The sequence below is a fragment of the Azohydromonas aeria genome (assembly GCF_009760915.1).
GTDB classification, from domain to species: domain Bacteria; phylum Pseudomonadota; class Gammaproteobacteria; order Burkholderiales; family Burkholderiaceae_C; genus Azohydromonas; species Azohydromonas aeria.
This window is the reverse complement of record NZ_VIDQ01000021.1, coordinates 57,135-98,692: the sequence shown is the minus strand read 5'-3', so window position 1 is coordinate 98,692 and position 41,558 is coordinate 57,135. Positions and strand designations below refer to the sequence as shown.

The following is a 41,558-nucleotide window of genomic DNA, read 5'->3' as shown; positions in this document are numbered from 1 at the left end:
CCATCTGCTCCAGGAACTCGCGCTTGCGTGTGCGCTTGGTCGAAAGGTTCAACCCGAGGTCAGCCTGCTTCATGGCCTGGATGTTCGCTCAGCACACTTGCCACGGCTTTACGCAGAGGCTCCTTAGATGGCCAGCAGCACCTTGGAGGGCAGAGTGTATTGACGAGAAGACATCAACCGACTCATGAATGACAATGAATTGATCGAACACAAAAGGAATGGAAATGTCCTACATCATCAACAAGGAAGAATTTGGCCGCGCAATGAACCTTGTGAGCGGCTGGAATTTCGATCTTGCCACCAGGAAGCTTTTGGAAAGCAAGCCTGAAATCTGGACGCTGGACAGGGCTGAAAAAGCGGTGGAAAGCTACAAGCGTTATATGGCCGTCACCAAGGCCCTGGGTGGCGTGCAACTCGTGCCGAACGCCGACATCGACGAAATCTGGCACATGCACATTCTGGACACCAGGGCCTACATGAAAGACTGCACCGAGCTTTTCGGTGAGTATCTACACCACTTTCCCTACTTCGGCATGTTGGGCGAAGAAAACAAGCAGCAATGGCTTGCCGTTCAGACCCAATCGGAAGCCCTGTGGCAGGAAATGTTTGGAGAGTTGCTTTATCAGGGCAGCGATGACGCACAAAAGTGTCCGCAGGTTTGCCCTTGCAACATCGGCCAAACGGGCTATGCCGGTGCAACACACACCTCGGTGATGCTCGCCGCCTAAGGAAAAAACCAGAGCCTCGTCCTGATGACGGGGCTCATTCAAGCATCATGATTCACGATGTCGATGTCGACGACGGCAAGGTAGCCCGTCTGAAAAACTCGCGAGCGAAGCCGCCCTCCCTGGAAGTCGATTTTGAAGCCATCGAAAGGACGGGATACCAAATAATCAGAGATTATGGTCCAAATATAGAGCGGCTCAAAAGTTTTCTGGAATCGTTATCGAACGGAAAGCTTTTCCACTCCGAGCGGATTGGTGGCGTGGTGCACCAATTCAGCGTGCTCCCGGGGGCGAAAAGTCTGGCGGAGCAGGCATCCTGCGGCGGCTACCACACCGACTTCATGTTCCAGCCCCGCCCGCCGGCTTATATCGCGCTGTTATGCCTGCGCCCTGACCCAAAGCATCCCGTCTTCGGCCGCAATCAAATCGTGCACCGGGATGACTTCATCGCGAAAATGGAAAATGTCTTTGGGTTGAGCGAAGCTGACTTGAAATGCGCTGCCTTGAGATACATATTTCCAGGTCGGCCGGCTTTCGACGTACCCGTCCTGGACAATCTGGACGGGCGAACGATCTTCAGGCTTCACACGTCCCTGGCGCAGGACCGTAACGGGCCCATTTTGCGCAGCGGTCTTGGTTTGAAGGAAGCCGTGGAGGCAGTCTGCAGCGACGTGGCTCAAGACTTCGTGCTGGACCGGGGCGATCTGCTCATCATGTCAAATCACATCGCCCTGCATAGGCGCTCTGAATGCACTCTTGCCTACCGCAGCGACGGCACATCATTCGACTCCCGGGAAATTGCAAGCATAAGGTTTGATCTATGAAGTTTCGATTGAAGCATGCTTTTATGCTAAGGCAATGCGTGGTTCCCGGCACCGGTACAGTCGATTTCATGACGCTTCAGGACCAGACGGGCCGCGCAATAGTGTTGGATCAGACCATGCGGGCGCTGGCAATAAGACTGGGCGCAGACCATGCTCTAGAAACCGAAAATTCCGCCGAATTGACGGCACTGAAGCTGTTGGAACGCGATGGCGTGGTGGTCTGTGCTGATGGAAGCAGTGAAATTCCTGGCGAAGCCAGCGAAGCTGAAGCCTTGCAGTTCTGGATACAGACCAGCGACCGCTGCAATCTCGCATGCAGTTATTGCTATATACCTTCACTTAACAGCAAGCGCCCGCGGCGGGCGGATTTATTTTCATTGCTTGGCACCAAGCTGCTGCATGTCCGGGGTCTGAAGAATGTATCCATCAAGCTGGCCGGCGGGGAGCCACTGCTTTGTTTCGACGAATGGGCCGATGAAGTCCTGAAACTGAAAAAACAGCTGGAGGATGCGGGCATCAGCTTGTCCATACGCATCATCAGCAATCTCACCTTCCTTGATACGCGCATCATCGAGTACATCAAGAAAAACGACATACTGTTGTCCGTTTCCCTGGATGGCGCCGCCGAATTCAATGATCGCAACCGCGTATTCGTCAAAGACGGCAAAGGCAGCTCTCATATCATCAGCCGCAATATTGAACGGCTGGAGTCGAACAATATCAAGCCTAGTGTATTGATCACGACCACGCCTGAAAATCGCGCGGGAGTTGCACCGCTGGTGAAGCATCTGGTGCAAAAAGACGCGGCTTTCCGGATTTCCGACGTAAAAGGCGACAATTTGGCGCCGGACGATTTTGTCTCCGCTTTTGCTGAAGTCAAGGAAATTCTCGGCGAGGCGGCACGCGACGGTTACCCGGTCAGCCGGCGGCTGGTCGTATCCGATCTTCGGACCGTTTCTCCACAACCTCACCCATGCTCAATGGGAACCACGGCGGCAGCAATTTACCTTGACGGTTCCGTGTATTTTTGCCATACCGAATTTGAGCAGGGCCATCCTCTCGGCAGCCTCGATGAGGAGGCAAACATCGTGGAAATTATCAGAAGGGGTATTCCCAAGCACGCTGGCTTGAGCGATGACTGCCAAGGCTGTGAATATAGGCTGGTCTGCGCAGGCGGCTGCCCGCTTTACCGTAAAAATGGCAAAAGCCCGATGTGCACAGCGTACAAGAAAATCATCCCAATGATCTATGAAATGTATGAAAATGAAATCAATGAGCTCTGATTTTGGCGTGCGAGGTGTTACCCACAATAATCTTAAGAATATCGATTTCAACGCCAGGCTTGGCGAAATAGTGGTTGTTTGCGGGGCCAGCGGTTCAGGCAAGTCTAGCCTAGTCCATGAAGTCATTGTTGCCGAGGCACGCAGGCAGGCGGCGATGCGACGCAAGACCGATGACATTTATACCTACGCCGTGCGGCCGGAAATGAAGTCCGCCACCGCGCTTCCGGACGTGGAGTCGGTGACCCAAAGAGCCTTGCCTCAAACCGAAGCATCAAGCTTTGGCACGCGCACGGGCCTCAAAAGCCTTCTGAAAAGAATGTTCGTCCATCACGGCGAGATATTTCATGAAGGCCAGCAGATCAGGCAGCCGACACTCGATGAAATTCGGACTTTCTCCCAGAGCCATCATCCCGGCGCAAAGCTGTACGCCATTTATTCCAATTATGAAGCGGTTGACGGAAAAACTGCTGCTTCACTTCTTCAAAAGCAAGGCGTCACATCAGTGGTGTGCCGGGATGAAATCAAATCGACGTCGCGCCTGATCGCCGTTTCCAAGCTGGGCTCCATCAAGTTGGAAAACTATCAAATATTGATAGACATTGCGGACAACAAAGACCACCAGAGCATTGCAAAACTGGCGAGGCAGGGAGTATTGCTGGTCGGCGAAGGCGTGGAGTTAAATTTCAACGAGCACTGGTTTTCGCTCGTGGATGGCAAGATCTTCCGCAAGCCCTCGCCTCTACTGTTTTCCAGGTCCACGGCGTCGTCGCTCAGCGGTTGCTGCAGCGCATGTGCGGGAAGGGGCTCGCGCCTGTCTGTCAATCTCGATGGAGCTTTGGACAAGGATTCTCGCATAGAGCAAGGATTTCTGCGTGTGCCGTTGAGCAAATCAGGCCGCTATGTTGGATTCAAATTTCTCCCCAGCGGGCTGACCAAGGTACTCAAGTCCCAAGGCGTGGACGTCAGCCAATCCTTTGCGGCCTTGACCACGGCGTCCAAAAAGATTGTCATCGACACATTGACGGAAAAGCTGATTGCCAATCGCGCCGATCAGCACGCCCAAAACTACCTTTCGGACATGCCCTGCCCTGATTGCAAGGGCACCGGCTTTGGATACCAGGCGCGCGCAGTGCTCCTCAGCGGCAAGCCATTCCACTATTACCTTGGCCTGCCGGCCGCGGACTTGGCCAAAATTTTGGAAAAATTGAATACCGGCTGCGTTGCGCGCGATGAAGCACTGACCAAGCTGCAATTCATCCACAAGCTCGCGATAGACCATATTGCATTGGACAGAAGCACGGCCTCCCTGAGCTCGGGAGAGGCACAGCGTCTTAAACTCTTGGATGTTCTGGTTTCCCAGGAGCGGGACAGAATAATCGTGCTTGATGAACCCTCTTCCAACCTTCAATACCGGGACAACATCAACATAATTGAGATATTGATGGAGCTGAAGTCGCGCAACAATTGCGTGCTAGTGGTTGACCACAATCCTGTTTACCAGTTTACGGCTGACCGTGTGCTTGAGATTGGCCCCGGAGCAGGCAAGGAAGGCGGAAGGATTCTGAAGAAAGGCCTCCCATCAAGCGATCCGCTTTTCGCTTATCCTGCCCTGGATTTTGTGGCTAAAGGAGAATCTAGCCCCAAAACCAAAAAGATCAAGCTTAGGCCCAGGCACAGCCTGCAATTACCGGACATAGCATTCCCATTGCGCCAAATGACGGTCGTTGTCGGCTCCAGTGGGTCAGGCAAAACTACGCTGATGGACCTGATTTGCCAGTCCCTTGAGGAGTCAGGAGAACAGGTGGTGCGCCTGACCGCCAAAGCACCAGGCCGGTCGCCCGCGTCCATTGTCGCTACGTATATTGATGTCTTCGATGACATCCGAAAGGTTTACGCAAAATCCTCCGCGCCACTTCTGACGGAAAGCGATTTCAGTTTCAACGCGGCAGGAGCCTGTCCTCAATGCGGCGGTTCAGGGATGGACGAGGGTATTGCGTGCGGCGTTTGCTTCGGATCCCGCTACAGAGCCGACGTCTCCCTGGTGAAAGTTGACGGCAAAAGTATCGTCGAGCTCCTGAATACGGATATTCCAAACATTGGATTCCAGTCTTCATTCGGTTTCTTGTCTCATGTGAAGGATGTTTTCGATGCGTTGGCTTTGAGCCATCTGTCGCTGGGAAGGGCGCTGTCGAGCCTCAGCGGCGGAGAAATTCAAAGGCTGAAACTCGTCAAATTCATTCTGGGCTACTGGCAGGCGCTTTCGCGCCAGAATACGTATGTCATACTGGACGAGCCCTGCCGCGGACTGGATAGGAAGTCAATAGAAAAACTGCACCGCGCACTTGGCGATTACTTGAAGGGTTGCACGGTGCTTGCCGTCGAGCACAACCCTGACTTCATCTACCGCTGCGGCTACGTCATAGATTTGGGCGGCGCCAAGCCACTGAAAACCAGTAGCGACGTGGTGGCAGGTGCCGCAGGCTCGAAGTCATTCCCCAGCCTCAATCACAGGGACGTGTTCCAGCAAGTGCGGGCACTGGCGAGCCAGCGTCAAAATAAAACGCCTTCCCAACTGCCTTGCAGGGATAACGCCAGCGCCGCACCTAATAGCCAACGCGATACGGAACGGTATCGCTTTTTGCGCCCTGTGTTTATCAGGCAAGACAACTTCGCGCTGGAAAAGCGTTTCGCCGAAAATTTCCAGCTTTGCGTCCCGGACGATGATGTCGTGTTCTATCGATCTAGGGAGGCCTTGCAAGCAGCTGTCGCGACGAAGGAGAAATTTTTCTTCAACCCCTTCGTCAGTCATCTTGAGAAATACCACCGGGTGCCCTTGTCGGTCCGTAAGCAGGTGGCTGCCGGTTTGAAATCCATCCGGGAATTGTCAAACGCCGAGCCTTGGTCGGCCTTGGTCGAAGCCCGCAGCTTCGATGAAGCGTTTTTCAAAGGCGGCGGGGTGGTGGCAACCGCGTCGAACTGTGAAGCCGTGCCGGAAGAATATACTTATCACGCCATCCGGCTTTTCAGCCGAACGGCTCGTGTCGTCGATGGAATCCATCCGTTTTCCTTTGCCTTCAATCTGTATCGCAATGCTTGCCCATACTGCAAGGGTTATGCACATCTGAAATCTTTTCCGTTCAGCAAATGGCTAGACAAGAGTTTCTCCGTTCTCGATCCCCGCTGCATGCCGCTCAAGCTCGGAACTGTTCTTCCCAAAACTGCGATCGCAAAATTCGCAAAGGAGGAACTGTTCGACTTCTCCAAGCCTGTGCATGGCCTGACGGAGGGAGAGTTCAATATCCTGCTTTACGGGTTCAAGCCCTATAAATTTCTCAAGGAGGGCAAGAAGGGCGATGTGGAGAGTGACTTTTTTGAATGGCGTGGACTGAATTCATATATATACAACAATATGGGCAAGCTTTCGCCAAAAAAGGATATCAGTGGCGAATTGGCTTGGACGCCCTGTCCGTTCTGTGAATCCGGCTTCCGGCAATCGGTGCGCTGGTACAAGGTCAAAGGGGAATTGATTTCCGATTGCCTGCTCTAGGGGCCGGAAAATATCTTCGGGCGAAGATGGAAAGCGGCGATCTGATCGATGCCCATTCCGGCCCGGGGTTGTCGTACTTTCCGTGGATTTTGGTGCGCTTCACTCGAAAAACATAAAGCAAATCAACGGGTTAGCCAGCTGGCATCGTATGCAGTTGTCGAGCGCCGCTAAGTGCTTGTCGCGCAACGAGAAATCGACGGCTGGCGCACCAAAATCCACGAAAAGTACGACAACCCCTGAGCCGGACTCGCTCGGCGGCACAGTTCGCTGCACGAGGATCAGCACACCGCCCGACCCCGGCAGGCCTTGCGACACCTGGGCGGGCAGGGGCCTCAGTTAGGTCAGCGGGAGACGGCCGCGTAGCCAGCATCAGTGCCGGCTACGTTGCATGGCAATTCCAGTCACTGCAGCGCGCCGCTGAGCGCAGCGGCCAGTTCATCGTCGCGCTCCTTCTCGACGTGAAACTGACGCTGCAGCGTATACGCGTGCTGCACCCGGCGAATGAAGTGGCTGGATGCTCAATCAAGAGCAATGGCCCACCTCAGGGATGGAAAACAGGAAGGATGCCTCTACGCTCGCTCCGGAAATTTCTCCAGGAGAGGTCATGAAGCGACGGAATTTTGCAATTCACATGACCTTGGCCGGCCTTGCGCCAAGCATGTACGCCAATGCCAAGACAATGCAGGGAAACCCAGTTCCACCGGTGCTGGACAACTCCCTCTACAAGGCCGTGGGCCTGGGTCGGTTTCAGAGTGGCTACAGCGGCGCGCTTGCGCTAAACAACCAGCGCGAAGCGGCGGGCTACGTGTTTTTCAACATCCAAGGCGGTTATCGCCCCGCGCTTTTTCAACCAGGTGCGGCACCGAAACCGATATACACCGATGGTCCTGGTGAGGCTGCCGGGATTAATGCCCAAACCGAGATCGTCGGCTGGTTCAGGCAAGGCGGTTTCACTCAGGCGTTTCGTTGGTGGCGCGAGCAAATAACCACACTGCCCTCGCTGGGTGGAGGCAGCAGCCACGCTGCTGGCATCAACAATCGCTCGGAAGTCGTGGGCTGGTCGGAAGCAGCCCCTGGCGCGACGCATGCAGCGTACTGGTGGCGCGACAGACTGACCGACCTGGGCACCTGGGGCGGCTATGCCGCGCAGGCCACCTCCATCAACGAACGCGGGGACATCTTGGGCTTCCGCGAAGTGGTCATGAACGGGGTCGGCGTGCGTCAGGGAGTGCTGCTCGTCCGCGGCCGCAAACCGCAGTTGCTGCCTACCCCGGCTGGCTACGACAGCTTGATGCCCACGGCCATCAACAACCGGGGCGACATCACCGGCTACGTATACAATATCAACGACTTCATCTGGAGTCGCCACGCCTTTCTGTACGCGGACAACAAGTACACGGTGATGCAGCCGGTCGGCGGAAATTCTCCGGCAGGTGGGTTGGGCATTAACAACCGCAGAGAAGTAGCCGGTTTCCGCTTCGATGGAAATGCTGACCCACGCGACGGAGCCATTGTTTATCTGGATAGCGGACGGGCTCCCGTGTTGCTTTACGCAGGCCCGAAAAGGCCCTACACGCCAGAGAGCTGGTATCGCTTGTCGTCCGCTTGTGCGATCAATGAAGAAGGCGCGATGGTAGGCACCGGCCGGTATTCGAGTGCAGAATATCCGTATACGTGGTTCGAGGCCTATATGCTGGTGCCCAAACGCTGAACAACTTAGGGTTCTTAGCTCAATTTTTGCCTCGTGCCACACGCCGAGCAGGCGAAGCCTGGTCGGCTTCACTTGGGAACGCCAAGCGCAGCGCGGCGGGGGTTGACGAAGGCAGCCCCCAGGAGGGCAAGCGAAGCGCGCAGCGGCGGCCGTCAGGCCGCCGCGCAAGGCAGCAGGGATTGAAGCCCGGCAGGGTCGAGACCCCGGCACGGGGGCTCGATGCGAAGCACGAAGGCCCGGTCCTGCGCTGTCAAGAAGCGCCTGGTCGATTGAGCGCGTCGAGCGCCAGGCGCAGGCTGTACCCCGGCACCCGCTCGCCGGCACGGGCGCGCTGCACCATCTCGGCGGCCCATGCGCGTTCGCGGCCGACCCGGGGTGCTACCGGCCGCAGGTACTTGCGCCGGATCTCGGCAGCGCGTTGCGACTGCTTCACCTGAGGCTGTGCCCGGAATGCCGGAGCCGGCGCACTCGCACACAGTTCCCGAAAGGCTGCGGCAGTGGGCGGGCCGGCGGGGTCCAGCAGCGACAGCGCGTGCTCGATGACCTCTGGCCGCTGGGCGTAGCTGGCTAGCTTGCGCGCCCAATCCTCTTTCACTGCCGCAAGGGATAGGCCAGCCCAACGGTCCATGAAAGCGCTGCCATAGCGCAGCGTCAGCCGGTCAAACAAGCCTTCGATGAATTCCACGCACGCGAGCCCGGCTCGCCGCCCGCGGTGCCCGAAGAACCGCTCACGGTGGTCGGCATCGACGACTGGGCACTGGCACGCGGCCACCGCTACGGCACCATCGTGGTCGATCTGGAGCGACGGCGTCCTGTCGCGCTGCTGCCCGACCGCGACACCGCCACCGTGAGGGACAACTGGCTCAAGGAACACGACACCATCCGCATCGTGGCGCGCGACCGCGCCAGCGCCTATGCCGACGCCGTCCGCCAGGCGCTGCCGGATGCCGTTCAGGTCGCCGATCGCTGGCACCTCATCAAGAATCTGAGCGAGGCGCTGCAGCGGCTGCTCTCCAGGCTGTCGTCCCGGCTGCGCGAGGCAGCCGTTGACAAGCCCGTGCCCGAGGACAGCAACACCAGCAGTGCGCCGGCTGATGTCAAGCCGCCATCTCCTCCACCACCACCGCCGACACCGTCGCTGACGCCGGCTGCAACAAGAGCAGCCGCGGCGCAGCAACGGGTCGACCACAACCGCGAGCGGCGCCTGGCGCTCTACGAGGAGGTCATGCGCCTGCATGCCGCCGGGCGAACGTTACGTGCCATCGCCCGAGAGGTAGGATTGGACAGACGCACGGTGCGCTACTTCGTGCAGTCAGAGGGATTCCCCGAGCGCGTGGTGCGGGTTTCCCAACCAGGGCGCATGGATTCGATAAAGGCCCATCTGCAGGCCAGGGCGGCGCAGGGCTGCACGAACGCCGCGCAGATCTGGCGCGAGCTCGTGGACCAGGGCATCAAGATCGGCCACAGCTGCGTGCGGCTCGCATTCCAGGCGTTGAGGACGCAGGACGCTGCCGGGACAAGCACGCCGCCTGCACAGCCGCCGGGTGTGAAGGTGCCGTCCCCGTCACGGGCCTGTGCCTGGCTGCTGGGTTGGAAGCAGCGACACTGCGACGAGAGTGCCGCTCAGGAGCACCAGCGCTTCGCCTCGCGGCTGTGCGACCTGGAGCCCGCCATTGCCATGGCCAGGAAGCTGGCATTGCGCTTCATGGGCGTGCTGACCAACCATGACAGCGAAGGCCTGGAACAGTGGCTGGTCCAGGCATCAGGTTGCCAGATCATCGAAATGCAGCGCTTCGCCGCCGGTCTGCAGGAGGACCTCGCTGCCGTGAGGGCCGCGGTCGCGCTGCCTTGGAGCAGCGGCCAGGTGGAAGGCCAGAACAACCGGCTGAAGTTGATAAAGCGCCAGATGTATGGCCAAGCAGAGTTGGACTTGCTGGAGATCCGGGTCGTCAGCCGGGCATGAATGGCGTCACACAAAGTGCGTCAGAGCCAGTTTTCGGTCGGCGCCAACAGGCACTCACACCCTGCGTACGCCAAGCCTTCTTGCGCCGCGCACGGGGCTGCAACTACCTTCCTTGATCCGCGCCGGATGCATGTGGCGACTACTGCGCGCTGACCACGTGTTGGTGCGCAGCGTCATGCGCGTACCTGGCCGCCGAAAAGCGCGTCGTGACCGCCGGAAAAGCGCGCTTTTCGACCGCCGCCAACATCTGAGATGCGACACTACGCAACCATGGATCCGAACGAGCAAAAACAACAGTTCTCCGTGGCCTTGGTCCGAGCCGTAGCAGCAGTATGTGGGCTTGCCTATGCTGAACCAGGTACGGACGACGACAGCATCGACGCCACAATCGCACGCCGCGGAGGAGGTGGTACCGTTCGTTCGCCTAAGTTAGATCTGCAACTCAAGTGCACGGGACGACCAGACTTCCGCGACGATGTACTGGCGTTCCCGTTGCTCAAGAAAAATTACGATGAACTGCGCCCCATAGACGTCATGGTCCCGAGGATCCTTGTCGTTGTGGCTTTACCTGATCATGACCCTAACAGTTGGCTTACTTGTTCCCAAGACGAGTACGTGGCTAAGCGTTGTGCTTACTGGATGAGTCTTCGCGGTCGGCCAGACACGCTCAACGATACAAGTGTCACGGTACATCTGCCGAGAACGCAGGTCTTTGATCCATTAGCGTTGCACGGAATGTTTGATCGTCTATGTACGGGTAACCTTCCATGATACGAGCAGGAACCTAAGCTATGAACTTCGACCTCACTCAAATTCGACCAGATGCCTTTCGTGCCTATCTGTCGGCAAACGGGTGGACCGATACTGGCTCTGATCCTTGCGCTGGCAATGTTCGACTCATGCAAGTGTGGACGCGTGGCGAGTACGAAGCAGCAGTGCCACTGCGAGCCGACTACCGCGACTTTCGCCGGCGACTTTTAGAAGCGGTAACCACAGTAGGTAAAGCTGAAAAACGTGAGGCGTCGGAGGTGGCAGCCGATTTAGTCAATTCGGGTTTCGACGTTGTACGAATCAGAATTCTTTCACAGCAAGCCCACGAAGGCGTGCTGCCGCTAGAGCAGGCTGCTGAATATGTTCAACGGGCAAAAGACATGCTTTTGTCAGCAGCCTGCTCTGCCGCGGAGCCAAAAATTTACTATCCGGCTCGCAAACCTCGCTTGGCAAGCGACTACATACGCCGAGTAAAGTTTGGGCAAACTGAGCGTGGTAGCTTTGTATTTGCGTTGCTGTCTCCTGTGGCTCCCATTATCCAAGCAGAACAAAGTGATGCGGATGTTGGCTCGTTTGAGCGTCGAGTGACTCGCACACTCTTGGGAGGTGTTCGGAGCGTGAAGGAAGCGGCGTCACAAGCTGCCTTGACCGCCTTCGAGCAGCACCGTGATCACGGCGTAAGCGCAAACTTGTGCGCAGCGTTAGCTGGTCTTGCTGGTGATACTGAGGATGAACACGATGTGGAACTGCGCTTTTCTTGGGCACTTGTCAATCCAGCAGACATCCCAACAACACAAGAATTGATCCCAAGAAGTTTTGCTCCGGTGATCAGAGAGGCGGCACGCATCTTAAAGGCCAGAGCCCCACGAGAAGAATTTGTACTGCGCGGGCCAGTGATCAAACTTGAGCGTGAAGGAGATGCGCCGGGAAGCGTGGTGGTATGGACTGAAGTTGACGGTTTACCTAAAAAAGTAACAGTTGAGCTTCACGGCGAAAGTTACGCACAGGCTATTGCCGCGCATCAAACGCAAACCCTACTGGTCGCTACTGGCAATCTAGTGAAAGAGGGAAAGCGGTACAGGTTACAGGCGCCGCGTAATGTCCATACAGCCGACGATGCCGACGAGACCATAGGATTGCCGTAGCGATGCCCTTTGGATGATGCGATCGTCGAAGCGAGGTGGATCGTTATGAGATGGACCATCGTCACTGGCTCAAGCTCCATGTGTATTGGCAGAGGGGGTTGTCGGACCTTTCTTGCATGTATGGAGCCGACGCCTTTCGCAAGCCCTGCGTTGTGATGGCACTGGTCTGCACACATGGATCCGGCTTGTTTAAGGGGCATGGCTTATCGGGGTTGTCGTAATTTTTAGGAAGAATGGTGCGCTTCGCTGCGAAAACTTAATCGAATCGAGAGGTTAGGTAGTTCGCCCGAGCGGCGACACAGTGCGCTCCCTAAGTGCTTGTCGGCACATTAATAAGTCGCCAGAAGCGCACCAATTTTTCTGAAAAGTACGACAACCTCATCTTAGAGAGTTGATGATGACCTTGGAGTTGCACAGGCGAAGCCTGTTAGTATTCGAGATTGTAGCGCTCATTAGTCGCGATCACAGATTGGTTGAGCAAATTTCTTGAAAGAACCGAAAATGGAAACAAAGGGATGGGTTTACGCGATGACGAACCCTGCCATGCCCAATCTCGTTAAAATTGGATTTTCTCTCAGGGATCCTAAGCTTCGAGCCAATGAACTCGCTGGGACCGGCGTTCCTCACCCATACAGGGTTGCTTATGAGGCTCTTGTTATTGATCCAAGAGACATTGAGTCAAAAGTTCATTCGGAGCTGAAATCATATCACGATGCAAAAGAATTCTTTCGGTGCGGATTAGAGGTGGCCGTACAAACTATTCGCTCCGTAGTTGGGAAGCAAGGAATTTTCTACGAAAACTTTGCAGATGACTTGCTTGGGTGGCCGCCGCCAGTTGAATCGATTTTATCTGGTGAGGAGGCTTGGGATTTATATGAAGACGTTGGCACAGAGCCAGGATACGGATGGGATATGGCTTTGCCTTATCTTAAGCGAGCCGTCGAACTCAAGGAAATAAATGGGATGTTAACTTATGCAGGCATGTTGAAGATTGGTGATATGGTTCAAAAAAATGTTGAACAGTCTGCGGCAATATATAACGAGCTCACAATGTTGACCAAGAAAAAAGCTCAGAACGGCGACGGCGAAGCGCAACGGCTTTATGCGAGTGGCTTCGAATATGGATGGAGTGGTGCAATCAATCATGCGCAAGCCTTGTATTGGTACATAATGTCGGCCAACAGTGGGGATGCTTTTGCAGCATCAAAGTTGGTCGATATCTATACCAAAGGTCAGTTGGATCAGGCCGCAGATGCCAAAAAAGCAGCTTACTGGAATAGTATAAAAAAACATTTGTTCGAAGCGGTCGAGCGACCGAAAAGAAGGACTGTTCTTGACAACAGAGAAGCAAGGCGAAAAATAAGAGGGTTTCAGACCCGAGATCCAGTGCTTCTTCTGCTGAGGCAAAAATAGATTCAAGTGTTGGGGTTGAATTCTAGTAATTCCGCGAATAGGTCCAATAATTCGGCGAGCACCATCTTTTTGGTTGATGTCGCAACATATTTCAGGATCGATATCTGGTAAGACCAAACTCGATTCGGACGCTTTGCCCCACCGGCCTCCCTGCGCCGTCTCGGCGAAAGCGTTCGATAGCTGCTGTTGTGGTCCACGGTTACTGCGAATGGGTCCAACGTTTTCGCGAATACGCCTAGGGTTAATTGACTATTCAACGGTCTGCGAACCTGAGCGATCAATGTACTGAGGTGGCATTCTGGTCGCTGCATGCCTTCCAACATGGGCAGACTCCAAGGCCCGCTGGAGCCTTTCACGGCGACCGACAGTCGGTACGACACCGTTGAAGTTGCTGCAGTGGCGCAGCTTCCCGGCAGCCACGCTTCCAAGCGGCCTGGCATGCCTTGCGCACCACGTTGCCGCCGGGTCCAGCCAGTTGCGTCTCCAGCACGGTGATGTGACGTCGAGGTCGTGGAGGAAGAGGCCGATATTTCGCGAGATCCGCCGTCCTGAAGTTTACGGGCTTATCGGTATGGCGGTGATGCGCAAACTCAGCACCACGGCGAGCCTGCAAATATGGGAATACTGCGTCCGATTCGAAAATATCGGGCAAACAAAAATAATGAAGTGGGAGGAATTCCGCGACAAAGTCTTGGGCAGCGGCGATAAAGCTTCTTTCAAGGAATACAAAACCTTAAAGTTGCGTGTCCTGTCCAAGGCGATTGCTGAAATCAACAGGGAGACCGCCCACCAGATCGAGCTATTAACCCGGCAATCAAACAGTGCATGCACCGATTTGTTCGCCGGCGTACGCGAGATGTGAACCTCGAAAGTAGTTCATGATTCGTTGCGGCATGCCTTGCAAAACCTTCATGAAATCGTGTGCGACGCTGCGCAGAATTCCTCGGCTGCTTGATGCCAGCCGTGTGCTCAATTCGGTCTTGAGGTCCCGGTTGACCAACTCATCAGGGTTCAGTTCAGGCGAATACGGCGGCAGGTAGATCAACTCGATTTCGTTATTGTGTGCGCGCAGCCAGTCCTGAACTTTATTGGCTTTGTGCACCTTCAAGTTGTCCACGATCAGGAATACCTTGGACTGCGCATCATGAATCAGGTCGCACAGGAACTCGATGAACCGCTCAGCATTGATAGCCCAATCGTGAAACTCAAAACGCAGCAATCCCTGATTGGTCAGCGCCGAAATCGTGGTGATGCCTGGCGTGGGCCGCTTGGTGGCGTAATCCTCAGTCGGCGTGTGGTCCGCAGGTGCATAGCCTCGTATCCAGGCTGTGTCCTGCCGCACTGCCGTCTCGTCTTCCCAATAGATGACACCATGCTCAGCCTTGGCCCGGCGCACGATGTCGGGATACGCCACCTCCAACAACCACGCGCGCCTTCAGTGATTCGCGGGTGGGCTTGGCAACCGGTTTGACCCAGCCTTTGGGCGTGTCTTCATCAGGACGATACATCCCGTAATGATGCACCGCTACAACTGAAGAACCGTCGGCAGGATGGGTAGGCCGTACTGGCGGAGGAAATGCATCCGTTTCTGCGTGCCTGGCACGGGGGTGATGCGGCCCAACCGCCGCCCCCTCACAGCCAAAACCACGAATGCATCCGTTTCTGCGTCCGTGCAAAGTCCCACGCTGACAGCCGAGATGCGTCGGCCAGGCGACAGCCCTTCAGCCCTTGCGCTGCAGCTTCGGGACGTCCGGTGCAGACGGCAGGATGATCAGCTTGGTCCGCTCGACCTGCACCTGTGGCTGATAGAACACCTGCACCTTGGCCAAGGCTTCCAACCACTTCTGCTTGAAGGAGCGGGTGGCCTGCGCCGAGGTACCGAACTGCGCCGCCATGCCTTCCCAGGAGAGCTCCATCGGCTTCTCGATGAACGCATTCACCCAGGTCATGAACGAGTAGATGTCCATGGCCATGGGTGACTTGTGCAGCGCCTTGAGGACATGCAGGTCCACGGGCACTGCGCTGCGCACGATGTCGCGATAGAACTTCTCGGACAGGTTGATCTGGGATGACCATGCCGGTGCGCGGTCGGTCGAGGCGTCGTCAGCCCACCAGGGAATGGCATCGTCGAGCTCGACGTCGTCGGCAATGGTGAACTGCCCGTTGCGCCACTTCTGCGCATCCCGGTCCGACGTGGTGATGATGCGGGCCGTGAACAGCCGCTGCATGGCGTCCTTGAGCAGCGTGTTGGTTCCGCGCACGCCGCCGGTGCTGTTCTTCATGCCGATGGCGCGCATGAAGCTCGCCTGGCTGTCCGTCAGCGTGATGATGCGGCTTTGCTGGCGCATGGCCTCGCTGCAGAGCCAAGCCACGATGAGCCGCGGCGTGGAACCGTAGGGAAAGCCGTAGGAGCGGGTTTCCGTCTCCAGCACGGTCCTGCCGCCTTTGACCTTCTCGACGGTCTTCGTGTACGAGCCGGCCTGGATGATCAGCGAAAAGCTCTGGAAGCGCCGAGCGAAGCCGTTGGGATGGTCCTCAGCCTTCGGCTCGCGGTACGGCAACGTGGTCTGAACCAGGGTGCGCGTGATGAAGCCCCGCGTGTCGGTCCCGTTGCCCAGAGCCTCAAGGCGAGCCTCGTTCTCCAGATGCAGGCGCTCGAAGGTGCTCAATCGTTGATCGGCACCTTCCTCGGGCGTGCGGCGGCCGTTCTTGATGACGAGCGACAACTGCCGCTGCGGCGCAGCGTCACGGGTTGCCTTTTCGTCAGCCATAGAACGCTTTCGTGTTTTTCCCTGTCGAAGCCCGCTAGTTTCCTTACCCCCTGGATGCTTGTCCACGCAGAAACGGATGCATTTCTCCCGGCGCGTGTCCTTGTGGCAATCCGGCGACAACCATGTTCAGGTGAGTGGTGATTTTCACTTCTCACCTGATCTGCCCGATCTGTGGACAAGGCTGGGGACCTCCGAAGTTGTCCACGCAGAAACGGATGCATTTCGACGCAGAAACGGATGCGCACGCACGCAGAAACAGATGCATTTCACGCAGAAACGGATGCATTCATACGCAGAAACAGATGCACAACTCTTGCGTTTTCCGATGTGCATCAATGACTTAGCGGCTTCTTGTATTGGTATTGGAGTTCTAGATCTCTACTTCTTGTACCAAGGCGGCCTGAAACCGTGGACAGCTGCGCTGCCCACCGTTCCCGGCCGCTCGACCACGCACGTTGGACAAACCAAGTCGGTCAAGGAAATCCAAGCCGACGGCACAGCGCTTCAGAACGACACGCTCGAAGAACAAGGACTACAAGCGCACGCAGAAACGGATGCATTTGGAGTAACCGCGGCCGGCTGAAGGCTGAAGCGCTCTCGACACTCGTTGCCGTCGGTCAACGGTGCATGGGTGCGGGCTGCCAGCGACCAGCACGCAGAAACGGATGCATTCGCGGCCCTGCGCCGACATAGCTCCACAACTGCAACCTGTTGAGAGAGGGTCAGAACCAAGCTTGCCCTCGAGTTCATGCATGGCACGAGTGGCATCAACTCGCGTAGTGGGCTGGCGAGCACGCAGAAACAGATGCATTTCTCGTCCGCGCCAGGGCAATTGGCCATCCCTTGGCAGCCGCGCACCGCCGCTCCTCCATGCCGCTCCGGATCGGCGGCGAGCTCGATGGCCGCGCCCGCATTCGCAACCATGACGACGAACGTCTTCTTGTCGATCCGCGCCAGGGCTCTATGGCTGGCCATGCCGCACAGGAAGTCGCGCACGGCCCTTTCCGGCCGTGCACGCCCGGGGCACATCTCGAAGCAGCTGCTGAGCCAGCTCTTGAGCCTGCGGTGCCGTCAACCGGCGCGTGACGTGCACCGGCGCACTGTGGACCAAGGCGGCGAAGACGTTGGTCTGCTAGACCAGCACGGGGGGTCACGATGGCGTCACCGACGACGGGCATGTCCAAGAAGGGCGCGCATCTGGTGGCCGTGCCGCTGTTCCACGCTCACGCACTGGCTGTTGCGCACGCAGAAACAGATGCATTCGCAGCCTTTGCTGGTCGGGCGCGGTGCCGTGTGCTGCGCGTGCCGGCCGTGCTGGTGGCCGTGTTCGACACGCAGAAACAGATGCATTGCGCCTCCAACACGCGGCACGCAGAAACGGATGCATTCCTCCAGGCGTCGTGTTCCTCCACGGGGAACTGGTGCGCCTTCTTCAGAAAAATCGTTGCGCAGCAGATGCTTGGGAAATCCGGGTTTTCAGCCGCGCGGCCGTCGAGAGGCCAATTGGAGCGCTTGCTCGCCGTGCTGGAGTCTCCTCGCGCCGTGGCCCGAGTCGAAACGCCGCGCCCGATGGATCTCTGTACCGGGTGTGCTGCAGCAGGATGCCGCGGCCCAGGAACCGCTTCATGGCTGCGGTCGTGCTCACCTGCCGGATGGCCGGTCCTGATCTGGCCGTGGATGTCGAAGCCGCCGTCTGCAGCCCACCAGGCCAGCCCTTCGTGCGGGTGCTGGTGGAGCGACGACGTGGCCAACAGGTTACCGCTGGCCATCAGGCCCATGGCACGTGGGTGCCTTTGAGGCCCATCAACCGCGCCGCCAGCACCGGCGGTAGCGCGGTGCCTTCGCCTGGCACCCGCGCGCCATGCTTCCTTTCACCCACGCCCAGTTCGTCGCCGTCTTCGACGCTTACAACCGGGCGGCGTGGCCGGCGCAGATAGGCGCCTACGCGCTGGGTGCGGCGCTGCTGTGGATGGTGGCCCGCCCCACCACACGGCACGCGGGCCGCCGGATCGGCCTGGGCTTGGCAGCGATGTGGCTGTGGACCGGCGTGGCCTACCACTGGCTCCACTTCACCGCCATCAACCGGGCGGCCTGGGCCTTCGGCGCGCTCTTCGTTGCTGAAGGACTGCTGCTGGCCGGCGCGGCCTTGAGGGACCGTCTGGACTTCGCCGCGGCGGCCGGGCCTGCGGCCCCCCTGGGATGGCTGCTCATCGCGTACGCGCTGCTGGCGTACCCGCTGCTGGGGCTGGCGGCGGGCATGCGCTATCCGGCCATGCCGATGTTCGGCATCACGCCGTGCCCGCTGACGCTCTTCACCTGGGGGCTGTTGCTGCTGGTGCGGTCGGCACCGCCCTGGCCGGTGGTGGCCGTGCCGCTGGTGTGGAGCCTGGTGGGCGGCAGCGCGGCGTTCTTGCTCGACGTGCCGCAGGACTGGCCGCTGCTGGCCAGCGGCCTGGTCGCCTTGCCACTGCTGCGGCGACAACGCCGGGCCGATCGAGCACGCGCTGTGGTGCAGGGCGAGGTGCTCTGGTCGCGGTGCCAGGCTGGAGCCGTCGACCACACCTTGCGGCGATCTCGCCGGCGCGAAGCTCCTCGGTGGGCATGTGGAAACCCAGCCCGGCATAGCCTGTGGGCACTGATGCAATCCCTGCGAGTTCGACACCGGTGGCAGATCCGCAGTTGGCCGCGTGGCGCCTGGCGCGCTCCGGGCAGTGGGTGAAGCTGGAGCGCGTACTGCGCGCTTCGGCGGACGCGCGTGACTTCATCCGGCACCTGCCGTACCAGATGTACTTCGAGGGCTACGAGCGCGCCGAGCACTTGGCGCGCGAGCTGGATGCCCAGACATCAAGCAGCACCGAGGCAAGGAAGCCGGACGCGGCTCGCAGGCTCAGCAAAAGCCAGCGCCAGCCCTAAAGCAACATACCCGACCCACCCCCTCCCACCACCCCTGCCGAGCCCGTTTTCCCCACCCGCCCCGCCTGCTCCGGCCGCGTTGAAGGGGGGAGAAGGGGAAGCCTGTTTTTCTGTCCGTCTTCGTGTTGTTTGAGGAGGGATAGGGAAAAATAGGCCGGGGGAGGATGGGTGTTGGTTGAAGTAGGGTAGTTTCGAGTATGTTGCGTGTTTGGTATATAGACCGTGTTCCATACCCTCATTTCCGTAGCAGGGCATGACCAATCTGAAGAAGGCTGAACGCTGGTCCACCAGCATCGTGCGCATCGGCAACCAGGCCGTGCGCGAGGCACAGGCTCGCAATCGCGAGCTGGGCATTCCCAACTGGTATTCGCTCAACGGCCGCCTGGTCAGCGATGCGGGCATAGCGCCTGGCTTGCCCACGGCAGTCCATCCGCAGCCAGAAAGAAAAGACTGACCACCCGCCAACAGCAAACCACTCGCCGACAGTCCGCACAACCGCAGGCTCAGCTGCCCATGCGCACCAGCGGCAACGGCGCCTGAGCCGAACCCGTGGGCCGGCCTTCGGCATCCAGCCCAATGCGCCCGAGAAGTCCGCAGGGGTGGCCGGATCGCCACATCGAGATGGCCAGCACCACCGTCGCCAGCGCCAACGGCTCACCATTCCCGCACAGCAGCGACCTCCTGAGCCCGACCTCCACAAAGGTCAGCGAGCAGCCCTCCTGGACTTCCTCACGGGCGCGCGCGACGAACTCGCCTTTTGCGGTGACCGATTCATCACCCCAGGCCAGGTCCAGCACCGCACGCTCGATGCCCCGGTCCAGATCCTCGCTGCGAAAGGCAATCCACCTCAGCCGGTAACCGCGCAAGCGAACACCGGGCGAGCGGAAGCGCGCCGAGAAACGGTCGTAGAAGGCAAGCAACTCCGGCGGTGGCCGGGGATCGAAAGCGTCTGGCATGCCCCAAGAGTGCCACGCCGCGGCAGGCATCATTTCGTCCGTGGGCGTGCTCCCCGGCTGCTCAGACTCGATCCCTGCCAGCGACAGGCCACGAACCAAGACAAGGCACACGATTTTTGGCAAATCGTGGTGGACGGCGCGGCAACGCTGTGTGACCTGCTGGATGCATCGCCCGCCGAGCACGGGCTCCAGGAAGGGCTCCAGCGCATCGGCCGGACCGTGCAGACGCTGCGCGACGCCGCCGCCAACATCGACCCGCTGCTACCGGTCGAGGTGGACCAGGCGCCGGCCGACGACAGCACCGTGCTGCGCATCGCCATCGGCTGCATCCACGAGCCCGACGGCATCCGATAGAGGCGGTGCATGCACTCTTGGCCGCGGCACTGCCGATGCCTCCACGCATCCAGGTCTGCGCCTTCACGCCGCCAGCGCCCAAGGCAAAGGCCCGCGAGCTCGCCTCGCTGGAAATCCTTGGTCAGGAGGGCCCGATCCAGCAGGTGCGTTTGCTGGCCGAGCCCTGCACCGCTGCGCCCGGCACGTTCGACGTGGCGTGTTTTGTACCGGAGGCGGCTGTGACCGCGATGGACCCGCAAGGCGTCCCCGGCGCCCTGGTCGCCGACATCATGCTGAGCATGGGCAGCGGCGAATTGTGCCAATGACACGCGGGCGCAGCGTCGGCATTGTGGTGGCGAACCAGAAGCTACTGCTCGGAGCCATTCAAGGCTGGGACTTCATCGAACTCGTTGCCAACCTGCCAGCACAGCGAATACTGGCGGAGAGTGAAGGAGGAGCCCTCGACGGGGGCTGATCGAACACGTAGAGTGCCCCATTCAGGTCTTTTGGCAGGACACCGGACGCCGCTAATGCGTCAGAGGGGAGGTGCGCCTTGCGAGCCGGACATTACGCCGTCGTGGCGATAGTAGTCGTGTCGTCCGTCCTTGGCACGACGTCGACTTGGTCGGCTGACACGTCGAGCGCTCAGTTAGAGCCAATAGCGTTCGCTACCCCCGATCGCCTTCACTTGCCTCCGGCGCGCCCACACTTCACTCGACAAGAAGCACGAGAGCTCGCGGATTCGTGGATCTCTTTGCTTGACCCAGCTGACGGGCGACTCGCCGCTGGAGCGATAGAACTACTCCAAGACGCTCCTGATGAAGTCATTGAGGCCGTGGCGACCCGGCTCGTCGGCAGTCAAGCGCTCGAGCGAGTTCTTGAGAAGGCAGATTCTGTCGCTCTTACCCGAATAAGGAATACGCCTGCGATGAACAAAAGCAGGCTTCGAGACTTTGCTCCAGCAATGTTCGTCTCAGAGTTAGAGGAAGCTCTTGCTGCTAAAAACTCAGCACTGATCGCAAGCCTAGCTTCAACGGCTGGAGGGTTCCGTCACCTGCCGCCAAAGGTCGTTACCTCCGTCATCGCGGCTTTGGAGAAAGGAGATTTGCCAGACCAAGCGCGCCGTGAACTTTTCAGCATGCTTCTTGAACATGAGGCCGAGGATGCGAAACCGGTTGAATCTGACTTGAGAAGGTGGATGGCAACAAGCTCGACAGATGAAACGGCTGTTGAGCGTCGTAATTTTGCGCGAACGATGCTGCTGAGAATCGGAGCAAAGCTGCAGGAAATCGATGTCAAGACTGCGCTCACCTCATCCGACTTGGCAGCGAACAAGGCAGCAGTGCAGTATCTCCACGGGCCTCACGGCACTCCAGAAATGGTCGGGAGATTAGTTGATGATCTAGCGCGGCTGCTCACTGGCGAGAGGCGTCTCCCGGAATGGATTGCTGTCCATGATCTTCTGAGAAACAAGGCTCCGAAGTTCATTGAAACGCTATACGCCAACACCGCAGCTTCTGCGCTGCCAAAAACATGGTCACAGGCCGAATTGGCTGCCGAATGGGTCAAGCGTGCTCCGCCCTCGACAATTGCGGCAGTATCAGCTTTTCCCCTGGATCTCTACGACCAAACTGTTAATGGCTTGGCAGACTGTAAAGCGCTGCGCTACCGAATGGCAGTGTTGACTGCGAGGGCTCAAACCAGCCAACCTACGTTGGCCGAATTTTGGAAAAACATAGTCTCGAATGCACACGACTGCCGCGAGCCCTTCGCCGCCCCAGTAGATTTGTACCTGGAGCAGGCCAGCAAGGTCGAGGACATCCAATCGATGTTAACAGATCTATTTCGAAGGACTGGAATTCAGCAACTTGCTGATTGGAAGCTGCGATCGACCCAGATTTCACAACACCTATCGAATGAGCTCGGCGTTCGACTAGGGGCGCGGGACTGGAAGGCAGCCAAACAGCTGTTGCTGGCTGGGGTAAGACCATCCGCGACACAACTTGAACAGATTGGCTTCTGGAACACTGCAAAGCCATCACAGGATGGGCTCGACTTTGAACTTTATTTTAGAGTTCTTCAAGCCGCCGGCGCCGGGCCTCAAGCAGTTTTGGATCGCGCAGCGCAGGTGGCTACGGACGAAGGTGTAGATCCTGTTTCTCGGGCCTTTGCACTTATCGCGTTGGCATCTGCTGACCAGCTTGCAGCAAAACAGGATGTATTCAATGCAGCTCTCGCTGATCACCAAGTTGTCACGCGGACTGCACTCGTTTTGCTTGGCAGGGCGTACGATGCAAACCTGCCAAAGTCAGCATTCAAGCGGCCGGATTCAGCGGCACTGCCAGACATACTGACGCGGAATGATTTGCAAGGAACCGGTGCAGCGTGGCTAGCTAGGTTGGTACGCTACGATCCAGAGTTTGCCCGGCTGCAGGCAGAGCAAGCGAAATGGTCCGATGCACCATCAGCCAGTTGCTTCCAAATGGCGCCGGGTAGACCGCTCGCTGCGAGTATCGGGATCAATATTATGGACGCTGACCCAGACAGCTCGACGACCGATGTGCTTAGAGCTTGTGTTGGCCTTCTTTATCCCAGCAAGGAACCGGTAGCCGTACTTGCTAGGCAATGGAATGCTCAAAGCTTTACTCATCCCTCCGAGGTCCTCCGTTCCTTAAAGTCTCTTAGAGAGGATCAAGCGTTTAAGTCGGCCGGTAATGGTCTCAGGTCAAAGATGGCAGCACTTGTGGCTTCAGCCGGAACGGAGCTTCCTTATGACCTTGAATCACAACGCGCGCTATCGTGGTGGGAAGAGGCGCTAGACAAAGAAGATCCGGGTGCTGCATCACGATTGCGGACGGAGTGGCGTAAACGATTACTCATCACTATTTTAGTTGCTGTACCGGGGGCGGTTTTCGCCCACCTCGGTCTATGGGCAATCTTACTACTAGCCTATCCAAAATCGCCAACTCTGCAAGCCTTGGTGTTCTGGAACCCGTTCGTTCGCAAGATGCTTGGTCTTGGATATGTGGATTTACTCCTGTTGTATGTCCCCTTCGCGAGGCATCGACTGTTTGCTCCATTCGCACCCGAGTTCCTTCGTGACGTTTATGAATCGAACGGCCTTGTCTCGCAGTCTCAAGGCTATTTCACTGAAAGTCACGTTCACCATCGACCTGCACACGTTGGAGTGATTGAGAAAAAAGACTTGACGGTGTTGCCGATTACGTCCGCGCTCGCGCGACACAAAGGGCGCGTACTTTTGCTTGGCAAGTCCGGCTTGGGAAAATCCAGTTTTCTGAGATTCTGTCTAGACAAGCGCGCGAGGCACAACCATGACGTAGTTGTTTATTTGAGAGCCGATCAGTGTCGCGGGGGCGTAGAGGCTGAGATCACGCGGCGCATGAAAAGCGTTGGATCGGACCAAAACCTCCTTCAATCGGTAATCTATGCTGGGCGCATGTGGGTGTACATTGACGGATACAACGAAGTCGACCTCACCACGCAAGACGCAATCACGGCGTTCGTGGGCAACTACCCACACGGCAATATTCTAGTCGCAAGCCAGATATCGCTACGAGGCTTTACTGGTATTGAAACGTTTGAACTTCTTCCGCTGGACAAAGACCAGATTCGTGAGTTTCTTGTTTCCCGCGCGGAAATCCTGCCAGACAGCTCATTTGTCCGTGAAGAGGCCTTCAAGAGAGCAGCAGTCGCATTCCTTGAAGACATATGGGCAAAGTCTACATCGCCTGAAGAAGCGCAGGCGTTCGAGGAAATCCTTGCCAATCCGATGGACCTCACATCAGTGGCTGTCCTACTGTCGCAAGGAGGCGTTCCCGATCTTTTCGCTCTCGAAAAGCAGCAGTTTGACGCGGTTGTACGCGCGCTGCATACGCAGGAAATTACCTTCAGAAGCTTGGCCTTTTCACGGGCCGTTCTCAAGCAACGACTTGAAGATCAGGAAGACCTTGGACAGCTACCGTTTAAACCGGAAGTCGCCGAACTCATTCGCGCAAAACTCGCGCATGTGCGAACCTTCTCCGATCCATCGGGTAACGCAACCGCCCAGGAAATTCGTTTCAGACATGATCGAATCAGAGATTTTTTCACGCACTTCAGCCTCCTAGATACAACACCAGAGGAACAAGCAACCCTCGCGAAGGACGCAAGATTTGCAGGCGTGTTCCCATACCTCGCGCGCTCAATGCCTATCGCTGATGCCGAGGCGCTTCGTGAAAATCTGATCACCTTGGCTGCACACATTGAAGACCATCGCGTAAGCGACAGTTTCATTAGGGAGTACAACTGGCGGCAAAGATTTGCCCCGAGAGACCCAGACTGGATGCTTATCTATGACTTGCCGAGCGCCAAACTCGCCGAAGGCAAGTACGAAGAACTGGCAAAGGCAGAGTTCAAAGTACGGGAACAGATGCAGGTTTTGCGCGACGAGATCTCAAGCGCGCGCAAGCTCACACGAATACTGACTGCTGCCGACCCCACCGAGTTAGTGGAGCTTGCAGGACAGATACTCATCGAGATGGGTGCAGTCGATTCACGCATAGCAGCCTCAACGGGCAAGCACCTTATAAGTCCGGACGGGCGAGATTTCCTTCTTGTCGCACTTACCCAGCCAGATTTGATTCGACGATTCCACGTTGAACTCTTGGCTGCACGCCTGCAGATGGAAATGCTACCCATACTTGTGGTCGCGAATTGGCAGGTCGCTGTCGCACCGCAAGAAAGGGCAGCAATTTTGGATGAAAACCTCGTAGCTGCGTTACGCGGTTGTCAAGCCAGTGTCCTCACCAGCGTAGACCTCTACGATGCATATCAAGCTGCTCGGACAGTCGACGACAGCGGCCGTATCTGGACCCATGTGAGCGCAGGTTGGCATAGCGACGCCAAATTAAGCAGCATGACGGGGAAGGAAACCGTATGAGTAAAGCGCAATGGCTGGCGGCCGTAAGCTCAGTTTTGTGTGCGACAGTGACCGCCGCGGAAAGGTTTGAGAACATCTACCTTTCATTCAATCTTCCCGATGGGTGGAAATGCAAGCAGGAAGAGACTGAATTCGTGTGTACACCTCCGAGCCCCACTGGGAAGAACTACCCAGCGATGATGATCATGGCTGCCAAGCTGGCCGGACCCGACGATACGCTAGCAGCTTATAAATTGCACTTGGGACAGATTCCCCCCGCCACTGGCCGCGGCACGATCGTGAAGTCTCCGATCCAGACAGACATTCAAGGAGTTTTGTGGATCGACGCAACCTTGCTGGGCTCCGAGGTAGAAAACTACTACACAAGGTACATGGCTACGGTCAAAGGTGACGTTGCGGTTCTATTTACGTTTTCAGTCCACAAGAGTCGCTACGAAGATTTTGCCGGCGCCTACACCCTTGTCACACAAACGCTGAAAATCAAGCAAGATGCAATGAAGCAAGGACGCCGCTAGAGCCATTTCAGCCTCACCATGCCGCAGCCGCTCATAGGTGACGACGTGGACCGCTGGCTGCCCTCACGCACGGCGACGGTCCTGCGCAAGGCGGGCATCCGGACGCTGGCCGAACTCACGCTGAGGGTGCCGCGCCGCCGGCGCTGGTGGACAGCGGTCGCCGGGCTGGGGGCCGGCCACGGCCGCGCAGGTCGAAGCCTTCTTCGCCGCGCATCCCGAGCTCACCGGGCGCGCGCGGTAAGCGTGGCACCCGCACCCTACTGGCACAGGCCGCCGAAGTCAGATATCGACGACGTGGCGCAGCAGCCGGAACGGCACCCGCCAGCCCGGGCCGTCCGCGGTTTCCACCGTCGCGGTGCGCTGGTTGATCCGCACGATGGTGCCGATCTGGGTCTGCATATAGCGATCCTCGAACGACACCTTCTCGCCGCAGCGGAAGTCTTCCCGGCCCGGCTGTGACGGCGCCGCCGGCGTGGGCGGCGCGGCGGTGGAAGCGGTCGGCTGGGCTCCGGCCGGCGGCGGCTCGATGGCAGCGTAGGGCAGCTTCCACTCGCGCCGCGCGTCGGTTTCGTGCAGCGTCACTTGGTGGTCGCGCATGGCCACGACCTTGCCGCTGCGCATGCGCCCGTCGTGCCAGTCCAGGAAGCGCACCGTCTGGCCCAGGTGCATGTTGGCTCGCACGGCGATGATGCGGCGCGGGTCAGCCAGCATGCGGTCGATGATGGTGCTCAGTTGGAACAGTTCCAGGCTGCTGGCCTGGCTGAGCGCGTCGATGAGCTTGGGGTTGGGGCCTTGCGTGTCCACCGCCGTCGTCTCCCTGGAGTAGCGCGCCGGCGCACCCGCGTGGCCGGTCTCTCGGGCCGCTATTCTCAGGCGGCCTGGCGCTGCGGCAGCGGCTGGGCGCGGCCGATGTTCCAGGGCAGCAGCTCGTGGACGCGGTCGACGCGGTGCTCGGCGATGCGCTCGAACACGGCGCGCAGGTAGGCCTCCGGGTCCAGCCCGTTGAGCTTGGCCGTCTCGACCAGGCTGTACATGGCCGCGGCGCGATCGCCGCCGGCGTCCGAGCCCATGAAGAGGTAATTCGATCTTCCGAGCGCAATCCCACGCAGGCTGCGCTCGGCGGCCGAGTTGTCGATCTCGATGCGGCCGTCGTCGCGGTAGCGCGTCAGGGCTTGCCAGCGCGTGAGCGAGTACGCGATGGCCTTGGCCAGGTCCGACTTCCTCGACACGCGACCCACCATGCCCGTGAGCCAGTCGTGGTACTCCTGCAGCAGTGGACCGGCCCGGGCCTGGCGGTGCGCGCGCCTGACGTCCGGCGGCTGCCCGCGGATGTCCTCCTCGATGGCATAGAGCGCCTTGATGCGCCGCAGCGCCTGCGCGGCCACCGAGTCCTCACCGCGCCCGGTGCTGACGTACAGGTCCCACCACGGCCGCCTCGCGTGAGCCCAACAGGCTGCCTCGATGGCCTGCCCCTGCTGGTAGAGCCGCAGCCAGCCGCCGTAGCCGTCGGCCTGCAGGACGCCGCGGAACTTCTCCAGGTGCTTGCGCGGGTGGCGGCCCTCACGATCGGGCGAATACCGGAACCACGCCGCCGGTGCGTCCTCGCTGGCCGCCGGGCGGTCGTCGCGCACGTAGACCCAGAGCCGGCCTTCCTTGGTCTTGCCCTTGCCGGGCGAGAGCACCGGCACGGGCGTGTCGTCGGCATGCAGCTTCTCGGCGGCCAGCACGTAGCGGCCGAGCGCCGCCAGCAGCGGGTCCAGCAGCTTCTCGCCCCGGCCCACCCAGCGCGCCAGCGTGGAGCGGTCGATGTGCACGCCGCTGCGCGCGTTGATGCGGCTTTGCCGGTACAGGGGGATGTGGTCGCAATACTTCGAGACCGTCACGTGCGCCATGAAGGCCGGGCCGGCGATGCCGCGCACGATGGGGCGGCTCGGCGCCTCGGCCTGGAAGATGGTCTGGCACTTCACGCAGGCGAGCTTCGGCCGCACATGGCGGATGACCTTGAAGCGCGCGGGCACGAACTCCAGCTGCTCCGACACATCGGCGCCGATGCGCCGCAGCCGGCCGCCGCACGCGCTGCAGCCGCAGGCCTGGCCAGCGCTGTCGTGGTGGGCGTGCGTCGCCGGCACACGGTGCACCAGCTCCTCGCGCGGCAGGTGCGCGGGCAGGCTGCGGTCCAGGGCCGGCGCATTGGCTGCCGGCGCCGGCACCACCTTGGGCAGCGGGGTCAGTTCCGCCGGCAGCGGCGCGGCTTCGATGAGCGTGCGCTGGCCGTCGTCGAAGCGCTCGCTGGAAGCGCCGTACTGCTCCCGGATGCGGCGCGCCAACTGCAGCCGCAGCTTCTCGTTCATGAGCTTGAGCAGCACCAGCTCCGCGTCGCGCGCCTCGATGACGCGCAGCAGCGACTCGACGGTGTGGGGCCCAGGCGGCAGCGGCATGGGCCCTACTGTGCCGCTCCGCGTGGCAGCTGACCAGCGCCTCGTGAGCCGCGTGCAACACGCTCGGCTCAGGCAGCGAGCTCAGGTGTGTGCGTGCGCATCGGCATGCGCCAGTCGATGCCCTCCAGCAGCATCGACAGCTGCGCCGGCGTCAGCGAGACGCTGCCCGAGGTCGCCTGGGGCCAGACGAAGCGCCCGCGTTCGAGCCGCTTGGACAGCAGCATCAGGCCCTGGCCGTCGAACCACAAGACCTTCAGGATGTCGCCGCGGCGGCCGCGGAAGACGAAGACATGGCCCTCGAACGGGTTCCTCGCCAGCGCGGTCTGCACCATCGCCGCCAGGCCGTCGAAGCCCTTGCGCATGTCGGTGTGGCCGGCCACCAGCCACACCCGCGTCCCGGCTGGCAGCCCGATCACCGCAGCTCCAGCAGCGCCTGCAACACGCTGCGCATGCTGGCCTCGTCCACCACGCCGCGCAGCCGCACGAGCGCCGCACCGATCTCCACCTCGATGACGCCCGTGCCCGCGCGCCGCGGCGTTGGGGTTGCCGGTGCGCATGCGTGCGGGGCCGCCAATGCGGCGACCGGCTCCTCCACCGTCACGGGCAACAGCACCGTTGCCGGCTCGGCGGGCAGCCGGGCTGCGGCCTGCCGCTCCAGGTGCAGCCGCCGCCAGTTGAAGAGCAGGTTCGCGTTGATGCCATGTTCCTGCGCCAGGGCCGCCACCGACGCCCCGGGCTGCAGGCTGCGCTCGACCAGCTCGCGCTTGAGGGCCGCACTGTGCCGGCGCCGCGGGGCCCTGTCCGTGATGACTCGCTTGTCCATGTGTGCACTTCCCTGATCGTGCACATCTCGTAAATGAGAAGGTCAGCACGGTCGGGCGATCGTGCTCATGGGTTCAAGCCCTGCCAAGAAGGGCCCAGCCGCAACGCTTACCCACGGCCAGTTGATTGGCTCTGCTGTCCTCACGACGAGATCACCGTGCCCTTACCTTGCAAGTAGTCATGTAGGCTGGGAGGCGCCACGATTTTGAATCTACTTGGCAGCGTACTGAGGAGAACCACTTGGGGGTGGGAGACTGAGCCTCTTGCCCGCGATGGGCGTGGAAGCTGCGAGTGGTCGAGGCATATGCCGGCAGAAGCGACTGAAGGAGAGGGCTTGTGCCACAACCTTCTTCAGCCTGTGGCGTCACGGGCATCAACGAGAAGGTCACCGAGTCCGACTACAAGTCCTTATCTGCCGGCCGTGCTGCAGGATGTGGGTCGGGGTCGGCGGTGCAACTGCTACGTAAGTCAGCTGCCACCTGCATGGCCGCAGCGGCAAAAGCCTCCAAGCGCGCTGCGTCTGCCCGCGCAGCGTCATCGCGCTGCTGGCTCGCGGCTTGCTCGCCTCGATGCTGCCCAAGCAGTTCGATGAGCTGCAGCTCGAAAGTCACTTGCATCTCGGCGCCCAGCGCCTCGTTCAAAGCACGCTTGAAGTCCCCGTCGTCAGTGACCTCCGCTGCTGCCTGATGCAGAGCGAAGCGGATGACGTCCCTTGCCGTGCGGTCGGCTTGCATCGCGAAGTCCAGCCAGCCCGAGCGGCTCTCGCCTTTCTCGTTTGCAGCAAGACCGAGCACGCGAGCCGCATATCGAAAGCGGTGCTCGCCTGGTTGCAAGGACTCAATGGTCTGTGCCAGCGGCAGCAAGTCAGCCAGCGCGTTAACGCCAGCGGGCGCGGTGTAGCGGTGTTGCCAGAGTCGAACAATTTCGCGCGCGCAGGCCTCCTGCGCCGCCGGTCGCTGGTCGGGACTGGCCGCCTCCACTGCTTGCATGCGTTCAGCAATGAGGTGGGCCATCCAGTCTGATATCAGGTCTTCGTCGCTGGATAGCGTTTTAACCAAGCGCTTGCCGAGCGCAAGCAGGGCCTCAGAGCGTTCTAATTTTTCCATCGTGCGTCAGCATGTAGTAGCGCGCGTACGGCCAGGGGTAAGGCTCGACCTCGTCACGCTTGGCTGCATCGTCGGTCGGGTTTCGGCGTACATCGATGCTGATGATGAGGCATTGGCCGGGCCGGGCCGCCAGAAGTGCATCGATGAGGTTGCCGTCGGCTGCGAGCCGATAACCGGGCACAGCGGTTTGCTCCCGGCCATGTCCGACCATACGAGTCCATGACTCCGAGCGAAGCACACCCCCATTGGGGGCCGTCCACGTGCGCTCGTCGGCACTGAGCGTCAGTCCCACTGCTTGGCAAATGGCCTCGTCAGGCTCAGCACGCGGATAGCGCAGGCCCTGGCCCCAGGGGTCGCGCTCATCAATGCAAACGTTGCTGTCTTTGTGTGCGATCCAGCCATCCAAGCGCAGCAGCCGCTGCTCGCCATGCAAACGGCCGGTGTCGTCAGAAGAAGGCAGGAATGGGCGGTAGGTCGCCGTCTGTAGTGCGGCAATGAGTGCGGGCGCGACAGACTCATCGGTCAACGCGCTTCGCACGGTAACGTCTTCTTGGTCGCCACGCTCGCCAAAGCTCCAGTGGCCCCACAGCACCCACTTGCGCTGATCAGTCAGCAGCTGGCGGTCCAAGTGCTCGGGCGTCACGCTCCAATACCACTGGCTGTCCGAGTAGCCCGGAAGCTTGGGAGACCACACGAAAGGCGGGTCGCGAAGGTCGCTCACCCACATGCCGTTGGGGCGAGTCAAGCCATAGTTCCCCAGCCAGTCAACGAACTCGTTGTCACGGCTGTCTTTGCGATGGACGACCGAGCGCTCGCGCAGCAGGTCAGCCGCGACCATGAACATGGCATGGTAAGAGTGGTATGTCTGCAGATTGTCTGCCGTGGGCATCGTGCCGTGACGATGGTGGGTATCCATGCTGTCGCGGCTGAATACGCCCCGGTTGTAGCGCGCGTCGTCCTCCCAGGTCAAGCTGTGCGCCCCCATGCGAGTTTGATTGGCCTCGCGAACGCGCCGCTCCACGGAGCGCTGGGAGATGTTGAAGGCGTTGCCAAGCGGAGAGAACCAGTGCGGACCGATGTCGATGCCGAAGTAGAACTTGTCTTTGACGGCCTTGGGCTCGTCGCTCGGCTCGTCGTGCGGTGGGCCGGCGTACCCCTCGACCAGCAATTCAGGCTGCATTGGCTTGTTCACATCACACAAGGCTTGCTCCTCTTCAGCGCTCGCGGCTGATCCTGCAGCAAGGAGTGCCTGCGCTGCGAACCCCCTCAGCAGCACATGGTCGCAGGCCAGTTCCTGGCGCAAAAGAGCCACGCATGCTGGTGTCAGCCGATGCACCTCCAGCGCCGCGCGGGCTAAGCCGATGGCAAGCCACAGCCGGGCGTGCCACTCGTAGAACTTCAAGCGACTGTCGGCAAAGGGACCGGCGGCTCGCGCATTGGCAAAACCAGCGAGCTCGTCAAGCAGTTCGTTCCACTCAAGCTCCGCCACGCACCTGACCGCGTGCGCGAACTGCCAGCGCTCGGCCCACCGGGGCGAGCCCAGACCCGACCAGATGTGTCCGGCAAGAGCGCGAAGTGGTTCGGCCGGCGGCACAAGCGACGCACTCCAAGGACCATCGCCCTTGTCGTCGACCAGCGTTTCTTGCAGCAGGTTCAGGCCGTACTCCAAGGCTTGTGCTGCTTGCTCGGGCGTGAGCTTGGCCGAAAGACTCTCAAGGAGCTGAAACAGTTCTGGCGAATCCGCACGCTCGACATAGTCAACATACCCGCTCAGCACTGCGTCTACGATTTCTACGTTGTCAACAATCCTTTCGTTTTCGAGCTCCTTTAAGGGCAGGAACGGCCAGCGCGAGCGCTGCGAGATTCGAGAAGGCTCACGTACGCATACCTGCAAGAGCGCCTGCTTGAGCGCCTGGCGCACCGACACCAGCCTGCGCATGCTGCTCGGTATTGCTGAAAGAGTGCTGCGCAGCATGTAGATGTCAAAGTTACCCCAGCTGCTGATGGCTTTGACGAGCGCGGCCTTGCCCGAAGGCGAGCTCTGCAACGCCTCAGCCAAGAAATCTTCGAATCTCAAGTCTTTGCAAATAGCGCGCGCTTTCTGGTATGCCTCCTTTAAGGCCACAGCGTCGTCGGTCTTGACGCCTGCCAAACAGGTCTTCCAGTCTGCGGGGCTGTCTTCGCTGCGGACAGCTGGCTCACTGGCTGCCGTGCTTGACGCGGTGAACGAGCCCGGGATTTCTGAGACGCTGCTAACTGACTCGGCCTCAGGCGTGTTCGCAACGAGCCGCTCGATGTCGAGCAGGTCCACGCCCAGCTCACGGCCAAGCGCCTCGAACTTCTGCCACTGGGCCTTGCTTGCACCCAGCACGCGCACGTACCGGTAGCACACTGTGAGCAAGCGCTGCTGCTCCAAGTCGCTTTGGGCGGTGGCCAAGGCGTCGTCCAATGCCACCTCATGGAGCCACTGCGCTTCGATGCCCTGCAAAGCCACGAGCGCCTTTGGTGGTAGCTGCCGCTGATCGACGAGTGCCTCGATGGTCATTGCAAGCACGCGCTCGTAGGAGCCGAAGCCGCGGTCACGCCAGCGACTTGTGATGGCTAGTGCAGACGAGGGGCACAGCCTGCACAGTGATTGCAGTGTCGCCCCCCAGTCAAAATGATCTTCGGAGTACGAGTAGGTCAGTTCGGCAGCCTGGGAATACTTGTATGCGAGCTCAGGCTGAGATGAGCCAGGTACTCCGGCGCGAGCTGCAAGCACCGTCAGCGCGCTCCAGCGACTGAGGTTTTCCTCTCCAATGCGGCTTGCAATCTCGACTGCGCGGTCGAGGTATGCGGATGCCTCTTGCTTGTCAATGGGCAAGACCGCTCGCGCGAGCTGCATGTACTGAGTGACCCGCTCCTCAGCGTGCACTTCGATCAAGCCCTCGATGCGCTCGTACGCCTGACAGGCAAGCTCCAGCGCGAGGCCATGGTGGTCGGCTTTGTGCGCGCACGCTCTGCACAGTTCAGTGAGCGTTTGCGGCGACAACCCACTACGGACTTTCTCGAACCACACGCGATAGCGCTGCCAATGCGTGTCGCCTGCGGCGGCCGTGTCGCGCAGCGCCTCCAGCCATACGAGCGCGGCTGCTCCGTTCAAAAAGTCGCGCAACCCCGTGCGGTACGAGTCGGCGCCCGACAACAACGCAAGCGCATCTTCGGCTCCTGAAGTGAAGGCATCAGGTAAGGCGTCGCAAATACAGGCTGCCCACAACTTGTACCAGGGCCAGATGGCGCCCACATCACTGCAAAACTGCTCAGCTTCCCTGTTATGGTGCAGTGCCTTGCCTTCGGCGCTGATGTGCTCTGCCACGCTAGGCCGGGCTAAGTCCCGCAGAGTGAGATTGGCGCTCGCGAGCCGGTCGTACAGGGCGTACGCTTTGAGCAGCGGCGCATTAACCCTGCCAAAGCGCTCAACCAGCCCATAGGGAGGCTGTGCAGGCAAGAACTTCTTGACGACGGCAGCCCACATGGACTGCTGTAGGGGAAGGACGCGCCTTGCGATGACAATCGTTGAGCTTACGGCGTCGACCAAACTTCCATGGCTGTCCCAGGGCTCATCGAGTTCGAGCTTGACGTGAGGGCTGCTGAGCAAGCGAAGCAGACGCGCAAGAGGTAACTCAGGCAGCGAGTGGCCGACTTTTGCGCTTTCCAAAGCTAGCGCCAGCATCAGCCAAATGTTGTTGCCAGCGGCCGTAAACAGCGCATCGACCCCCGCATGGTTGAGTTGGTCGAAGAGCCGACTGGCGGCCTTCTTGCCCGCCTCGAACGCGATAGAGCGAGGTGTCCATCCCCTGAGAAAGCGCGCGGCATCCTCGGCGCCTCGCACGCTGAGGATGGCCAAGGTGAACACTGCACAGTCGTCACGCGTCACATCGCCGCCGTGTCGGTCCCCCTCAGACCGCCGTCTCGCCCAGGCGTTGAGCCAATCCCTGGCCAGACGCAAACGGCTTCTTGCATCGCCGTGCAGTTCGGCGTGGCCGGCCAACAAGCAGGCGTAGTAGAGCTGATTTGAACCCAGCCAAGTCGATGTGAACGTACGGCGCGACACCATCTCCTCGATGCGCGACACGGAGAGCACCTGCGCTGCGATGTCGGTGTTGTCCTGCAGGAGTTGGTTCTGACGGGTCTCGGCGGCCGACTCACCGCCTGCGCGCAAAGCGAGCTTGGCCGCATCAACGTATCGGCCTGCTTTCAAGCACGCCTTGAGCGCGAAGGTCAGCCGTTGCAGCTCTACGTCCCTGCGCTCCAACGGGTTGTCGCGCGGTAGTCCGTCATCGGAAAGCGCAAGAGCCGCCAGCTCATCGAGCTGCCCGGCGTCGAGCAGCATTGATGGCAGCACCGACGCGGCGTAGCCGCTCTCGCTTGCCAGTGGTCTCAAGCGCGCAAGCAGCTGCTCCATCTGGCCGGCGCTAGGCTTGAACGTTTCTTGGAACCACGTCTCCGACGGCTCGTCGAGGAAGTGCAGGCTTTCGCCCTTGACCAGGAGCGGGCGGCCCAAGGCAGTGGCAAAGCTTCGAATGGCAGACTGCGGACACTGAGAGACCGCTGACAGCACCGACATCGGCACCAGAGGGCGCAGGACCGCGAGGCATTGGCACAGGATGTCGACCTGCTGCGCCTCGACGGTTCCAACCTCATCCTTCAGCCTCTTGACGGCCTTATCAAGCAGGTGGTGCAAGGTCTTGCTAACTGTCGTGGGCGTTGGTCCCAGCTCGCGCAGCATCTCCCGCAAAGACAGCTTCTGCGCCAGTGCGAAAGCCTGAACCCGCGGGTTGTGGCTGCTGAAGACTGCGAACTCATCGACCTCACCCTCCGTTGCATCGGGGTAGGACTGGCGCAGGTGTCTTGCAGTTTCAGCTCGTGAAAACGGCCTCAGCTCCACCTGCGGCGCATCAGGCCCTGCGTCGAGCATCTCAATCCGGTGAGTGCGCGCGGTGAATACCAAGCGGACCCCATCGGGCACGTCCATTCGAATGAGGTCGCGAACGAAGGACAGCTCGTTGCGCTCACGGGCAGCCATGACCGCGTTGTCAGCGGCGTCGATGATGATGCACAGCACTGCCCGCTCATCATTGGCGCGCAGCAGCCGTGCAGCCTGCTCGATGCGAGCAGCAAACGCTCTCATGAGCAACTTGACATCCGGGTGACTGGTGGGGATGAGGGGAAAGCACAGCCCCTTGGCGGCAAGCTCGTTGGCGATTTGTACAAGCGCGTCAACGTGCTGGTGGCGCCGCTTATCAGGGCGCCGGTACGAGCCGTCGCCAAAGCAGTCGTAGACCAAGGACGTCGAGCTAGGCCCCAGCGAACTGGCCAGCTGGCGTGCCACGACGGACTTGCCAACACCACCGTCGGCATGGAGGACGAGCGCAGAGCGGGAATCCAAGATGGTCTGCAGCAGCTCTTCGTGCTGTTCCCGGCGGAACTCGCCAGGAGCCGAAGCAGCCTCGTACGGGGCAGGGAAAAGATGCGGCTCGGTGACCTTGAAGGCGCTCAGCACGTCGTGGCGCCGCACCGTCGGGTTGAGCATGCCCTCCGACGTCGCGCGCCGCTGAATGAGCTCCTTGATCTGCCCGGCAGCGTCAGCGTCGGGGTCGGACAAGAAGACGTTCGTGCTAAGCGACAGCAAGTTACGCTGGTCCCATAGCCCCGGCTGACCTGCCTGGACCCGCAAGAGCGAGAAGAAGCCGGGGATGTCGTTCGACTTCTCGGCGTAGCCCGTCAGCAACGCGCCAATCCGTTGGTCGCGAACAGTGCCGTTGCGGGCAAGGTCGTCTATCGTCTGCACCACCTCGGGCGCCACCGGCCGGTTGGTCAAGAAAGTGAAGCTCAACTTCTCCTTGACGAGCGCAGCCGGGTGTAGTTCGCAGAACTTGCTGAAGCGCTTGGAGAAGGCTTCTATCGTCTCTTTTAAGCCGCTGGCAGTCCACGGCTCGTTCGGGTTCTTCGTGGAATGCTTGAGCTGAAAATACTCCACCGCGCTTGCCTGAGCCAACGCCTCGTGCTCAAAGTACAAGCCGACGTCGATGACTTCTTCGCCCAGCTCGACCGCTTGGCCATTCGCCTCTTCCGGTGACGCGCCTTCAATACTAACGGCAACCAGCTGCGATTTCGGGTCGAGAAGTCGCAGGCATTGCCTGGCGGCCCAGTAGTAGTGGAACTGGTCACCGTCCCGGCTGTAGCGGACAGAGTCTGAGTACGACATTTCGTGGAGCTCTCTACAGCGGCTGCATGCCGCATTGCAATTTGAGCACTGCTACCGGCGGCATTTCTTGCAGCGTGCGTTTGCCGCCAGCTTACTATTGAGCCGGCATCAATGAACTTGAATCAGGCGGCATAGCGAACCGGCTCGTGCTCGAAGTAGCTGCGGATGCGGTGGGGCTGGCGCTGCACGCTACGCAGGTGCTGCGCGGTGGCCTTGACCAGTTGCAGCTTCGTGCGCGCCGGCGCCAGCTTCGTGACCGCCTGCTTCAGATCCGCGTTGGCCATCTCGTCGGGATTGAGCTCGGGGCTGTAGCTTGGCAAGTAAAACACCTCAATGGCCTCGTGATGTTTGGCCAGCCATGCTTTGACGGCCTTGGCGTGGTGCACCCGCAGGTTGTCCAGGATGAGGAAGATCTTCTTGGACGCGCCCTTGACGAGCCGGCGCAGGAAGTCGATGAGGATGGCGGCGTTGAGCGCGCCATCGAAGATCTTCCAGCGCATCTGGCCGCGGTTGGTGACGGTGGAGATGACCGACAGGCCATGGCGCTTGTTGTTGACGCGCACCACCGGCGTTTGCCCCTTGGGAGCAAAGCCGCGCCCACGCACGTCGTCACTGCGCAGCCCGCTTTCGTCACCCCAGTGGATCTCGACGCCTTCGACCTTGGCGCGCGTGGCGATGACGGGGTAGTCCTCTTCAAGCCACTTGCGTACGGCCGCGGGCGACTGCTCGTAGGCCTTCTTCATGGGCTTTTGAGGCGTGAAGCCCCAGCGCGAGAGGTACAGCCCCATCGTGCGCACCGGCAGTCGGACGCCAAAGCGCTGCTCGATGAGCTGTGCCACCGCCTGGCGCGTCCACAGTGCGTAGACCATCTTCAACTGGTCCGGCGTCTTGTCGGCGATCAGCCGCTGCACCTCGTCCTCCTGGCTGGCGTCGAGCCGGCGATGCTCGCCGACCTTGCGGCCGCCCTCGGCGTCGTGCAGTCCCTCGGCACCCTTGGCCTCATGGCGCTTGCAGATGTCGAACACGCCTGTGCGGCTCAGGCCCGTGAGCGCTGCAATCTCGTCGTAGGTGTGCTGGGCCTGGCGCAGCCGGATTACCTGCGCGCGCCTCTCGTGCCGCGCCTCGCGCGACAGCGATCTCATGTCCGTTGCTTCCATCACAGCGGGATCATGGCGCGTCAAGATTTCAAGAACATTACTGCCGCCTCAATAATAGGCCATGGCGGCCATCGTCAAAGCCAACGAGTTGACCCACTCGGAACTCAAAACAGGTCCAAAAGTAACTGGAATCATTGCTTCCAGAGCCGCCTGTGGGCTGGGCCTTTCACAGCGAAACTGCGAATGCGTTGCGACAGCTTGGCGTATGCATCGCAAGTCTGCGGAGAGGTCGGATCAGCAGTTCCAGTGTTAGCGTCCGGCGGCACCACGGTTGACGAAGGGCCGGAAGGCCAGCAAGGTACTCAGCCTTCGGGCGTAGGGCTCCAGCGATGCGGCAGCAGCTCTTCAAGGCGGCTGTTGAGGTGGGTCGGCAGCCGGGCGAGCACGTCGCGCAGGTAGGCCCATGGGTTGTGACCGTTGAGCTTGGCTGACTGCACCAGGCTCATGACCATGGCAGCCCGCCTGCCGGCGAGCTCGCTGCCGCAGAAGAGCCACGCCTTGCGGCCCATGGCCCAGCAGCGCATCTGCTGCTCCAGGTGGTTGTTGTCCAGCGGCACGGCGCCGTCGTGCAAGTTGCGCGTGAGCTCTTCCCAGTTCTTGAGGCTGTAGTCGATGGCTGCTGCCGTGGTGCTGCCGTCGGCCACCCGTCGGCGCTGCAGCTTCAACCACACCAGCAACTCGTCCCACAGCGGACGCGCCAGGGCCTGGCGCACCGCCAGCCGCTCATCGGCGGCCAAGCTGCCCAGCTCGGCCTCAACACGGTAGATGCGGGCGATGCGCTCGATGGCCTGCACCGCCACGTCGCTGGCCCCGGCCTTGGCCAGCTCGTCGAACTTGCGGCGTGCGTGCACGAGGCACGCCGCCGATCTTCTATCGGGGTACGCCTTGGGGTCCAGCGCCTGGTCGTAGCCGGCGTATCGGTCACACACCAGCGTGCCTTGCCACGAGCTTGGCTTGTCGGCGTCGGGCCCCGTTGGCGGGTCGGCCGTGCTGGCCAGGAACGCTACCGGGTACTGGCCGCCACGGCCCAGGCAGAAGTCGTAGACGACACCGCGCTGCGCATCGAGGGCACCACGGGCATAGGCCCAGATGTACGTCTTCTTGGTCTTGCCCGCGCCCGGGTCGAGCATCGCTACAGGCGTCTCGTCGGCGTGCAGCACGGCGCAGCTCAGTACGAAGCGCTTGAGCAGTTCGTACAGCGGCTCCAGTGCCGCGCCACCCTGGCCGGACCACGACGCCAGCGTCGAGCGCGGCGTGTGCACCCGCGAGCGCGCGTTGATGGTCTCCAGCCGGTAGTACGGCAGGTGGTCCACGAAGCGGCTGATCATCGTGTGCGCCACCAGGCCGCTAGCGGCCATGCCGCCATCGATGATCTCCGGCTCGGCCGGCTCCTGCACCAGGCGCTCGCAGCAGCGGCATGCCCACTTGCCGTAGACGTGGCGGTGCACGAAGAACTCAGCCGGCACGATGTCGAGCTTCTCGCTGACGTCTTCGCCCACGCGCGTCATGGGGCGGCCGCAGCCCGGCGTCGGGCAGTGGGTGTCTGCGGGCTCGTGGCGGTGCTCGACGCGGCGCAGGTGTTCGGGCAGAGCCTGGCGGCGAGGACGACGTGGCGGCGGCTTCGGCGACTCCGGTGTCTGCGGCATCGCGGCGCGCAGAGCTGCCAGCTGGGCTTCGAGGGCGGCCTCGTCTTCGGCCATCGTGTCCTCGAACATTTGACGCTGCTGGGCGTCCATCGCCTCGGTCTTGGCACCGAAGCGCCAGCGCTTGAGGCGCGCGAGCTCGAAGTTGACCTTCTCGATCTTCGCGTCGCGCCAGGCGATGTCGCGCGCCTGGCGTTGGATCTGCTGGTCCTTGAGCTCGAGCTGCTGGTCCTTGAGCGCCATCTCGCGGGCCTGGCTCTCGATGTGCTGCAGCATCTGCTGCGCGAGCTGGCCAAGCGCCTCGGGCGTAAGGCCCTGAAGATCCTTGGCGGTGAGGTCGCGCATGCCCGGCATCATGCCGCCCCGGCGGCATGGCAATCCATTGGCGGATATGCCGTTGCCAGCGCGCCGCGGCCCCCTGCGCGGCGCAAGCTACACGCAGCTGATCACGCTCATCTCCGGCAGCCGTTGCCAGGGCAGCCCCAGCACCAGGGCGTCGAACTGCGCTTGCGTCAATGCCAGGCGTTGGCTGGAGTCAGCGGCACGCGGCCAGTCGAAGCGCCCGCGGTTGAGCCGTCGCGCTGCGCACCACACCCCGAAGCCGTCGTGCACGAGCAGCTTGACGCGGTTGGAACGGGCATTGGCGAAGAGGTAGCCGTGGTGGGCTCGTGCCTCGCCGTGGACCATCACGACGTAGGCCATGAGCCGCTCGGCGCCGGCGCGCATGTCCACCGGCTGCGGGCACAGCCAGAGGCTGTCGATACGGATCACCGCAGGATCTCGCGCAGCCACGCCGCGAACTGTGCAGCAGCCTGCATGGGCCAGCGCACGTTCACCGTAACGGCTCCGCGGCGCAGCTCGATGTGAATCTCCTGCGGCGCTTCAGCTTGCGGCGCCGACGCCGGCGCCGCGCTCTGTGCCTGCACGGGCGGCGGCAGCTCTACGGGAATGAACACCGGCGCGGTATTGATCACCGGGCTGGCCTCGGTGCTGAGAGCTGCCATTGGCGCCGCGACCGCAGCTGCCGGCGCACCCCGGCCACGCCGCCATTGGTGCACCAGGTTGGCATTGAGGCCATGGGCCTGGGCCACGGCAGCCACTGACGCGCCAGGCTCATCGCAGGCGGCCATGACTGCTGCCTTGAACTCGGCGCTATGGCGCCGCCGCGGATTCGACCTTGAGTACATAGATGTCCATCTAACGATTGATGGACGTCATCGTTGGCTTCTGGCCCCAGCTACTCAAGGTGGGAGGGCTGGCCGCTTACGTTCCAGTACCGTGTACCGGCAACTAATGGCTTGACTCTTTACATAGAGTTCGGTGTGCTGCGTTACTTACTGATCGGCGCGTTGAGATCTAAACAAGACCAGCATGTGCAATGCAGGCCCGGATGACGCGAGGCTTTTGTCGAAGTCGTTGGCAGGCACCGCGCAGCTTTCTACGGATCTCTGCGAGGCTGGCGCAGCAGACGTTGCGCAGCTCGACGTGCTTCAGATGCCGCCAGATTCCTTCTTGAGGGTCGAGTTCGGGCGCGTAGCCGGGGAAGCGTTCGAGGTGCAGCCTGTCGCCGGCTTCCTCATGCAAGAACTGCTTGACGGCGCGGCTGCGATGGATCGGCGCGCCATCCCACAGCACGAGCAGCTTGCCTGGTACATGACGCAGCAGGTGGCGGCAGAAGACAATGACTTCCACCTCCGTGATGGCGTGCTCATGAACTTGGAAGTACAGCCGCTCATCCTGAGCCACGGCGCCGATGACGGACAAATGGTCACGCGTCAGTCGGTGGTGCAGCACCGGCGTGTGGGCTACAGGCGCGTAGGTCCGCACGACCGCCGGCAGCAAATAAAAGCCGCTCTCGTCGACGAACACCACCTTGCGGCTCTCTTGCTGCGCCTGATTTTTTTATGGCCGGCCAGCGCTCCTGGCACCATTGCTCGATGGCTTCTTCGTCACGCTGCGTTGCCCGCAGGGCAGGCTTTTGAGGACTGCGTTTCCACGACTGAAGCAGCTTGCTCACATGCCCAGGGTGGTAATGCACGCCGAGCTTGCGCTCGATGAGCGCCGCTACGCGCTTGCGTGTCCATACCTCGCCGATGAACCCGTGCGCTGGGGCTCCTTCGTCGAGCCAGGCCAGAACCTTGGCCTGCTGTTCGGCCGAGAGCTTGCTTGCCGCCCCAGGTGCACTGCGCTTATGCAGGGCCGTGACGCCGCCACCTTCGCGAGCGCGGCGCATCCACTGCGATACCGCCCCCGGCGTGACGCCCAGTGCCTCGGCGACCTGCGCCTGTGTCCAGCCAGCCTCGTGCAATTCCCAGGCACGCAGTCGTCGGCCTTCG

The 41,558-nt window shown here is 60.5% G+C and carries 35 protein-coding genes and 1 pseudogene (1 of these 36 only partly in view); 19 read left to right on the top strand and 17 right to left on the bottom strand.

The window, feature by feature from the left end; translation table 11 throughout:
- The first annotated feature begins 224 nt into the window (after positions 1–224).
- The 5 genes from FJ694_RS14740 to FJ694_RS14720 all read left to right on the top strand — a co-directional run bounded on the left by FJ694_RS14740 (position 225) and on the right by FJ694_RS14720 (position 8,090).
- Positions 225–728: a glycine-rich domain-containing protein gene (locus FJ694_RS14740; RefSeq protein ID WP_157268000.1), complete on the top strand. Its 504-nt coding sequence runs from the start codon at positions 225–227 to the stop codon at positions 726–728.
- Between the two features lie 47 nt (positions 729–775).
- Positions 776–1,549: a Fe(II)-2OG oxygenase family protein gene (locus tag FJ694_RS14735; protein ID WP_157267999.1), complete on the top strand. Its 774-nt coding sequence runs from the start codon at positions 776–778 to the stop codon at positions 1,547–1,549.
- Positions 1,546–2,832, top strand: coding sequence for a radical SAM/SPASM domain-containing protein (locus FJ694_RS14730; protein ID WP_157267998.1), 1,287 nt, complete (start codon positions 1,546–1,548; stop codon positions 2,830–2,832). Before FJ694_RS14735 ends, FJ694_RS14730 begins: the two co-directional genes overlap by 4 nt.
- Positions 2,822–6,379: an ATP-binding cassette domain-containing protein gene (locus FJ694_RS14725; protein ID WP_157267997.1), complete on the top strand. Its 3,558-nt coding sequence runs from the start codon at positions 2,822–2,824 to the stop codon at positions 6,377–6,379. The genes FJ694_RS14730 and FJ694_RS14725 overlap by 11 nt, the downstream gene beginning before the upstream one ends.
- Before the next feature lie 514 nt (positions 6,380–6,893).
- Positions 6,894–8,090, top strand: a complete 1,197-nt coding sequence (locus FJ694_RS14720; RefSeq protein WP_157267996.1) for a hypothetical protein — start codon at positions 6,894–6,896, stop codon at positions 8,088–8,090.
- 250 nt (positions 8,091–8,340) lie between these two features.
- On the opposite strand, the gene FJ694_RS14715 is transcribed toward FJ694_RS14720, so the two are convergent.
- Positions 8,341–8,775, bottom strand: a complete 435-nt coding sequence (locus FJ694_RS14715) for a hypothetical protein (protein WP_157267995.1) — start codon at positions 8,773–8,775, stop codon at positions 8,341–8,343.
- Between the two features lie 27 nt (positions 8,776–8,802).
- Here FJ694_RS14715 and FJ694_RS14710 point away from each other — a divergent pair, with 27 nt between their 5' ends.
- The 5 genes from FJ694_RS14710 (at position 8,803) to FJ694_RS14690 (ending at position 14,244) form a co-directional block, all read left to right on the top strand.
- On the top strand, positions 8,803–10,053 hold the full coding sequence (locus FJ694_RS14710; RefSeq protein ID WP_259373166.1) for an ISL3 family transposase: 1,251 nt from the start codon (positions 8,803–8,805) through the stop codon (positions 10,051–10,053).
- 270 nt (positions 10,054–10,323) lie between these two features.
- Complete coding sequence (locus tag FJ694_RS14705) at positions 10,324–10,824, top strand: DUF4365 domain-containing protein (RefSeq protein WP_157267993.1); 501 nt, start codon at positions 10,324–10,326, stop codon at positions 10,822–10,824.
- Positions 10,825–10,844: 20 nt separating this feature from the next.
- The gene (locus FJ694_RS14700) at positions 10,845–11,969 is read left to right on the top strand and encodes a hypothetical protein (protein ID WP_157267992.1); all 1,125 of its coding nucleotides are present in this window, start codon (positions 10,845–10,847) and stop codon (positions 11,967–11,969) included.
- A 486-nt stretch (positions 11,970–12,455) separates the two neighbouring features.
- Positions 12,456–13,382: a GIY-YIG nuclease family protein gene (locus FJ694_RS38090; protein WP_157267991.1), complete on the top strand. Its 927-nt coding sequence runs from the start codon at positions 12,456–12,458 to the stop codon at positions 13,380–13,382.
- Positions 13,383–13,764: 382 nt separating this feature from the next.
- Positions 13,765–14,244, top strand: a complete 480-nt coding sequence (locus tag FJ694_RS14690) for a replication initiation protein (RefSeq protein WP_157267990.1) — start codon at positions 13,765–13,767, stop codon at positions 14,242–14,244.
- Here the strand turns inward: FJ694_RS14690 and FJ694_RS14685 are convergent.
- Complete coding sequence (locus tag FJ694_RS14685) at positions 14,197–14,796, bottom strand: IS630 family transposase (RefSeq protein ID WP_198320842.1); 600 nt, start codon at positions 14,794–14,796, stop codon at positions 14,197–14,199. The genes FJ694_RS14690 and FJ694_RS14685 overlap by 48 nt on opposite strands.
- Before the next feature lie 307 nt (positions 14,797–15,103).
- Positions 15,104–16,219, bottom strand: a complete 1,116-nt coding sequence (locus FJ694_RS14680) for a replication protein RepA (protein ID WP_157267988.1) — start codon at positions 16,217–16,219, stop codon at positions 15,104–15,106.
- A 10-nt stretch (positions 16,220–16,229) separates the two neighbouring features.
- On the opposite strand from FJ694_RS14680, the gene FJ694_RS14675 reads away from it, so the two are divergent.
- Positions 16,230–16,736: a hypothetical protein gene (locus FJ694_RS14675; RefSeq protein ID WP_157267987.1), complete on the top strand. Its 507-nt coding sequence runs from the start codon at positions 16,230–16,232 to the stop codon at positions 16,734–16,736.
- Positions 16,737–17,376: 640 nt separating this feature from the next.
- Here the strand turns inward: FJ694_RS14675 and FJ694_RS14670 are convergent.
- Complete coding sequence (locus FJ694_RS14670; RefSeq protein ID WP_157267986.1) at positions 17,377–17,931, bottom strand: hypothetical protein; 555 nt, start codon at positions 17,929–17,931, stop codon at positions 17,377–17,379.
- A gap of 83 nt (positions 17,932–18,014) precedes the next feature.
- Between FJ694_RS14670 and FJ694_RS14665 the strand changes: the two genes are divergently transcribed.
- The 3 genes from FJ694_RS14665 to FJ694_RS14655 all read left to right on the top strand — a co-directional run bounded on the left by FJ694_RS14665 (position 18,015) and on the right by FJ694_RS14655 (position 19,520).
- Complete coding sequence (locus FJ694_RS14665; RefSeq protein ID WP_198320841.1) at positions 18,015–18,872, top strand: DUF6064 family protein; 858 nt, start codon at positions 18,015–18,017, stop codon at positions 18,870–18,872.
- Positions 18,833–19,066 carry a hypothetical protein gene (locus FJ694_RS14660; protein WP_157267985.1) on the top strand — a complete coding sequence of 78 codons (234 nt, stop codon included), beginning with the start codon at positions 18,833–18,835 and terminating at the stop codon, positions 19,064–19,066. Before FJ694_RS14665 ends, FJ694_RS14660 begins: the two co-directional genes overlap by 40 nt.
- 253 nt (positions 19,067–19,319) lie before the next feature.
- The gene (locus tag FJ694_RS14655) at positions 19,320–19,520 is read left to right on the top strand and encodes a hypothetical protein (protein WP_157267984.1); all 201 of its coding nucleotides are present in this window, start codon (positions 19,320–19,322) and stop codon (positions 19,518–19,520) included.
- A gap of 49 nt (positions 19,521–19,569) precedes the next feature.
- On the opposite strand, the gene FJ694_RS14650 is transcribed toward FJ694_RS14655, so the two are convergent.
- Complete coding sequence (locus tag FJ694_RS14650) at positions 19,570–20,022, bottom strand: hypothetical protein (protein ID WP_157267983.1); 453 nt, start codon at positions 20,020–20,022, stop codon at positions 19,570–19,572.
- A gap of 129 nt (positions 20,023–20,151) precedes the next feature.
- Between FJ694_RS14650 and FJ694_RS14645 the strand changes: the two genes are divergently transcribed.
- The 5 genes and pseudogenes from FJ694_RS14645 to FJ694_RS14625 form a co-directional block, all read left to right on the top strand.
- Positions 20,152–20,376 (top strand): hypothetical protein, encoded by a 225-nt coding sequence (locus FJ694_RS14645; RefSeq protein ID WP_157267982.1) that lies wholly within the window; start codon positions 20,152–20,154, stop codon positions 20,374–20,376.
- A gap of 17 nt (positions 20,377–20,393) precedes the next feature.
- Entirely contained in the window at positions 20,394–20,681 is a 288-nt protein-coding gene (locus FJ694_RS14640; RefSeq protein WP_157267981.1) for a hypothetical protein, read from the top strand.
- A gap of 509 nt (positions 20,682–21,190) precedes the next feature.
- Entirely contained in the window at positions 21,191–25,294 is a 4,104-nt protein-coding gene (locus tag FJ694_RS14635; RefSeq protein ID WP_157267980.1) for an NACHT domain-containing protein, read from the top strand.
- Positions 25,291–25,809, top strand: a complete 519-nt coding sequence (locus tag FJ694_RS14630; protein ID WP_157267979.1) for a hypothetical protein — start codon at positions 25,291–25,293, stop codon at positions 25,807–25,809. Before FJ694_RS14635 ends, FJ694_RS14630 begins: the two co-directional genes overlap by 4 nt.
- 18 nt (positions 25,810–25,827) lie before the next feature.
- Positions 25,828–25,986: pseudogene (locus tag FJ694_RS14625) on the top strand (phage integrase family protein); the annotation flags it as partial.
- A 102-nt stretch (positions 25,987–26,088) separates the two neighbouring features.
- Here FJ694_RS14625 and FJ694_RS14620 read toward each other — a convergent pair.
- The 12 genes from FJ694_RS14620 to FJ694_RS36705 form a co-directional block, all read right to left on the bottom strand.
- Positions 26,089–26,613: a hypothetical protein gene (locus FJ694_RS14620; RefSeq protein WP_157267978.1), complete on the bottom strand. Its 525-nt coding sequence runs from the start codon at positions 26,611–26,613 to the stop codon at positions 26,089–26,091.
- A 65-nt stretch (positions 26,614–26,678) separates the two neighbouring features.
- Complete coding sequence (tnpC, locus tag FJ694_RS14615; protein ID WP_157267977.1) at positions 26,679–28,247, bottom strand: IS66 family transposase; 1,569 nt, start codon at positions 28,245–28,247, stop codon at positions 26,679–26,681.
- A gap of 68 nt (positions 28,248–28,315) precedes the next feature.
- Entirely contained in the window at positions 28,316–28,663 is a 348-nt protein-coding gene (gene tnpB, locus FJ694_RS14610) for an IS66 family insertion sequence element accessory protein TnpB (protein WP_157267976.1), read from the bottom strand.
- Positions 28,660–29,070, bottom strand: coding sequence for an IS66-like element accessory protein TnpA (tnpA, locus tag FJ694_RS38085; RefSeq protein WP_157267975.1), 411 nt, complete (start codon positions 29,068–29,070; stop codon positions 28,660–28,662). The genes tnpB (FJ694_RS14610) and tnpA (FJ694_RS38085) overlap by 4 nt, the downstream gene beginning before the upstream one ends.
- 397 nt (positions 29,071–29,467) lie before the next feature.
- Positions 29,468–30,175, bottom strand: coding sequence for a hypothetical protein (locus FJ694_RS14600; RefSeq protein WP_157267974.1), 708 nt, complete (start codon positions 30,173–30,175; stop codon positions 29,468–29,470).
- On the bottom strand, positions 30,153–36,422 hold the full coding sequence (locus FJ694_RS14595; protein ID WP_157267973.1) for an ATP-binding protein: 6,270 nt from the start codon (positions 36,420–36,422) through the stop codon (positions 30,153–30,155). Before FJ694_RS14595 ends, FJ694_RS14600 begins: the two co-directional genes overlap by 23 nt.
- A 122-nt stretch (positions 36,423–36,544) precedes the next feature.
- Positions 36,545–37,579: an IS630 family transposase gene (locus tag FJ694_RS14590; protein WP_157267972.1), complete on the bottom strand. Its 1,035-nt coding sequence runs from the start codon at positions 37,577–37,579 to the stop codon at positions 36,545–36,547.
- Between the two features lie 302 nt (positions 37,580–37,881).
- A complete protein-coding gene (tnpC, locus tag FJ694_RS14585) occupies positions 37,882–39,465 on the bottom strand; it encodes an IS66 family transposase (RefSeq protein ID WP_157268006.1) in 1,584 nt (527 codons plus the stop codon).
- Positions 39,466–39,654: 189 nt separating this feature from the next.
- The gene (tnpB, locus tag FJ694_RS14580; RefSeq protein WP_157267971.1) at positions 39,655–39,993 is read right to left on the bottom strand and encodes an IS66 family insertion sequence element accessory protein TnpB; all 339 of its coding nucleotides are present in this window, start codon (positions 39,991–39,993) and stop codon (positions 39,655–39,657) included.
- Positions 39,990–40,409, bottom strand: coding sequence for an IS66-like element accessory protein TnpA (gene tnpA / locus FJ694_RS37610; RefSeq protein ID WP_157267970.1), 420 nt, complete (start codon positions 40,407–40,409; stop codon positions 39,990–39,992). The genes tnpB (FJ694_RS14580) and tnpA (FJ694_RS37610) overlap by 4 nt, the downstream gene beginning before the upstream one ends.
- Before the next feature lie 169 nt (positions 40,410–40,578).
- On the bottom strand, positions 40,579–41,091 hold the full coding sequence (locus FJ694_RS36710) for a transposase (RefSeq protein WP_232540036.1): 513 nt from the start codon (positions 41,089–41,091) through the stop codon (positions 40,579–40,581).
- A protein-coding gene (locus FJ694_RS36705; RefSeq protein ID WP_198320839.1) for a winged helix-turn-helix domain-containing protein crosses the window boundary here: on the bottom strand, positions 40,991–41,558 show its 3' portion. The gene runs 38 nt beyond the window's last position; only the last 568 of its 606 coding nucleotides appear in the window; the start codon falls outside the window, past its right edge; the stop codon is at positions 40,991–40,993. The genes FJ694_RS36710 and FJ694_RS36705 overlap by 101 nt, the downstream gene beginning before the upstream one ends.

Bases quoted from the DNA above. Each gene is read 5' to 3' on its own strand.
- FJ694_RS14655 (WP_157267984.1), top strand. From the start codon at position 19,320: ATGACCAATCTGAAGAAGGCTGAACGCTGGTCCACCAGCATCGTGCGC.
- FJ694_RS14700 (WP_157267992.1), top strand. From the start codon at position 10,845: ATGAACTTCGACCTCACTCAAATTCGACCAGATGCCTTTCGTGCCTAT.
- FJ694_RS14665 (WP_198320841.1), top strand. From the start codon at position 18,015: ATGCTTCCTTTCACCCACGCCCAGTTCGTCGCCGTCTTCGACGCTTAC.
- tnpC (WP_157267977.1), bottom strand. From the start codon at position 28,247: ATGCCGCTGCCGCCTGGGCCCCACACCGTCGAGTCGCTGCTGCGCGTC.
- FJ694_RS14670 (WP_157267986.1), bottom strand. From the start codon at position 17,931: ATGGGCCTGATGGCCAGCGGTAACCTGTTGGCCACGTCGTCGCTCCAC.
- tnpA (WP_157267975.1), bottom strand. From the start codon at position 29,070: ATGGACAAGCGAGTCATCACGGACAGGGCCCCGCGGCGCCGGCACAGT.
- tnpC (WP_157268006.1), bottom strand. From the start codon at position 39,465: ATGGCGCTCAAGGACCAGCAGCTCGAGCTCAAGGACCAGCAGATCCAA.
- FJ694_RS14740 (WP_157268000.1), top strand. From the start codon at position 225: ATGTCCTACATCATCAACAAGGAAGAATTTGGCCGCGCAATGAACCTT.
- tnpA (WP_157267970.1), bottom strand. From the start codon at position 40,409: ATGTACTCAAGGTCGAATCCGCGGCGGCGCCATAGCGCCGAGTTCAAG.
- FJ694_RS14600 (WP_157267974.1), bottom strand. From the start codon at position 30,175: ATGGAAAAATTAGAACGCTCTGAGGCCCTGCTTGCGCTCGGCAAGCGC.
- FJ694_RS14720 (WP_157267996.1), top strand. From the start codon at position 6,894: ATGCTCAATCAAGAGCAATGGCCCACCTCAGGGATGGAAAACAGGAAG.
- FJ694_RS14590 (WP_157267972.1), bottom strand. From the start codon at position 37,579: ATGGAAGCAACGGACATGAGATCGCTGTCGCGCGAGGCGCGGCACGAG.
- FJ694_RS14675 (WP_157267987.1), top strand. From the start codon at position 16,230: ATGCATTTCTCCCGGCGCGTGTCCTTGTGGCAATCCGGCGACAACCAT.
- FJ694_RS14735 (WP_157267999.1), top strand. From the start codon at position 776: ATGATTCACGATGTCGATGTCGACGACGGCAAGGTAGCCCGTCTGAAA.
- FJ694_RS14730 (WP_157267998.1), top strand. From the start codon at position 1,546: ATGAAGTTTCGATTGAAGCATGCTTTTATGCTAAGGCAATGCGTGGTT.
- FJ694_RS14705 (WP_157267993.1), top strand. From the start codon at position 10,324: ATGGATCCGAACGAGCAAAAACAACAGTTCTCCGTGGCCTTGGTCCGA.
- FJ694_RS14650 (WP_157267983.1), bottom strand. From the start codon at position 20,022: ATGCCAGACGCTTTCGATCCCCGGCCACCGCCGGAGTTGCTTGCCTTC.
- FJ694_RS14725 (WP_157267997.1), top strand. From the start codon at position 2,822: ATGAGCTCTGATTTTGGCGTGCGAGGTGTTACCCACAATAATCTTAAG.
- FJ694_RS14595 (WP_157267973.1), bottom strand. From the start codon at position 36,422: ATGTCGTACTCAGACTCTGTCCGCTACAGCCGGGACGGTGACCAGTTC.
- FJ694_RS14630 (WP_157267979.1), top strand. From the start codon at position 25,291: ATGAGTAAAGCGCAATGGCTGGCGGCCGTAAGCTCAGTTTTGTGTGCG.